Origin of the sequence: Type-D symbiont of Plautia stali (assembly GCF_001485335.1) — a bacterium.
Taxonomy (GTDB): domain Bacteria; phylum Pseudomonadota; class Gammaproteobacteria; order Enterobacterales; family Enterobacteriaceae; genus Pantoea; species Pantoea vagans_C.
In genome coordinates this window covers 1-51,479 of the sequence record NZ_BBOC01000035.1, presented here as the reverse complement: position 1 = coordinate 51,479, position 51,479 = coordinate 1, and the positions used below count along the sequence as shown (strand labels likewise).

Genomic DNA, 51,479 nt, shown 5'->3' with positions numbered 1-51,479 from the left:
CCGCAGTAGAATTACCCCGCCAGCACCAATTCCCAACTTCCCGCACTCAGCGCCTCTCGCCCCGATTTACTCAATTCCGTATCCGTAATCAAAGTATCGAAGCGCTCCAGCGGCAAAGCCAGATGCGTGGCAATCTTGTTGTACTTGGAACTGTCGCTCAACAGCACCCGCTTGCTGCTGACATCACTGGCAGCCAGCTTCACCGGCACCTTGTCTTCGTCTGGAGTAAATAAACCGCGCGGCCCCCAGCAAGAGGCGGAGATAAAGGCAATATCAATCGCCAGCATCCGCAAGCTGCGCGCCGCCGCTTCACCCACGCTGGAGCGGTTTTCACGACACACCGTACCGCCAGTGTGGATCAGCTTGCAGCCGCTGCTCTCCATCAGCAACCGGGCGATGACAAAATCATTGGTCACCACCAGTAAGTCATCACGCTCCACCAGCTCTCGCGCCAGCGCTAAGGTGGTGGTGCCGGCATCAAGATAGATACAGCTATTACGTGGAATGTGGCGGGCAGCAAACTGACCAATCGCCATTTTTTCACTGCTGTACATATTGGTTTTCGCCAGATGCGACGGTTCCGCCGCCAGGCGATCGGCTGAACGCACGCCGCCGGAAACCGATAACACCGCACCCTGGTCTTCAAGCTTCTGCACATCACGACGAATCGTCATGTGCGAAACCCCCAAACGCTCGGTTAGTTCGGCAATACTCACCACGCCGCGTTCAGCGACCAGCGCTAAAATCTGTTGATGACGCTCTACCGGAATCACATCGCTCTCCCTGATTTATCATTTTTTCACATTGTAGAGCATCGATTCACAGCCTGCAGCACATTTATCTTTGCGAAATATCTGCTTTTTTCCTGCTGTAGAGCGCCTCAGCGGTATAGAGTCGGTTTGTGAAACGATGTTATCTCCTGTGCAGGTAAGTTAATTTTTGTGATATACAGCACGTTTCTCAGCCAGTAACTGCGGCAGAATTAACACCAATGAACAAATTATCACTTAAATTAACAACGGAGGTGTGCTGTGTCAGCAACCGTGAATAACATCGGCGTGATTGGTTTGGGTTCCATGGGCATGGGCGCGGCGCAGTCCTGTATCCGCGCAGGCCTGAACACCTGGGGCGTTGATTTAAACCCTAAAGCGCTGGAAACGCTGCGCCAGGCTGGTGCTCGTGACGCACAGACCTCTGCTGCGGGTTTTGCACAAGAGTTAGATGCTGTGCTGCTGCTGGTGGTGAATGCGGCGCAGGTTAAAGCGATTCTGTTCGGCGAAACCGGTCTGGCCGCGCAGCTTAAGCCGGGCACGGTGGTGATGGTCTCTTCCACCATCTCTTCACAGGATGCGCAAGCCATCGAACAGCAACTGGCGCAACACCAGTTACTGATGCTGGATGCGCCGGTATCTGGCGGTGCGGCGAAAGCTGCCGTAGGCGAGATGACGGTGATGGCGTCGGGCAGCGATGAAGCCTTTGCCTTGCTGAAACCAGTGCTGGATGCCGTCGCGGCAAAAGTGTATCGCGTGGGCAGTGAAATTGGCCTGGGTTCAACCGTGAAAATCATCCACCAACTGTTGGCTGGCGTGCACATCGCTGTCGGGGCCGAAGCGATGGCGCTCGCCGCCCGCGCGGGTATCCCGCTGGACACCATGTACGACGTGGTGACCAATGCTGCAGGTAACTCGTGGATGTTTGAGAACCGCATGCGTCACGTGGTAGACGGTGATTACTCACCGAAATCCGCGGTTGATATCTTCGTAAAAGATCTCAACCTCGTGGCGGATACCGCTAAATCGCTGCACTTCCCGCTGCCACTGGCTTCGACCGCGCTCAACATGTTTACCGAAGCCAGCAATGCCGGTTACGGTCGTGAAGATGACAGCGCCGTGATCAAGATTTTCAGCGGTATCACGCTGCCAGAGTCAAAGGAGAAGTAACCATGCGTTTAGGCGTGATTGCAGACGACTTTACCGGTGCAACCGATATTGCCAGTTTCCTGGTACAGAACGGTCTGCCGACGATTCAGTTCAACGGCGTGCCGGAAAGCCATGATGACCTGAGCGCGCAGGCGATTGTGATCAGCCTTAAGTCACGTTCGTGCCCGCCACAGCAGGCGATTGATCAGTCGCTGGCCGCACTGGCCTGGTTGCAACAGCAGGGCTGTGACCGTTTCTATTTCAAGTATTGCTCCACCTTTGACAGCACCGAGCACGGCAATATTGGCCCGGTGACCGATGCGTTGCTGGCGGCGCTGGGCGAAACGCAAACGGTCATCTCACCGTCGCTGCCGGTTAACGGTCGTACGGTGTATCAGGGCTATCTGTTCGTTGCCGATCAACTGCTGTCTGAATCAGGCATGCGCCACCATCCGGTGACACCGATGACCGACAGCAACCTGGTGCGCTTAATGACGCGTCAGGCTAAAGGTCAGGCCGCAGTGATCAACGCGGCGCAGCTGGATAAAGGTGCCGCAGCGGTGCGTGAACAGCTTGCCGTACTGAAAGAGCAGGGCATCAACTATGTGGTGCTGGATGCGCTTAACGAACAGCATCTGCTGACGCAGGGCGAAGCGTTGAAAGAGACCGTGCTGGTGACAGGCGGATCTGGGCTGGCGATTGGTATCGCGCGGGCCTGGGCTACGCAGCAGCAGAACAGCGATGCCGAACAAGCCGGGCGTCCACAAGGTGAACGCGCGGTAGTGATTTCTGGTTCTTGCTCGCAGATGACCAACCGCCAGGTGGAAGCTTATCGTCAGCAGGCCCCTTCTCACGAAGTGTTGGTGGAGCGTTGCCTTGATGATGCCGAAGGCTATGCGCAGGAGCTGTGTGATTGGGTCGCCGCTCATCATCAGCAGGCGCTGGCTCCGCTGTTGTTTGCCACCGCAGACGCTCAGCAGTTGCAGGCGATTCAGCAGCAGTATGGCGCAGCGCGCAGCAGTGAAGCGGTGGAGCAGCTGTTTGCCGCCGTCACGCGTGAGCTGAAATCACGTGGCTGGCAGCGCTTTATCGTGGCTGGTGGCGAGACCTCTGGTGTCGTTGCACTGAGCCTTAGCGTTACCGCTTTCCACATCGGTCCGATGATCTCCCCTGGCGTGCCATGGGTGCGTGACATCCATCAGCCGCTGTCACTGGCGCTGAAATCCGGCAACTTTGGTGACGAACAGTTCTTCGCCCGCGCACAAACGGAGTTTTCCTCATGACTGAACAACAAGCACGCGAAGAGATGGTGCAACTGGGCGCGTCCTTCTTCCAGCGCGGTTACGCCACCGGCTCGGCTGGCAACCTGTCGCTGCTGTTAGAAGACGGCAACCTGCTGGCCACGCCAACCGGCTCCTGCCTGGGGGAATTACAGGCCGATCGCCTGTCAAAAGTCACCATGCAGGGCGAATGGATCTCGGGTGATAAGCCTTCGAAAGAAGTCGCGTTTCATCGGGCGCTGTATCTGAACAATCCCGCCTGTAAAGCGGTGGTGCACCTGCACAGCCATTATCTGACGGCGCTGTCCTGCCTGAACGATCTGGATAGCGAGAATTGCATTCGCCCGTTCACGCCCTATGTGGTGATGCGCGTGGGTGATGTGCCGGTAGTGCCGTATTACAAGCCGGGCGACGATCGCCTGGCGGAAGATCTCGCACAGCTCGCGCCACGTTACAACGCCTTCCTGCTGGCCAATCACGGTCCGGTGGTGGTGGGTAAATCGCTGCGTGAAGCGGCCAATAATACTGAAGAGCTGGAAGAGACCGCGCGTCTGATGTTCACGCTCGGCGACCGCTCCATTCGTTATCTTACCGATGACGAAGTGGCGGAATTGAGGAATTACTGATGCCAAAGTTTGCTGCCAATTTATCGACCCAGTTTGGCGAACTGCCATTTATCGAACGCTTTGCCGCCGCGGCCAACGCCGGTTTCCGCGCCGTTGAGTTCCTGTTCCCGTACGACTATCCGGCTGAGGTGATTAAAGCCGAGCTGGAGAAACATCAGCTGGAGTTGGTGCTGTTCAACACCGCGGCCGGTAATGTGCAGGCCGGTGAGTGGGGCGTGTCTGCCATTCCGGGCCGTGAAGCGGAAGCTCGCGCTGATATCGATCGCGCGCTGGAATATGCCATTGCCCTGAATTGCCCGCAAGTGCATGTGATGGCAGCCACAGTGCCAAACGGTGCCGATCAGGCGGCGTACGAAGAGACATTTGTGCGCAACATGCATTACGCCTCAGAGCGCTTTGCGCCGCACGGCATTCGCTTGCTGCTGGAAGCACTGAATCCGGTGACCAAACCGAATTACCTCTATTCCAGCCAGTACCAGACGCTGGCGATGATGGAGCGTATTGACCGTCCAAATGTGTTCACGCAGTTGGATCTGTTCCACGCGCAGCTGGTGGACGGCAATCTCAGCCACCTGATCCGCGAATACGCCGGACGCTATCGCCACATCCAGATCGCCTCTGCGCCGCATCGCCACGAGCCGGATGAGGGCGAGATCAACTATCCGTACCTGTTCAACCTGTTGGATGAGGTCGGTTACGACGGCTGGGTTGGCTGCGAATACTTCCCACGCGGTCGTACCGAAGCGGGACTCGGCTGGTTCGCCCCTTACGCCAAATAACCTTTGTTGTACCGCTCAGCACAGTGCTTTTGCGCCCTGTGTTGAGTGAAGTCTTACCTGAATTTGTAAAACACTAAAAAAACATACCCAAGGCTCCCCTAAATAATTCGAGCTGCAGGACAAAAGCGTCGAAGGACGCTTTTGAACAGCGTTTGCGCTGGCCCGCAGGGTGAGGCCATAGGCCGAATCATGCGGCAAGTGGGTGAGTCCCCGGGAGCTTACATAAGTAAGTGACTGGGGCGAATCCACGCAGCCAACGCACCTGCAGTTTGAAGTATGACGGGGGGAATATAATTAGAGGTTTATCATGTCTACCGCATTGCTGCTTGCTATCGCTACGGCCAGCATAGTCATATTGCTGCTGCTGGTGATTAAAGCCAAAGTTCATCCGTTTGTTGCTTTACTGATTGTCAGTCTCATCGTTGCCATCAGCACCGGGATCCCGGCTGATAAAATCATGGAAACCATCTTTAGCGGCATGGGCAACCTGCTGGGGCATATCACCATCATCATCGTGCTGGGGGCGATGCTGGGCGCAGTGATTGAAGCCTCGGGCGGTGCCGAATCATTGGCGCAGCGCTTCAGTAAATCGCTCGGTATCAAACGTACCGTTGCGGCACTGACTATGGCAGCCTTTATCCTCGGTATTCCGGTGTTCTTTGAAGTCGGCTTTATTATCGTGATCCCGCTGATCTACGGCTTCACGAAGGTGGCACGCGTCTCACCGCTGAAGTTTGGTCTGCCAATGGCGGGTGTGATGCTGACGGTGCATGTGGCGTTGCCAACGCATCCGGGCGCGGCGGCAGCTGCCGGTATTCTGCATACCGATATGGGCTGGTTGATGATGTTGGGTATCCTGATCTCGATTCCAGTGGGTGTGGTGGGTTACTACGTCGCCAAAGCCATGAACCTGCGCCAGTATCACCTCTCCGTGGATGTGCTGGAGCAGTTGCAGTTAGCGAAACCGGAAGGCACGGCAAAGAGTGAAGTGCCACCACCGGGCGCACTGACCATTGCGGGTCTGATAGTGGTACCGATTGTGTTGATTGTACTGGGTACGCTGGCGCATTCGGTGTTAGCAGAAGGCAGCGTCCTGCGTTCAGTGATGACGGTGATTGGTAATCCGCCGATTGCCCTGTTAATCGCGCTGGCGCTGGCGGCATGGCTGTTAGGTATTCGTCGTGGCTGGAGCAAAGAGAAGCTGGAAGATCTGACCGGCCGTGCGATCCCAAGTTCTGCCAGCGTGATTCTGGTGGCGGGTGCGGGTGGTGCCTTCGGTAAAGTGCTGGTGGAGTCTGGCGTGGGTAAAGCGCTGGCGGTAACGCTGGAAACCTTGCATCTGCCACTGGTGCCGGCCGCGTTTATCCTGTCACTGGCGCTGCGTGCGTCACAGGGATCGGCCACGGTGGCGATTCTGACCACCAGCGGCCTGTTAAGCCAGGCAGTGGGCGATGTGACCGACATGCAGCGCGTGCTGGTGACCTTAGCAGCGTGCTTCGGTGGCCTCGGCTTGTCACACGTTAACGATGCCGGTTTCTGGGTGGTGACACGCTATCTGGGTCTGTCAGTGGCCGACGGCCTGAAGACCTGGACCGTGCTGACCACGCTGATGGGCCTGAGCGGTTTTGCCCTGACGTGGATGGTGTGGGGATTGATTTAAATGTGAGTGGTCGCCATAAATGGCGACCCTACGGGGATTGTAGGGTGCGCATTTATGCGCACTTGGCCGATAACCGCACAGGTTTTATTGACGCATTTATGCGCACCTGGCCGATGACCGTCCCATTGGTGCTCGTCTATAACCTTAAGACACCAGTTCCTGCGCATACAAATACAACGCTTTCAGCTGTGCCATCTTCTCCGCGTTGTCCTCATGCAAACTCGCCAGTGACTCCAGCTCCAGCAAAAAGGCCTGCACGCGATCGGCATTCAACGCTTCACGGCGATGCTGCAACCAGCGCTGCTGCTCTTGATCATCTAAGGTGCCTGGAAAGTTGCGCGCGCGGTAACGGAACAGCAGTTTTGCGATGCGTTTATCGTCAAAGGCCAAATCCAGCGCCGGTAAATTCTGGGGTGGCGTCTGGCGCACAATGTTCATATTGGCGCGATCGGCATCGCTAAAGAAGCCGTCATACAACTGCGCATCAACATCATCGGAAGGCTTAAACGGCTCCGCTTCGGCAAATAGCGTGACCGCTTTCTCACGCACTTCGGCATGTTGACGCAGCAGCGCCAGGTTCGCCAGGCAGCGCTGACGATCGATATTCAGCCGCTCGGCATCTTCAGGGCGCAAGGTATTGGCAGGCGCAAGCACCGGGCACTTATTGATGTGCACCAGCTTAATCGGCACAGCTGCCCGGTCACCCAGTTCACTCTGTTTGGTGTAGAGACGCTCACGCAGTTCATCTGCATTCAGCTCCAGCAGTGGCGACATATCTCCCGCCAAATCCACCACGATCAGCGCATTACGATTATCCGGATGCCATGCCACGGGCACCACCCAACTGGTGTTGCCGCGCGCCGCACCGAACATGCCTGAAACATGCACCAGCGGCTTCATCTGTGGGATATCAATCAGGTTCATCAGTTTCTGTTTATTGCGATGGGTAAACAGAAACTCAAATAGCTTCGGCTGCTTCTCTTTGACCAGTTTGGCCATCGCCAGTGTGGCGTAGACATCAGACATCGCATCGTGCGCTTGCTCATGCGCCACGCCGTTCGCCTTGGTAAGGTGTTCCAGCTTAAAGCTGGGGAAACCGTCATCATTCTCAGGCCAGACAATGCCGTCAGGACGCAGGGCATAGCAGGCACGCATCACATCCAGCAGATCCCAACGTGAGTTGCCGTTTTGCCAGCTCCAGCCATAAGGATCAAAAAAGTTGCGATAGAAGATGTTGCGCGTCACTTCATCATCGAAGCGCACGTTGTTGTAACCAATCACACAGGTTTGTGGTTCGGTAAACAGCCCGTGAATACGCTCAGCAAAGGCCGCTTCCGTCACGCCGCGCGCTTTGGCGACCTGCGGCGTAATACCGGTGATCATCACCGCTTCCGGTTGTGGCAGGTAGTCATCGGCGGGCTGGCAATAAAACACCTGCGGTTCACCTACCGCATTGAAATCTTTATCGGTACGCAACCCGGCAAACTGCGCGGGGCGGTCCAGTGAGGGACTCTTACCGAAGGTCTCGTAATCGTGAAACAAGAAGGTGAACTCAGAGGCGGGCACGGCGGTATCCTGGCAGTGGAAAATCAACGCACAGAATAGTCGTGTGCCGGGGTCAGCACAACCTTGTTTGCCATTGCTGCGGATGGGCGCGCAGCATTTGTCCGCAGTTCATACTTTTTTTCAATTTATTCAAATATCAAAGCGCTAATTGCCGTAAAACGTGCGGCGGTAAATTCATTTTTTTGATTTCGAGGAAGAAGTGTTGAAAAGGCGTCTGTTGGTAACTGTATCTGGAATGATTGTTTGGGCATCGCTGGCACAGGCTGACGACAGCATGCCATTCCCTCTGACGCCTCCGCCGATTGATGCGGCTTCATGGGTGTTAATGGACGCCACAACGGGCCAAATCCTCACGGCGGGCAATCCCGATGAAGAGCGTAATCCGGCGAGCCTCACCAAACTGATGACCGGTTACGTGGTCGATCGTGCGGTCGATCAGAAAAAATCACCCGTGATGATGTGGTCACCGTGGGTAAAGATGCCTGGGCGGCAGGCAATCCTGTGTTCAAGGGTTCTTCACTGATGTTCCTTAAGCCCGGCGATAAAGTCACCGTTCGCGATTTGATGCGCGGCGTGATTATCGATTCCGGCAACGACGCTTGCGTGGCGTTGGCAGATTACGTCGCGGGGAGTCAGGACAGCTTCGTCAATATGATGAACAACTATGTCCAGAAGCTCGGCCTGACGCACACCCATTTTGAAACCGTGCACGGTCTGGATGCGCCAGGTCAGCACACCACCGCGCGTGATTTGGCGGTGCTGTCACGTGCGATCATCAACGGCGAGCAGGATTTCTACGCCATGTACGCGGAGAAAACCCTGAGCTGGAACGGCATTACCCAGAACAACCGTAACGGTTTGTTATGGGATCAAAACCTTCACGTAGATGGCATGAAAACAGGCCATACTGAAACGGCAGGTTTTAACATCATCGCGTCAAACATTGTCGGCCGTCATCGTCTGATTGCGGTGATCATGGGCGGCAAGAGCTCAAAAGGGCGCGAAGAGCAGGCGCGTAAACTGCTGGTGTGGGGTCAGAACAACTTTGACACTGTGCAACTGTTCCATGCCGGTAAGAAAATCGGCACCGAAAATGTCTGGTACGGCAACCCACATAAAGTGGATGTCGGTACCACCGAGGATATCTACCTGTCGCTGCCGCGCACTGAAGTCTCCAACGTGATGGCGAAATACGTGATCGAACGTAAAGACCTGGAAGCACCGCTGAAAGCGGGTGAGCAGGTGGGTGAGATTCAGGTGATGGACAAAGATAAACAGCTGGCAAGCTATCCGTTGTACGCGTTACAAGCGGTGGATAAAGCCGGCATCATCACGCGCATCAGTGACTACGTGAAACAGAAACTGTAATCCGCAGCGGGTTTCAGAGCCGCTCCTGTCGCCGAAAAGGGTCAGGAGTGGCACACTCTGGCTTTCTGCTGCTGACCGGAGGCAAAAGTATGAAAGCATCAATTGTCGAGCGCAAGCCACAAAGCTGGCTGGGCTACCATCTGCAAGGGCCCTGGCAAGAGACCGTACCACACGGATTCAACCAGTTAAAAAGCTGGGTGGAGCAGCATGGTATGACCGGTGAATGGCTGGCTATCTATTACGGCAATCCTGAAGTGTTACCCCCTGAAGAGCTGCGCGTCGAAACGGTCATCACGGCCCCTACCGATGCGGTCCCCTCGTATGGCGACGATATTGAGCAGGGGCTGTTGCCCGGCGGCCACTATTTTCATGCCCGCATGGAAGTGATGAACAACGATTTCTTCACCGCCTGGCACAGTTTGTTTGATCACCTAAAAGCGCAGGGCGGCTGGCAAGTCGATAACCGTCCCTGCTTCGAACACTACCTTTCTGACGGCTCCGACAGCGGCGACTGGCTGGTGGATATGTACATTCCCGTGCGTGCAGCCGACTAATATCTCCAGCGCGTTACATCTATGTTTGGATTGAGAAAATCAGATGTAACGCACTTGTTGATTCGTAAAAAAAGAGCGGAAAAAGTGCTGCGCAGCACTCAATGTTCGTGTCGCGCCAGGGTAACATAGCGCGCAAATTTTTATCGCTCCCGGACCATCATGTTACGTGCTGACAAGCCTATATCGTCGATTGAATTCTGGTTCTATCGCCACTACCGTGCCGTGCATGGCGTGCGCATCGCTATTGCCTTTGTACTCTGTTTTCTGTTCGTTCGACTGACGGATATCCCTGAAGGCACCTGGCCGCTGATTACGCTGGTGGTGGTGATGGGGCCGATCTCCACTTGGGGGAATGTCTTCCCGCGTGTCATTCAGCGTATTAGCGGCACCTTTGCCGGTCTGGCATCGGGCCTGATAGCGCTCAAATTAGAGCTGTTATCACTGCCGATGATGCTGTCATGGTGCTTCGTGGTGATGATCATCTGCGGCTATCTGACGCTGGGAAAACACCCCTACATGGCGCTGCTGATTGGTATCACGCTGGGCGTAGTGGTCGGTGCCCCAGCCGGTGACTTCACCGTGGCACTGTGGCGCGGCGGGGATGTGATTCTGGGTTCGGTGATGGCGTTGCTGTTCAGCGCGATTCTGGCGCAGCGTGCTTTTACCCACTGGCGCATTCAGTTGTCTGATTCGTTTCTGGCGATGGCCAAGCTGCATCACACCGGTTTCTCCGCCAACCTGCTGGAGAAGCCGCGTTTAAATAAGCCGTTTCAGAAGCAGCTGACCAGTGTGATCAAGATGCGCTCGCTGCTGGAACCGGCCAGCAAAGAGACGCGCATTCCAAAATCGGTGTTTGAAGCTATTCAGACTATTAACCGTAATATGGTTAACACCATGCAGATGCAAATTGATGCTTGGTGGTCATCGCGTGAGAGTCACTTACTGCTGCTCAATGCCCCGGCACTGCGTCGCAGTCAGAAAATGACGGAAGACACACTCAACGCCCTGGCGACCTTGATGGTTAAAGGGGAGACGGAGCAGGTGATCGCCAATAGCCATCAGCTGGAAGAGATCACCCAAGAGCTGGAGCAGTTGATTGCCAATCGCAGCGGGCGGCTGGAGACCACGGCCATCTACGGCTATGTGTGGCTGAGCCTGGAACAGGCGCGTCAGTTAGAGCGGATGACAGACTTGGTTCGACTGGCATTGCGCAAATAGTTTTCTCAGGCAATGACTTAATGTGAATCACCCTTTCTTTGCGCTAAGATAAGTGCCAGTCCGAAATTAGCTGTGAAAATTGCGAACCAGGCTAGCAAGCCGCTAAGCTGTAGCTCATGACTATTCCGCCTGCCGCGGCAGGCTCAAAGAAAGGTGCCAACATGGAAAATGCCAAGCAATCATTTCAGGACGTACTGGAGTTTGTGCGTATGTTTCGTCGTAAAAACAAACTGCAGCGCGAAATCGTGGATAACGAGAAGAAAGTCCGTGATAACCAGAAACGTGTGTTGCTGCTGGACAACCTGAGCGAGTACATCAAACCCGGCATGAGCGTAGAAGCGATTCAGGAAATCATTGCATCTATGCGCGTGGACTATGAAGACCGCGTTGATGAATACATCATCAAAAACGCGGACTTGTCTAAAGAGCGCCGCGAGCTGTCGAAGAAACTGAAAGCGATGGGCGAGCCAAAACCGCAATAAATTTCAGGGTCGCTGTTTATGGCGTAATGACGCTCACTCAATTCATGTTAGTGCGCATGAATGCGCACCCTACGAAAATTGCGCCTGAACGTTGTAGGGTCGCCTTTTAAGGCGACCTTTTTAATTTCCGCGCCAACACCTGCAATTGCTCGGCAATCTCAATCACATCCACACCGGTCTGCATCGGCGACGCTGTCGTCTCACGCAATACCAGTTCGGTCTCCAGCGCTATCGCCTGTTGTGCATCACCATCCAGTTCTGCCAGTAAACGATCGACACTCACGGCACCTAACTGCTGCAAATCCTGACGTACTGTGGTGAGCGGCGGCTGATACCAGGCACTCTCGGCCGTATCGTCATAGCCGATGATCGACATCTCGGCTGGAATGCTAACCCCATGCTGATGTAGGGCGCGCATCGCCCCCAGCGCCATTTGATCGTTGGCAACCAGCAGCGCTTGCGGTAAGCGATCCGGCAATAGCTGCAACAGTGCCTGATAGCCTGAGGCCGCACTCCAGTCGCCGTAAAGTACACAGCTTGCTTCCAGCTGATGTGACGCCAGCGCCTGCTGCCAGGCCTGGAAGCGCGCACGAGCGGACGCTGAGCGGGTAGGGCCGTTCAGCACGCCAATCTGTTGATGGCCGAGTGCAACAAGATGTTCCACCGCCTGCTGCGCCCCTAAATCGCTTTGATACTGGCACTGCGCCACAGCAGCATGCTGTTCGACATCCAGAAACAGCGTGGGTTTGCTGCCGCACTGCTGCTGCACCTGAGCAGCCTGTACGGCATCCAGCGGAAGGTTAATCAGCAGGGCATCCACGCGCTGGGCCAGCAGTTCATTCACCGTATCCTGTGCGCTTCCCGTTGCGTTCGCCATGGCAATCACCAGATGGTATCCGCGCACGGCGGCACGTTGCTGAATGGCGGAAGCAATCTGCGCAGGTGCCATTAGCGCCAGATCGCTGGTGGCCAACCCGATGGTGCGGGTGGCTTTGCCCGCCAGCTGTTGCGCCACACGGTTCGGCACATAGTTGAGCTGCTGCATCGCCGCCTCGACCTTGGCGCGCGTGCGCGGCGAGACCTGCACGGAATGGTTAAGCACACGGGAAACGGTCTGATAAGAAACCCCCGCCAGTTGAGCGACATCATCGAGGGTAACGGAACGCGCATTCATAAACTCTCCTGAATCTGATAGCGGCGAGTGTAGCAAATTTTTCTCTGCTGTCGCGGAGTTAAGCCGCTACACTGCCAAGGTTAACGCGAGGAGAATGCGATGCAGCTCAATGACCAACAGATTCAGGACATCAATACGCTGGCGGCCTGGCTGGCGCTCGACCACATGCCCGTGGATGGTACGCTGGAGGTCGATCTGGCGATTCTTGCCGGTCATGCGGTCCTGCCCAATGTCGAGGGCGTGATTGCGCTGGCGAAAAAGTATCAATTACCGCTGCTGATCAGCGGTGGTATCGGTCACTCCACCACGCTGCTGGCGCATATGATCGCCAGCCATCCGCTTTACCGACAGATCGCTACCCAAGGCAAAAGTGAAGCCGAACTGCTGGGTGAGATGGCGCAGATTTTTGCTGCACTGCCAGACGATCAACTGCTGCTGGAAACCGCCTCACGTAACTGCGGAGAGAATGCAGCCTTCAGCCAAAAATTGCTGGATGAGCAAGACTGGCAGCCGCAGCACGTATTGCTGGTGCAGGACCCCTTGATGCAGCGCCGAACCTGGGAAACGTTCCGCTACCAGTGGCGCGATCGCGCCGACGCACCAGAATTTATTAGCTGGCCGGTGTTTACCCCACAGGTGATGATGGATGCAGGCATGTTGCGCATCATTGGTGCACCACCGCAGGGGTTGTGGTCAATGGAGCGTTTTCTCTCATTACTGATGGGGGAAATTCAACGTCTACGCGATGACGAAAACGGCTACGGTCCGCGCGGCAAAGGATTCCTTGGACACGTCGATATCCCCGAAGAGGTGGAAGCAGGTTGGCAGCGGTTGATGCAGCTGCCGGGTGTGCAAACGCGCCTCTAAGCACCAGGTCACCATTAATGGTGACCCTACAAATGTTGTAGGGTGCGCATTTATGCGCACCTGGCCAAAAACCGCACCATTCATGATGACGCATTTATGCGCACCAGGCTCAACACACCTACGCGCGGTTCTGCAAATACACCTGCAAGTTCACATACACCGCATTCAGCAAAGGCGTTACGACGCCACTGCGTGCGCCGCGCACCAACAGATCGCCAATCACCTGATCCGCCTCAATTTCATAACCTTGCGTCAGATCGCGATACATGGAGGAGGTCATCGCCACCTGTGGGTTATTCAGCGTCTCATAAATCTTCGCGGTCACCGCTGGGCGCGCCTGATAGCCATCAGCGCTGATCACCGACAGCACTTCGGCGAAGATACCCTGTAACAGCGCTTCACCGCCGTGTGAACGCAGCACCTGCTGGGTATTACCGCGCGCAATACAGCACACCGCACCCAGCGTGCTCAGCAGCAGCCACTTCTCCCAAAGCTCGCTGATGATGTTATCGGCAAATACGGTATCGAACTGCGCCACCTTCAGCGTTTCATCCAGACGCTGCAGGCGCGCATCATTCTGCCCATCGAGTGCGCCATAGTAGAGAATATGCAGCGGCGTCATCTGCACCACCTCGCCCTGATCGCCCAGCGTGGCGTTGATCTTGCACAGCCCGCCAATCACCTTGTCGCCAAATCGCGCACGCAGCGTATCGATATGGCGCATGCCATTGAGAATCGGCATGATCAGCGTCTCTGGCCCGACAGACGAGGCGATATCTTCGATCGCCTGCTCCAGACCAAAGCTTTTCACCGTCAGGATAATCAGGTCGAACTGACCCTCAAGTTTACCGGTTAGCGCCAGCTGTGGCTGAAGCACTTCCGTGCCACCCGGCGTTTTCAGCACCAGGCCCGTTTGCTGCTGTTGCTGAAAACGGCGCTCGCGCACCAGAAAAGTCACATCACGTCCTGCTTGCGCCAGACGTGCACCGAAATACCCGCCGGTGGCACCGGCGCCGACAACCAGAATGCGCATGGTTAGATTTCCCGTTGAGAGTGAAACCCTTACCATAAATCGCAGCGGCGAGGGTTTCCAGCCATCAAATGTTTAATTTTGCACAGATTGCGGCAGCAGCGCGTTGGGAAGGTCTTGATAACAGACCGGGCGCAGGAAGCGTTGAATGGCCGTGGCACCGACCGAGGTAGTACGGCTATCACTGGTTGCGGGGAAGGGGCCGCCATGCACCATGGCATAACCCACGTCCACGCCGGTTGGGAAACCATTAGCGAGAATGCGTCCAGCGCGTTGCTCCAGCAGCGGCAGCAAGCTGGCAGCCAGCCTCTGATCTTGCTGTTCCAAATGTAGCGTAATAGTGAGTTGCCCCTGCAGTGCCTGCAGCGCGCCGACCATTTCCTCCTGATCGGCACAGCGCACCAGCAATGATACCGGGCCAAATACCTCATTTTGCATGCGAGGTTCCTGGATAAAATCGCGTGCACTGGCGGTAAACAAATGCGGTTGTCCCTGATTCGGGCCCTGTTTTTCTTGCCCGTTCGCCAGCCGCTCAACACCCGCTAATGCACTCAGCACAGCAGTATGCTGTTCGCAGGCATCAGCGATGGCGGGCGTTAACATCGTCGCGCTGGGTTTTAATCGCAAGGCGTTGCTGGCGTGCTGCACAAAGCGGTCAAAGTCTTCGCCTTCACAGGCCAGCACCACGCCAGGATTGGTGCAGAACTGGCCGCAGCCCAGCGTCAGCGAATCGATAAACCCCTGCGCGAGTTTCTCTGCACGTTGTTGTAATGCGCCGGGCAGCAATAACATAGGGTTGATGCTGCTCATTTCGGCATAGAGCGGAACCGGGCGTGGACGCTGTTGTGCCTGCTGCAATAGCGCCAGGCCACCCTGGCGTGAACCGGTAAAGCCCACGGCACAGATTGCGGGATGTTGTACCAGCGCGCTGCCACTTTGCACTGAAGTGCCGTGCAGCAGTGAAAATACGCCTGCTGGCAGTTCAGATTGTAGTACGGCCTGGCTGATGGCTCGTGCCACTAGTTCACTGGTTCCGGGATGTGCCGGATGGGCCTTCACCACCACCGGGCAGCCAGCGGCCAGTGCAGATGCGGTATCGCCACCGGCCACCGAAAACGCCAGCGGGAAATTACTGGCACCGAACACGGCCACCGGCCCCAAGGCAACCTGGCGTTGACGCAGATCAGGGCGAGGCAACGGCTGGCGATCCGGCAGCGCGGGTTCGATAATGGCCCCCTGAAATGCACCTTGCTCTACCACATCGGCAAACAGATTAAGCTGGCCAATGGTGCGCCCGCGTTCGCCTTTAATGCGGGCGCGCGGTAAGGCTGTTTCCTGCATCGCGCGTTCTATCAGTTCATCACCCAGTGCCGCGATATTTTCGCCAATCTGGCGCAAGAAACGGGCACGCACGGCGAGGTCGCGCTGGCTGTAAGGGATAAAAGCTGCCGCAGCCAATCGGCAGGCCGCGTCGATTTGTTCCTCATCGGCTTCATAGAAGTCCGGGACCAACGCCTGATTTAATGTGGGATCGAAAGCCTTAAAAGCGTGGGCGCCGCCGCGCTGGCGTTGTGTACCAATAAAGAGTTCTCCACTGAGCATCATGCATTCTCCTCCGTTAAAGATTCCACCAGGCAGCGAGTTGCACTATTCGGGCAGTGCAGGAAGATCGCCACGGCGGGTTGTGATTGAAACTGTGGCCGCCGGGCGAGAGGGTGTCCATCCCAGCTCCAGCGATATCTTGTTAGCCATTTCCATTACCAAGCCTGAAAGACCTTCCAGACGTGCCAGCGGCAGACGCTCAGCTGCACCGGATACGCTGATCGCCGCGAAAACCTGGCCGTTAGCTGCGCGCACCGGTGCGCCGATGCAGTGCACATTCAGTTCGTTCTCTTGCAAGTCCAGGGCGTAGCCGCGTTCGCGAATACGCGCCAGTTCTGCTTCCAGCGCCTCGCCATCGGTAATGGTGTAAGCCGTGCGTTGTGGCAACGAATCGGCGATGATTTTGCGAATCAACCGGGGTGACTGCCAGGCCAGGAACGCCTTGCCCACGCTGGTGCAGTGCACCAATGCCGCTTCAATCCGGGTAATGGTGGTATTGCCGGTGCTGGTCATCTCCTGGCGTTCGACAAACGCCATCTGTGCACCATCGAAAATGCACATGTGCGTGCTTTCGCCGGTAATCAACTGCAGTTGCGCGGCGTAAGGACTTGCATGACTATCAAGATCCAGGTTTTGAATCACCAAATTTCCCAGCTGAAACAGCTTCATGCCCAGCTTGTAAGTCTCGCGTTTGCCGTTCTGTTCCAGCAGGCCAATATCACGCAATGACGACACCAACCGGTGCGTTGTCGCGCGCGGTAATCCGGTGCGTGTGGCAATTTCCGCCGGGGTTAAATTGGCGTCACGCTGTGAAAAACACTCCAGAATTTGCAGGACCTTGGTCAGGCTTTTAATCGATGCCTGATTCAGTTTCTCCGCCTCGGTTCCGCTATTTGTACTCATACCCACCTCTAGATCAGCAACAGTGAAGCGTGCTTCGTGCACTCGCCCAGTTCACAGTATTCCGATATTCCGGCTCTTATACTGAGACGCTTGCGCCAGAATAACGCCTTTTAGTGAGCCTGCCATCCTCAAGTTGATTGCTATTCGGCTTGAATCTCATAATGTGGGATATATTTGTTAATATGTTTGCATTAATCCTCATTGTAAAGTGGGTGTCTGTTAGCCTTCCCAATCAACTCCATCATCATTAATGACTCTCGATATGAAATTAATCGTTATATTTCAGGTTGTTGAGATTTTATGGTGGACAAGTGATAGTTAATGAGTTGTATGAAAATTGATCTTGATATGTGATCTTAATTCCACAATGAGAGATTTGGTGTTGATCAATATTTCATTGTCTCACATTAATTGATTACCGCGAGTCGTTCTCGCTTTAATCAGCGTCTTGAGAGACAGGAGCAGAAAATGAGTCAGCAGATTGCAAGCCAGGCTAAAGAACTGAAAGCTAAACTGCGTGGCGTCTTGCCGCCAATTACCATGCCTTTCAACGCCGAAGGTGAGTTGGTGCGTGGTGGCCTGAAACAGCAAATCGACTTCATCATTAACTCGGGTGCCAGTGCGATAGTGGTGGGCGGCAGTACAGGGGAAGGCCACACGCTCTCTGATGAAGAGTTTCGCCAGGCCATGACCGAAGCCTATGAAGCCAACAATGGCCGTGTGCCTTTCGTCGCCGGGTTGATTGTTAACAGCACCCGCCAGGCGATTGCACGCGTGAAAATGCTGGAAGGGATGAAGCTGGATGCGCTGCAGGTTACGCCAGTGCACTACCTGTTCAAGCCCGATGATGACGCCACCGTGCGTCATTTCCGCGAAATTTACGAAGCGACGCAAACGCCAATTCTGATTTACAACGTCATCCCCTGGAATTACCTGAGTCTCGATCTGATGAATCGCATCATGGATGAAGTCCCTGGCGTAGTAGGGATGAAACAGAGTGGGGGAGATCTGAAGTCCGTTTCTGATCTGCTGCTGCGCTGTCCAGAGAAGATTATCGTCAGTGGCGTGGATGCGCTGCTGTATCCCGGCTTTGCCATCGGTTGCCAGGGGGCCATCTCCGCATTGACCAGCGCGGTGCCCTCGGTGGTTGCCCGCATGTTTAAAGCGGTGGAAGAGAATGACCACGCCACAGCGCGCGACATCCATTTCCGTCTGAGCGATTTGTGGAGCCAGTTACCGCATGACAATCTTCCTGCCTGCGTGAAATACATCCAAAGCTTGCAAGGGGTTCCGCTGTATCAGCCACGTCCACCGATGCAACCGGTCAGCGAGGCGCTCAAATCCAATATTAAAGCGGCGTTCGACCGTCTGATGCGCTGATTTGCACCCCCGCACAGCGGGACATTATAAAAAAATCACGCCACGACCCGCCGAAAACGGGCGTGGCGGAGGTGCAGAAAGATGAAATTTGACCACAACCCTACACTCGAACGTGATGCGGCCTCGGCACCACGGGAAATGCCACGTGAGGTGGTGCGACCAAAACACCATCTGCGCTGGGCAATCATCGGCATCATTATTCTGTTAACCATTACCAACTATCTCGATCGTGGCAATTTGTCGGTTGCGGCACCGCAAATCATGCAGGATCTCGGTATCAGCCACGCAATGATGGGGGTCATTCTCTCTGCGTTTGTCTGGCCCTACGCGATTATGAACCTGCCTACCGGCTGGGCAGTGGACCGTTTTGGCGTCAAAGTCCTGTTGGCACTGGCAGCGGGATTATGGTCGCTGGTGGCGATTCTCACCGGCTTTGCCCGTAACGTCGGCACCTTTATTGGCCTGCGTATTGCGCTTGGCGTCAGTGAAGCGCCGCTGTTTCCCGGCGCGTTAAAAGCCACGGACACCTGGTTCCCGGACCGGGAAAAAGCCGCGGCAACCAGTGCTTATATTGCGGCAACGCAGGTGGGGTTAGCGCTGGCTCCGCCGATTTCAACCCTGTTAATGGCGGCCTTTGGTTGGCCGGCGATGTTTATCATTATGGGTTTGATTGGTTTCGTGGCCCTCATCGGCTGGCTGGTGCTGTATCGCGAACCTGAAAAACATCCGTGGTTGCACAAAGATGAGTTGCGCTATATCCGGGAAGGACAGGCCACGGCGCAACAGGCGGCAGACGCACCACGTGTCACGGTACGCGAGTGGGGCGGACTTTTCAGGCATGCTTCGGTCTGGTACATGGTGATCGGTGGTTTCTGTCTACAGTATGTTTTCTGGTTTTACATCGGTTGGTTGCCCACCTATCTGCAACAGGCGCAGGGTTTTACCCTGAGCCGCGCGGGCTGGCTCTCCGCGTTACCTTACATTGCCGGTGGCGTGGCGGTGTTGATCGGCGGGAGGTTCTCCGACCGTCTGGTGCGCAAAGGGTTCGATCCTTTTAACGCCCGTCGCTATACCATTGCCGGTGCCGCATTGCTGACGGCGGGCGCGATGTTTATCACCGCGTTGGTGGATGGGGCGGCGCTGGCGGTGATCATGCTGACACTGGGTATGTTCACTTATAGCCTGTCGTCCGGTAACTACTGGACGCTGGCGGCAGAAGTGGTTACCACCAAAAAATGGGTGGCTTCCGTAGGCAGTATTCAAAATTTTGGCGGCTTTCTTGGCGGGGCGTTTGCGCCCGTGGTCACCGGGATTGTTGTGGATCATTTAGGCGGATTCGTGCCGGCCTTGATGCTGGCGGGATTTATGGCGCTGATATCGGCGGGCATGTATGGCCTGGCGTTGCGTCACCGTCTACCGGTCTGACTTTTCAGGAGTGACACCATGGATGCAACATCGCAACTCGCAACGGCGGAAGAGACCCGCGCGCGCCCGGAACTGACTCAACGCCAACTCAGGCTGACGCTGATCTCCTCACTGATTGGCACCGCGCTGGAGTGGTACGATTTTTATCTGTACGGCACGGCGGCGGCATTAATCTTTAATCACTTATTCTTTCCCTCACTGTCACCATTGAGCGGAACGCTGGCGGCATTTGCCAGCTATGGCGTTGGCTTTCTGGTGCGTCCGATTGGCGGGCTGTTCTGGGGCTATATCGGTGATAAATATGGTCGCCGTCCGGTATTGATCGGCACCCTGATCCTGATGGGCGTCAGCACCACAGCAATTGGCCTGTTGCCGGGCTATGCCAGCATTGGCATTGCTGCGCCGCTGTTGTTGACCTTACTCCGTCTGCTGCAGGGCTTTGGAGCAGGGGCAGAATTCAGTTCGGCGATTACGCTGAATGCCGAGAAAGCGCCTGCACATCGTCGCGGTTTTTACGCCAGTTGGTCGGGCGTAGGCATCGGCTGCGGCGTATTGCTGTCGGCCTCTGCGTTTGCCCTGGTACAACAGCTGCCGCAGGAGGATTTCGTCAGCTGGGGATGGCGCATTCCTTTCCTGCTCAGCATTGTGGCGGTGTTTGTGGGTGGCGCAATACGCCTGTATGTCACCGAATCCCCGGTATTCCGCAAGTTGGCAGCTGAGCAGAAGCTGGAGCGCGCACCTTTCGTTTCGGTGTGGCAAAACCAACGCCGTCATTTCTTTGTGGCGCTGGGCGCACGCATGGCGGAAAACACCGCTGGTTTCTTCCTGCAGGTGTGGACCATCTCTTACGTCACGCAATCGCTGCACGTCAGCAGTGCCATTCCCGTCGCAGGCGTACTGCTGGGGTCGGGAATTGGCTGTATCACTATCCCGCTGTTCGGTGCACTTTCGGACCGTATCGGCCGCAAACCGGTGTATATCGGGGGAGCACTGCTTTTTGGTCTGGGGATGTTCCCGTACTTTTGGCTGCTGAACAGCGGCAATCCCTGGCTGATCATCGGCGCAATGGTCGTGATGATCTCCCTCGCCAATTACTCAATGTTCTCGGTGCAGGCGGCATGGTTCGCCGAGTTGTTTGATGGCAGAACCCGCGTGACTGCGATCTCGATGTCGCGCGAAATCTCCTCGATCTTTGCCGGCGGTCTGGCCCCGATCATCGCCAGTAGCCTGCTGCTCTGGTCCGGTGGCCACTATGGCGCGGTGGCGTCCTACATGATTGTTTTAAGCATCATCACCATTGTTTCCGTGTGGCTGGGTCCAGAGACCCGCGGTTGCCGCCTCGACTAAACCTCAATCCTACGTCGGGAGTTCAACATGCATTCACAACCATTGACCGCCCACGCGGCGGTCAGTCGCACCGCCACGCGCGGAGAAATGCGTAAAATCGTCACGGCCAGTGTGATGGGTACCATCATTGAGTACTACGACTTCACGCTCTACACCACCGCGACCGCGCTGGTGTTCAACAAAATTTTCTTTCCCGGTGAATCGCCGCTGGTCGGCAGCCTGGCGGCCTTTGCGACTTATTTTGTTGGCTACTGCGCACGTCCTTTAGGTGGCGTGCTGTTCGGCCATTTTGGCGATCGCATAGGCCGCAAGTTCGCGTTAATGATGACGCTAATCATTATGGGCCTCGGCACCTTCCTGATTGGCCTGATCCCGCCTTACGCACAGATTGGCGTGTGGGCACCGATTGCGCTGGTGGTATTACGCTGTCTGCAAGGCATTGGCATTGGCGGTGAATATGGCGGTGGGATGACCATGGTAGTCGAACACGCCCCGCCTGAACGGCGTGGCTTTTACAGTTCACTGGTGCATATCGGCGTACCTGCGGGTTTTCTGTTGCCGATAATTTTCATCACCGTGCTTAATGTGGCGCTGGATGAGGCCGATTTTCTCAGTTGGGGTTGGCGTGTGCCTTTCCTGCTCAGCGTGGTGCTGTTAGGGGTAGGGATGTTTATTCGCAGCCAGATTGAGGAAACGCCAGCTTTCAAACGCATGAAGCGTGACGGAACACAGGCAAAAGTGCCGGTGCTGGAGGCGCTGCGCCATCACACCCGCGATGTGGTGCTGGGCATTGGTGCCAAAATTGCTGAAAGCGGACTCTTCAACATCTATGCGGTATTCGCCATCAGCTACTGCGTCAACGTGTTGGGCATGAAGAGCCAAATCATCCTGTACGGCATTCTGCTGGCTTGTTTGCTGGAATGTTTCACCTTACCGCTGTTTGGTCGTATGGCCGATCGCTACGGTAAAAAACGCGTTTATATTGGCGGCATGATGGCGCAGGCCATACTGGCATGGCCTTTTATGCTGATGTTAGCCAGCGGGCAACTTCCCCTGATTTATCTCGCTATCGCACTGGGCTTAGCGCTAGGGCACGGCAGCACCTTTGGCGCTCAGGGAGCCTTCTTTTCGTCGCTGTTTCCGGCGCGGGTTCGCTATAGCGGTTTGTCCTTAGTCCAGCAGATCGGGCCGATTCTCGGCGGCGGACTATCACCGATGATCGCCACGGCGTTGCTGGTCAGCGGCGAGGGCTACGGCTCGGTGATTGGCTATATGGTGTTTATGGCACTGCTCTCGGCGTTCAGTGCCTGGCGGTTGCGGGATGCGAAGATGGAGTGAACAGATTGTGCGAAAAAGGCTCAAACTGTTCGTGTTTACTCGTACAATAGGTCTATGCTGTTGCGCAGCGGCGGGCAATGGTGCTCGCCCACTTTTTCAGTCGAACAGACTAAGGACGCATCATGCCCCGACCCCTACCTATCGAACGTTATCGCAACATCGGCATCTCCGCGCACATCGATGCCGGTAAAACCACCACCACTGAGCGCATCCTGTTTTACACCGGAATGAGCCACAAGTTAGGTGAAGTGCACGATGGCGCGGCAACCACCGACTGGATGGCACAGGAGCAGGAGCGTGGTATCACCATTACCTCGGCAGCGGTGAGCTGCTTCTGGCCGGGGATGGATGGCAGCTTTACGCCGCACCGCATCAATATCATCGACACCCCCGGCCACGTGGATTTCACCATCGAAGTGGAGCGATCAATGCGCGTGCTGGACGGTGCCGTGATGGTGTATGACGCTGTAGGTGGCGTGCAGCCGCAGTCGGAAACCGTATGGCGTCAGGCCAACAAGTACCACGTGCCGCGAATTGCCTTCGTCAACAAGATGGACCGCCAGGGTGCGGACTTCTTCCGCGTGGTGCAGATGATGAAAGATCGCCTGCATGCCAATCCGGTGCCGATTGTGATTCCGATTGGCGCAGAAGATCACTTCAGCGGTGTGGTGGATCTCAACAAGATGCGCGCTATCTACTGGGATGATGCCAGCCAGGGCATGACCTTCAGCTACGCAGCGATTCCAGACGAGCTGCAGGCGCTGGCGGCCGAATGGCGTGAAAACATGGTGGCGGCAGCGGCGGAAGCCAGTGAAGCCTTAATGGACCGTTATCTGGAGCAGGGCGATCTCAGCGAAGAAGAGGTGATTGCGGGGCTGCGTCAGCGCACGCTGGTGGGTGAAATCCAGCCGATGCTGTGTGGCAGTGCCTTTAAGAACAAAGGCGTGCAGCGCATGCTGGATGCGGTGATTGAGCTGATGCCCTCACCACTCGATGTGCCACCGGTGGCCGGTGTGAATGAGAAGGGTGAGCACGATGAACGTCATGCGGATGATGATGAGCCTTTCTCTGCACTGGCGTTCAAACTGATGAGCGATCCCTACGTGGGCCAGCTCACCTTCGTGCGCGTCTATTCTGGCGTGCTGCGCAAGGGTGACAGCGTGTGGAATGCAGTGAAAGGGCGTAAAGAGCGTATCGGCCGAATTGTGCAGATGCAGGCCAACGATCGCATCGAAATCGAAGAAATTCGTGCCGGTGATATTGCTGCCTGTGTGGGATTAAAAGAGGTCACCACCGGTGAAACCCTGTGTGATCCCAATGCGGTGATCACCCTGGAACGCATGGAGTTCCCGGACCCGGTGATTTCATTGTCGATCGAGCCGAAAACCAAGAGCGATCAGGAAAAGATGGGCCTGGCGTTGCAGCGGTTAGCGGCAGAAGATCCGTCGTTCCGCCTGCACACCGATGAGGAGTCAGGCCAGACCATCATCTCGGGTATGGGCGAGTTACATCTGGAGATCATTGTTGACCGCATGAAGCGTGAGTTTGGCGTGGAAGCCAACATTGGTCGCCCGCAGGTCACCTATCGCGAAACCATCCGCAAAACGGTACGCGATGTGGAAGGCAAGTTTGTGCGTCAATCGGGCGGTAAAGGCCAGTATGGTCACGTGGTGTTGACGCTGGAACCGCAGGCTGCCGGTGCCGGTTTTACCTTTGAAGATGCCACCAAAGGCGGGGTGGTGCCGCGCGAGTTTATTCCTTCGGTGGAGAAGGGAATTCGTGAAGCGCTGAACAGTGGCGTGCTGGCGGGTTATCCGGTGGTGGATCTTAAAGCCACGCTGACGTTCGGTTCCTACCATGAGGTGGACTCCTCGGAAATGGCCTTCCGCATGGCGGCGATTTTTGGTTTTAAAGCCGCAGCTAAACAGGCCGATCCGGTGATTCTTGAACCGGTAATGCAGGTGGAAGTGGAAACGCCAGAGGAGTATGCCGGTGGTGTGATGGGTGACCTGTCATCGCGTCGCGGTACGCTGCAAGGCATGGACGAGCGCTTTGGTGCGCGTATCATCCGTGCCGAAGTGCCGCTGTCAGAGATGTTTGGCTACGCCACCACGCTGCGATCCATGTCTCAAGGTCGCGCGACCTACAGCATGGAGTTCGCGCATTACGCCGAAGCGCCACGCAATGTGGCCGAGGGGATTATTGCCGCGCGTGCGGTGTGATTGATCGGCGGCAGGGATGCCGCCTTAAAATACGCGCGATGAATCGCGTCGCGACAAATAAACGCACCAACCGTAGCGGCGCAATTTATTGCGCAATTTTATGTAAACGCACGATCCGTAGGGTGCGCATTCATGCGCACAGGGTTTTAGGTCGCCATAAATGGCGACCCTACGAGCGTTGAAGCGTAATTTATTTCGTTTGTTTCCTTTAAACCATTTCATCACATCGATAGCCAATATTGTCGTTTTACATTTATTTATCCGAATTTTAATAATTCAGCGGGAAATATAAATCAAGCCGGTATGCGGCTATTTAAAATAACACCTGCAATCACCAAGGATAATATGAAAGCGAACGCAATTACTCTGGCTCTGGGTTTCGCCTGCCTGCTGGGCAATGCCGTTGCTGCCGATAAACCGGTTAGCGGCGGTAGTCTGACGGTCGGTGTCGAAACTGAACCCACCACCTTCAACCCGCAACTTAACGGGCAGGACAAAGCCGAAATCACGCTGCGCAACTTCTGGGAATCGCTGCTGGCCCGCCGTCCAGACGGCAGTTTTGTGCCGTGGCTGGCGGAGAGCTATCAAGCCAGCGAGGATGGTAAAACCTTGCGCTTCAATCTGCGCCGCGATGTGACGTTCTCCAACGGCGAAAAGCTGGATGCCAACGCCGTGGCCGAAAACTTTCGCCAAACTCAGGTGGCGCAGTACTGCGCCGGTACCAGCCTGTGCCTGATGGGATCGCACATCGACAAGATTGAAACGCCCGACGATCACACGGTGGTGATTACACTGAAATCGGTCTATTCACCGTTCCTCTCCTTCGCGGCGGGGCTGCAAATCCTTTCCCCCTCCAGTTGGAAATCATCGCAGCTAAAATCGGGTGGCACGGAGATTGCCGGTACCGGGCCGTTTATCCTGCAAAGTTACGAGAAGGGCCAGCAGGTTACTTTTGTGAAGAACCCGAATTACCACTGGGCACCGGCCACCGCGAAACATCAGGGACCGGCCTATCTCGATCGTGTCACCTATCGTTTCTTGCCGGAATCCTCGGTGCGCACCGGGGCGTTGCTCTCCGGTCAGGTGGATGCGATTGAAGGCATTTCCGGTAACGACGCGGGTGAATTCAAGGACAACCCTGATTTTACCTACCAGCACGCGCTCAATACCGGTACCCCGTACTCACTATTCCTCAACGTCGAATACGGCCCCACACAGGATGTCAAAGTGCGCCAGGCCTTGTTGCAGGGGCTGGAGGTCGATCCGCTGCTGAAATCGGTGTATCGCGGCGAGCGTACCCGCGCCTGGGGCATCACGTCACCGATTGATCCGCTGTATAACAATGAGCTGGAAGGGAAGTACGGCAATAATCCGGATGCCGCTAACAAACTACTGGATGAAGCGGGTTGGCAAACCCGAGACAGTGAGGGCTATCGCACCAAAAACGGTGAGCGCTTGCGCATTGAGTTGATTCAGGCGCAGGCCACCGTACGCGACCAGCGAGATGTGTTGTTGCAGGCGATTCAGGCACAGGCGCGTCAACGGTTAGGAATCGATCTCAAACTCAACTATGTGGATTCCGGTACCTATGTGGACGTGCGTAAAAGCGGCAAGTTTGGCACCATCGCTAACTCCAACACACCGACCGACGGCGTGGATATTGAAAACCACTACCGCCCCATTGCGCAGGGTGGAGCGATTAATTACAGCCGCGTCAATGATGCCAGTATCAATGGGCTGTTGGATCAAGCCGCCGCGACGCTGGATTTGAAGCAGCGCCGCCAGTATTACAGTGAGTTGCAGCAACGCGCTTTACCGCAGTTGGCGTTGGCGGTTCCACTGTATGAACCGGAAGATCAGCTTGCCACCGCCAGTTACGTGCATGGTTATGGTTTCCGCAGTTATAAGCAGATGCCGGAAAGCGTTTACGATGTGTGGTTGAGTCAACATTAATATCGCCAGGTGCGCATAAATGCGCACCCTACGAAAATCATACGAACGTATTGTAGGGTCGTCATTGATGACGACCTTTATTTAATTTTCGCTTATGCGATTCCCACAATTAACAAATCCATTGCCACTATTCTCGTTTTACTTTATTTCGGCGGATTTCAATAATTCCCTGCAGATAAATTCAGGAAACCCGCAGATGAGCCAATCTATTCAAATTGCTAAACCGGACGATGCCGACGAAATTTTTGCCCTGTTGCAACGCGCTTACGCATCGCTGGTGGCGTTGGATGTGCATTTCACCATATCTCAAGGCAACGTCGAGCAGGTTCGTCGCGTCATTGAACAGGAGACGGTACTGGTGCTGCGCAAATGGAAACGGGCTGTGGCGACGGTGACCGTGCGTTTCCCCTGGCAGCAAGAAACCGATGCGCCCTCGTCGCTGCCGTTTATCCACTGGTTTGCCGTCGATCCAGACTACAAAGGTCAAGGCTATGGCCGCGAGATCATCAGCTATGCCGAAGAGACGCTGCTGAAAGAAACGCTTAAAGCGCCTGGCGTGTATCTGGCCACGGCGACTAAACATCCCTGGCTCAGTGAGCTTTACCTGCGTCGCGGCTATCAGCCGTTTTATCACCGCACCAATGCGTTGGGCGAAGCGCTGGTATTCCTGAAAAAGGAATTCAACCCGCAGCCCATCGCCAACATTGCCTGATTCACATCATCAAAAACAACAGGGACATTATGAAAGCGAATTCAATCACGCTGGCGCTGGGGCTGGCGTGCCTGCTGAGTACGTTAAACACCTTCGCTGCAGAGCAACCGCGCAGTGGCGGCTCACTGACCTATGGCGTAGAAACCGAACCGGCACCGTTAAACCCGCAGTTGAATGGGCAATCTAAAGCCGAAGTCACCCTGCGTAATGTCTGGGAATCACTACTGGCACGACGCACCGATGGCAGTTTTGTGCCTTGGCTGGCCACGGGCTATGAAGTGAGCCCGGATGGCAAAATTTATCGTTTCACGCTGCGTCGTGACGTCACTTTCTCCAACGGCGAAAAGCTTGATGCCAACGCGGTAGCGGAGAACTTTCGCCATGTACAGGACCCAAAATATTGCGCAGGAACCAGTATCTGTGGACTGAGTGCCCGCATTGCCAGCGTGGAGACGCCCGACAATAGCACGGTGGTGATTACCCTGAAGCAGGGTTACGCGCCTTTCCTCTCTTTTGCCGCAAAGTTGCAGATTCTGGCACCGGCCAGTTGGCACTCACCCCAGCTCAAGGCGGGCGGTAAAGAGATCGCGGGAACCGGGCCTTTCATCATCGAGAGTTACGAAAAGGGTCAGCAGCTGACACTGGTGCGCAATCCGCATTACCACTGGGCACCGGCCACCGCACATCATCAAGGCCCGGCGTATCTGGATCGCGTGACCTATCGCTTCCTGCCAGAGTCCTCGGTGCGCACCGGTGCATTGTTGTCTGGGCAGTTGGACGTGATTGAAGGCATCTCCGGCAACGATGCCAGTGCCTTTAAAGACAACCCGGATTTTACCTATCAACATGCCTTGAACACCGGCACACCCTATTCGCTGTTTCTGAATGTGGAATATGGTCCCACGCAAGATGTGAAGGTGCGCCAGGCGCTGCTGCAGGGACTGGATATCGATCCGTTGCTGAAGTCGGTGTATCGCGGCGAGCGTACCCGCGCATGGGGGATCACCTCACCGGTTGATCCGCTCTACAACAACGATTTGGAAGGCCAGTACGGCAACAACCCCACGACGGCGAATAAGCTGCTGGACGAGGCGGGATGGCAAACGCGAGACAGCGAAGGTTTTCGCAGCAAAGACGGCCAGCGCCTGAGTATTGAAGTGATTCAAGCCCAGGCCACGGTGCGCGATCAGCGTGATGTGTTGTTGCAGGCGATTCAGGCTCAGGCGCGGCAACGACTCGGCGTCGAGATCAAACTGCGTTACGTCGATTCCGGCACCTATGCCGAGGTGCGCAACAGCGGTCACTTTGGTTCGATCGCCAACTCCAATACGGAGACCGACGGCATCGATATTGAAAACCACTACCGCCCGGTTAACGCCGGTGGCGCGATTAACTACAGCCGGGTCAACAGCCCTGAAATCAACGGCTGGTTAGATCAGGCCGCCGCCACGCTGGATATCAATCAACGTCGCAAATTCTACAGTCAGCTTCAGCATTACGCGTTAGCAGATCAGGCGCTGGCGATCCCGTTGTATGAGCCAGAAGATCAGATTGCCGCCGCCCGCTATGTGCACGGCGCAGGTTTTCGCAGCTACAAACAGATGCCTGAGAACGCATACGACATCTGGCTAAGTGACCATTAATCAGGAGGCGAAGATGAGTCTGGAAAGCATCGTCACCCGCACACCGCGACCGCGTAAGCCCGCTCTGTGGCGCAGTGATCTGTCGCGTCGTATTGTCGGTCGCCTGCTCGGCGGCGTATTGGTGCTATGGGCTGCCGTGTCACTGGCGTTTCTTGGTGTGCATCTGGCACCCGGTGATATTGTCAGTTTGCTGATTGGTGAACAGTTGCGGACCCCGGCAATTGAAGCTGCGATCCGTGCCGAGTGGGGGCTGAATGAACCGCTGTGGTGGCAATATTTGCACTACCTGTGGCGCGTGCTGCATGGCGACTTTGGGCGCTCCTACATGCTTAACACCGAGGTGAGCCATTTGTTGTCCACCCAACTGTGGCCCACCATCAAGTTAACCCTGGCGGCACTGTTGGTGAGCATTCTGTTTGCGGTAGTGATGGCGGTGGCAACGGCACATCGCCGCATCGGTCGTCGTGTTGCCAACAGTGTTGAGCTGCTGCTGGCTTCCACGCCGTCCTTCTGGATGGGCATCGTGCTGCTGTTTATCTTCAGTTTCACCTTGCGCTGGTTCCCTGTGGCCGGGGATCGCTCACTGTCATCACTGGTGCTCCCGGCGCTGGCATTAGGAATGGCGCAGGGTGCGGTGATGGCGCAGTTGCTGCGGCGCGAACTGGAGCGGGCGCTGGATGCTCCCTTTACGTTGACACTGCGTGCGTGGGGCGTGGGGGAAACCACGATTCGCCTGCGTCATGCGCTGCGCCATGCGGCCTTACCGGCGGTGACGTTAACCGGCTGGCTGGTGGGTGGCCTGCTCAGCGGTGCGGTGATCACTGAACAAGTGTTTGGTCGTCCTGGTCTCGGCAAACTCACGGTGGATGCGGTGCTGGCGAAGGATCTACCGGTGGTGCTGGCGGTAGCCATTCTGTCAGCACTGATTTACGTGGTGATGAGCACCCTGGTCGATATCTTGTCGCTGTGGATCGATCCTCGCCTGCGTGGGGAGAGCAAATCATGATCGCGGCACTGCAACGTCTGCCGACAGCACTGCCTGGCGCTGTGTGGCTGGCGATTCTCTATCTGCTTCTACTGGCGACAGCGGTAATCGCACCGGGCGTACTCACTCATAACGATCCGCTTCTGGCCGATCCGGTTAATGCACAACTGCCGCCATCGGCCGCGCACTGGCTCGGTACCGATCAACTGGGGCGTGATCTGCTTACGCGTGTGATTTACGGCAGCCGTTATTCCCTGTTAATCAGTGTGGCGGCGATGGCGCTGGCCGTGCTGTTTGGCACCCTGCTGGGGTTGATTGCCGCCTTGGTGCGCGGCGTGGTTGATGAATTGCTGAGCCGTGCGGTGGATGTGATATCGGCATTCCCCGATCTGCTGCTGGCGTTAATGCTGATCGCCTTTACCGGGCCGGGTACCAATAACCTGATTATTGCCCTCGGTGTGGCCTCGGTGCCGCGTTTTGCCCGCGTGGTGCGAGCGCAAACCTACACCGTCATGACCTCTGGTTACGTTGAACAGGCGCGGACGTTTGGACTTTCAAGATTCACGTTAATCACCCGCCATATTCTGCCGCACGCCATTGCACAGGTTCCGGCCTTAGCCACGCTGGGTTTGGGTACTGCCATCATCGGCACCGCCGGTTTGAGCTTCCTCGGCATGGGGCCGCAGCCGCCGACCGCCGAATGGGGCCTGATGCTGGCCGAAGGGCGCAACTATCTGCGTAACGCCTGGTGGATTGCGGTGTGGCCAGGCGTGTTTATCACCCTGACGGTGATTGCCGTGAATACGCTTGGCCGCCACTGGCAGGCCCGTTTTGAAGGAAGAAACGCATGAGCCAGCCGTTTATTGATATCCAGAATCTCAGCATCCGTTTTGGGGCGCAGCAGGTGGTGAAGAATCTCTCTCTGCAAGTGTGGCCGGGTGAATCGGTGGCGTTGGTGGGCGAATCGGGATCGGGAAAAACCCTGACCGCCCGCAGTTTGCTGGGGTTACTGCCCGAAGGTGCGGTGCTCACCGCCGACCGTTTCAACATTGATGGTCGGGATATGCGTGATGCCAGGCGCGGTGACTGGCAGGCACTGCGCGGGCGTCGCATTGGCTATGTGCTGCAGGATGCGCTGGTCTCACTCGATCCATTGCGCCGTATCGGACAGCAGCTAACCGATGCGTTACGTGCTGCCGGGCATCGCGAGGGATTGCAGGAAAAAAGTCTGGCATTACTGAAATCCGCCGGTATCCCCGATGCGGAAAGTCGGCTGGCGCGTTATCCACATCAACTCTCTGGCGGCCAGCGGCAACGTGCACTGATCGCCACTGCGCTGGCGGGCAGCCCGACGCTGTTGATTGCCGATGAGCCCACCACCGCGCTGGATATGACGGTGCAGCGCCAGATCCTGCAACTGCTGGCACAACGCCGCCGTGACGGCCATGGCTTGCTGCTGATCAGTCACGATCTGGCGGTGGTGGCGGAACTGGCGGATCGCGTGCTGGTGATGCGTGATGGCGAAGTGGTGGAGCAGGGACACAGCGAGCCGCTGCTGCAACGTCCGCAACATGCCTGGACGCAACGGCTGCTGCGGGCGGTGCCGACACCGGCTACACGCGGGCTGCGTCTGAGTGCCGCTGAACCGACGCCGTTACCGCCGCGCCCTACGCCAGGCCACGCGCCCTTGCTTGAGGGCATCAACCTGAACAAAGCCTACGGTGAGCGTCTGGTGTTGAACAACATCAACTTCACTTTGCATGCGGGGGAAACCCTGGGTGTGGTCGGAGAGTCCGGATCGGGCAAAACCTCGCTGGTGAAAGTGGTGATGGGTTTGACGGAACCGGATAGCGGTACGTTACGGCTGGAAGGTGAGCGTTGGGATCGCCTGCCCGAGAAAGCGCGCCGTGCCCGTCGTGCCCGATTGCAGTTGATTGCGCAGGATCCGTTCAGCTCCTTCGATCCGCGCTATACGGTGGAAAAAATTATCGGCGAAACCCTCGATAGCGTGGGCATTTATGGCGATGCGCGGCGTCAACGTGTGCGTCAGTTGCTGGATGAAGTGCAGCTTGGCGATCGCTTCTTGCAACGTTATCCGCAGCAACTTTCAGGTGGTCAGCGTCAACGTGTAGCCATTGCCCGCGCGTTTGCCCCCAATCCCGCGCTACTGGTGGCCGATGAACCGGTGAGTGCCCTGGATGTGTCTGTACAGGCGCAGGTGCTGGATCTGCTGGCCGAGATGCAAGCCGAGCACGGCACGGCGCTGCTGTTTATTTCTCACGATCTGGGCGTGATCCAACATCTGGCGGATCGCGTACTGGTGATGCAAAACGGTCAGATAGTTGAGAGCGGAGACCTGACGCAGGTGTTTGCCGCGCCTCAGCATCCGTGGACGCAAAAACTGTTACAGGCGCTGCCGGTGATCCCCGACTGGCAGCCCGCACACGCATAAAAAGGAGCATGAGATGAGTCAGACACAACGCCAGCTGCGGCTGGGAGCGATTATTCAGGGCGTATCCGGCAATATGTCGGCATGGCGTCATCCCGATGCGATAGCGGATGCCAGCATCAATGTCGATTATGTGCTGGATCTGGCGCGCAAAGCGGAGCAGGCGAAAATCGATTTCCTCTTTGTTGCGGACGGGCTGTACATCACAGCACAATCGATCCCGCATTTCCTGAACCGATTCGAGCCCATTACCTTGTTGTCGGCACTGTCATTGGTGACGCAGAAAATCGGTTTAGTCGCCACGCTCTCCACCTCGTACAGCGAACCCTTTACCGTGGCCCGTCAGTTTGCCAGCCTCGATCAGTTGAGCGGTGGCCGGGTGGGCTGGAATGTCGTCACGTCTCCGCTGGAAGGGTCGGCAAAAAACTTCTCGCGTGATACACATCCTGAACATGATGAACGTTATCGTGTTGCCAGCGAATATCTTCAGGTGACGAAAGGATTGTGGGATTCATGGGAAGAAGATGCTTTTGTGCGTGATAAAGCCAGCGGTCAATTTTTTGATCATGACAAGCTGCATACGCTGAATCACAAGGGCAAATATTTTGCGGTGCAGGGGCCGTTAAATGTGGGGCGTTCACCGCAAGGACGACCGATCGTGTTCCAGGCAGGCGCCTCTGAAGCGGGTAAAGCCTTTGCGGCGGAAGCGGCGGATGCCATCTACACCCGTCAGGAGACGTTAGCAGAGGCGCGTGAATTTCGTGAAGATGTGCGCCGTCGTCTGGTGGCTCGCGGCCGTGATGCCGATGATATCCGCGTGTTCCAGGGCATTAGCGTGATTATTGGCGATAGCGAGGAGGATGCAGAACGTCGCTATCAGCAGACCGCCGAGTTGGTCACCATCGATAAAGCGCTGGAGTATCTGGGGCGTTATTTCGAACATCACGATTTCAGTCAGTATCCTCTGGACGCACCGTTCCCGGATATTGGTGAACTGGGTGAGAACAGCTTCCGCAGTACGACGGACAAAATTAAACAGAACGCACGTGAGCGCGGTTTAACCTTACGTCAGGCCGCGCTAGAAGAAGCCACGCCGCGCCCCAGTTTCCTCGGCACTGCCGAGCAGGTTGCTGATGGTTTAGCGCAGTGGTTCCTGGAAGGCGGCACGGATGGTTTTATCGTACGCGGCGGCACGCCAACCGCATTTGATGATTTCGTGGTGCAGGTGATTCCACTGTTGCAGGCGCGCGGGATTTATCGCACCGAATATGAGGGTGATACCTTGCGGGAAAATCTGGGGTTAGCCACGCCAGAAAACCAGTTCGCCGCCCAGCGCCGCCAGCAGGTGGCGTGACATGTTGGTCGCCATAAATGGCGACCTTAAAGCACAGTTACACCATATTCCGCCGCCTGATCCTCCCAGGCTTGCACCTCATCGTAAAACGCCCGTTCAGGTACTGCGAATCCGCTAATCAAACTCTGTGCCATCAGCGGCTGGTACTGTTTAGCCGAGGTCAGTTCGTTCAGCGCACTGCGCAACTGCTCAAGCGTAGTGGCATCTGTTTTGGCCGAGGTGATCAGCGGTAGCGCGGCACACAGTGGCGTTTCGCCAATGATCTCCAGCCCACTCAGTTCTGCAGGATAATGCGCACGCAACAGCGCCCAGGTGATGCAGTCAATCGCCGCCACGTCCGCGCGATTGTCGCGCAGCGCCGCCAGCGACTGACGGTGGCTGCCACTCAGCAGCGTTTCACTAAAGAAGGTACCTTCTTGCGCCAGCGGTGCGACCAGGTAACGCAATGCGTTGTAACCTGAGTGCGAATCAACACTGTTGCCCACCGCGCGGCGGCCACGGAAATCACTGAGACTGAGGTTTTCATCTTCCTGACGAGCCACCAGCCAACTGCGGTAGCGCAATCCCTCACAGCCTTGTGCACTGGACTGAAACGCGCCGACCAACTGCACATCGGGCAGTAACGCCACCAAGGGATAGCCGCAGGTATGACTCAGCAGCAGATTCTCATCGCGCCAGTGGGGTAACAGGTCGGTGTGCCATTCGACCTCAGCCTGCACGCCGCGTTGCGCCAGCAGCGTCGTTAGCGCTGAGGTCAGGCCCAGCGTCGTCGGGTGATGGATATCGTACATCGGTAAAGAGATGATCGGCATGCTGTGCATCCTTGTGCGTTCCCGGATGGGCGTTGACGTTGACCGCCTGGCGCCAAAAGCGCGTTAACCACTCGCCATAACCGGCGACGCGAAAACCCTGGTTGCGCTGATGATAGCCTTCGCGATACAGCAGATAGACTTTACGCAACCCGTACCACGGCAATCCGGGCAGATCGTGATGTACAGAATGATAGTTGAGATTCAGGAACAGCAAGCGCCATGGCCATGCGGCTTCGTTATTCACCGAGCGTGCCAGCGGCGCGTCTTCAGCGCGATGTTCATAGAAAGATCGCACTTTGGTGAGCGCCAGTGCGGGGTAACTCACTGCGCCAACAAACCACAGTGGTGAGAATCCTTGCTGCAGCATCCAGTAAAACAGGCCCGCCAGCAAGGTCAAGTGAATCAACCACATGGCAATGTCTGCCCGCGCTCGTGCCTGCACCAGGGTCTTCATCGTGGCCGCGATATCCAGCAGCGGCCCCAGCATTAACCGTCCGGGAAAGGTATTGCGGAGGTGAACCACGCGTTGTTGCCAGGGCTTGAGTTGTGCCCAACGTTCAGGGGACAAGTAATAGGTTTCTGGATCTTCATCCGGCTCGGTCAGGGTGTGGTTGCGATGGTGCGCCAGATGCGAATCGCGATATAAACCATAGGGATACCACACAGCTAGCGGCAAGGTCCCCAGCAGCTGATTGAAACGTGGGTAGCGGGTGGGATGGCCGTGGATCAGTTCATGCTGCAGCGACATGTACCAGGTCGTCAGTACGATCAACAGCAGAGTAGAGGCGAACAGTCCCAGCGTTTGCCAAAACATCACGCAGGCAAACCAGCCGCTATACACGGTGATGATTAACAACCAGGTGGGCAACTCACTGCGCCATAGCCAACTGCGTGCCAGTTGATGCACCACGGCGCGTTGTTGTCCGTTGATATAATCGTTAGCCATGAAGATGAATAAACCTGCGATGCGCTGAAATTACCTGCACGATGCGGCAACCCTGTTCGCGACACAAAGACCGTGTTTTTATGACTTATGCAAAAAAGTTGATGAAGCGCGCGAAAACTATTGGCTATCAGTCACCTCACGCCTGGCGTAACCTCTCTCCATCGAAACTTAATCTATTACGTGCGGGCGAGTCTGGCCCACGAGGAGAATTTCACCATGAAAAAAATTGGCTTCTTATCCTTTGGTCACTGGACCCCGTCTTCACAGTCTGCCACCCGTTCCGCGCAGGATGTGTTATTGCAGTCCATCGATTTAGCCGTCGCCGCTGAAGAGCTGGGCGCTGATGGGGCTTACTATCGCGTTCACCACTTTGCGCGTCAGCTGAGTTCACCTTTCCCGCTGCTGGCGGCGGTGGGGGCAAAAACCAATCGCATCGAAATCGGTACTGGCGTGATCGACATGCGTTATGAAAACCCGCTGTATATGGCGGAGGATGCCGGTGCGGCAGACCTGATCTCCAACGGGCGTCTGCAGCTCGGTTTAAGCCGTGGCTCCCCAGAGCAGGTGATTGAAGGTTATCGTTACTTTGGTTTTAACCCGAAAGAGGGCGAAACCGATGCCGATATGGGCCGTCGTCACACCGAAGAGTTGCTGGAAGTGCTGCGCGGTGAAGGTTTTGCTAAACCGAATCCACAGCCGATGTTCCCGAACCCGCCGGGTCTGCTACGTCTGGAGCCGTTCTCTGAAGGGCTGCGTGAGCGTATCTGGTGGGGCTCAGGTTCGAATGCTACTTCCGTGTGGGCAGCGCAGCAGGGCATGAATCTGCAAAGTTCAACGTTGAAAGATGATGAAACCGGCGAGCCGTTCCACATTCAGCAGGCGAAACAGATCCGTGCATATCGTGAAGCATGGGCAGCAGCAGGTCACCAGCGCACGCCGCGTGTGTCCGTCAGCCGCAGTATCTTTGCGCTGACTAATGACATCGACCGTGCTTACTTTGGTCGTAGTGGACAAGATCAGGATTCCGTGGGCTTCCTCGATGAGAAAACCCGCGCCATCTTTGGCCGTAGCTACGCCGCTGAGCCTGAGCAACTGATCAAACAGCTGGCGCAGGACGAAGCAATTGCAGAAGCGGATACGCTGCTGCTCACCATCCCGAACCAGCTGGGCGTGGATTACTGTGCGCATGTCATGGAAAGCATTCTGACCCATGTCGCGCCGGAATTAGGTTGGCGTTAATTTTCGCAGGGCGTGCCAGGCACGCCCGCTAATTCATGGGATATTTTAAAAATTCGGGCAGTGCTTCCATTTGTTGTGCATACGCGTGCAAATGGGGATAAGCCTGTGCATCCACCACGTTCGGCACCACCAGTTGCATAAAACTCCATACGACAGCGCTGGTAATCGCCACTTGGTCCAGTTTAAGCGCTCTCCCCTCCATCGCTGCATTCCATAACGCGCAATTCGCGAGCAATTGCTGCGTCACACGCTCTATCCACGGTTGGTGCCACTTATCTTCCGGACGCAAGCGATGTTCATACACGTGCTGCACGGCTTTTTCACTGGCGGCGAGTGCCAATCCCAGCAGTTGGCTATCCTCGGCCAGCGCCGTGTCATCAGAAGGGTATAGGCGATGCCCGGACTGAGCGCGGGTATCCAGATAGTGCAAAATGAGCGTCGAATCCATTAGTACGGTGTCGTTATCCAGCACCAGTGTGGGTGCTTTAACGGCAGGATTGATTGCAGCAAATCGTGCGTAATCACCAAACACTGAAAGGGGGTGATGCTCAAATGCAATGCCGTAAGCTTCCAGAGAAATGGCGACTCTTCTGACGTAGGGTGAATCCAGCATGCCAATCAGTTTCATTAAAACTCCTTGTTAATCTGGCAAATTGAGATGTTCAACATTAACGGGCTGACAGCACGACGACCAGCGACGACTTATTAGTAAATTTGTTAGTAAAACTTACATCAGCTATGGCAGGCTGTGGCGAAAAATGGTCGATCAGGAATTTGATTATGTCGGATTTTCCCCCTGTTGCGATGCTGCGTGCCTTTGAATCTGTGGCAAGATTAGGCAGTCTGACTCTCGCAGCGAGTGAACTCAGTGTGACGCATTCAGCAATCAGCCAGCAGATAAAGGCATTAGAAGGGCTGTTAGGCGTGCGATTGTTTATCCGCCAGGTGCGCGGGGTACAAATCAACGAGGAAGGCCGCCTTTATGCGCTGCAAATCCGCGAAGCCCTGGCCCGTATTGCTGATGCCACACGGCAAGTTCAGGTTAAACCCAGACGGGCGGAATTATCGCTTTCGATGGTCCCTTCATTTGCCAGCCACTGGCTAATACCCAGATTAACGGGCTTCCAGGCACAATTTCCCCATATCTACTTACGGCTGCAGGCCAGCCTTAGTGTGAGTGATGTTCAGCAGGAAGGCACTGATATTGCGATTCGGATGGGTAAGGGAGAATGGGCGGGTCTGCTAAGCCAGAAGCTATTTAGCGATCGCCTGATTGTGGTGGCGGCGCCTCACTTCAATGGAGGTGATCTACCTCGAACTCCTCAACAAATCGCGGCCAGTGAAATTCTTTTCACGCTTGAATCATGGAACGACTGGTGTGAAGCCGCTGGGCTGCAGCAATCTATTACGCCGCGCGGTTTGGTGATAAATGATTCCAATCTGATTATTCAGGCAGTCCGCTTGGGGCAGGGTATTGCTCTGGAACGTCTTTCATTGGTTCATGATGCGTTACAGCGCGGTGAGTTGGTGCAGTTAAGCCCTGTCAGCGTTGACTACCCGTGGCCCTACTGGCTGGTAACCCGAAAGGATCGCTCGACATCACCGGAAGGAGCAGCCTTTATAACATGGCTGGAGGAGGAGGTAATAAGGTATCAGGGAATGTTGAATTCATAACCCCAATAACTCTTAATATTGCATTTTAGAGTTATTGGGGTTATTTTGTTGTTTTCAGGACGCATCAGGGCAACGACATGGATAGCAGGTCATTAATGGCTGAGATTAAAGCTGATGGATGGGAGCTGATTCGAGTTAACGGTAGCCACCACCATTTTGTGCATCCCTCCAAGAAGGGCTTGGTAACAATTCCTCACCCCAAAAAAGATTTGCCCATTAAAACGGTGAAAAGTATTCGCAAACAGGCCGGGCTGATCGTCCACTAATTTGAGAGAGGTAAACCATGTTCTATCCGATTGCGATTGAAGCGGGTGATGAAAACACGGCGTATGGTGTAACGGTGCCCGATTTGCCAGGTTGTTTTTCCGCAGGTGACACGCTGGAAGAAGCGGTGAAAAATGCGAAAGAGGCGATCATTGGTCATCTGGAACTGATGGTTGAGTTAGAGCAAGATATCCCAGCAGTGTCAGAATTAAAAAGCGTGATGAAAGATCCGGCTTTTTCCGGCTATGTTTGGGTGTTAGTGGAAGTCGATGTGACGCGCATTCTCGGTGGTTCGGAGAAAATTAATGTGACGTTACCGAAGTTGCTGATTGATCGTATCGACCGCTGTGTTGCTACTCATCCCGAGTTTAAAACTCGCTCAGGTTTTCTCGCTCAGGTCGCACTGGAGCGCATTGCAAAAACCCGCTGATTAGGGCCTCGTACGATATTTTCTTTAGGCCGCCCCTACAGACCACAATGACCTCATGTAGGGGCGCCATTGATGGCGACTGCGTCCCTTATTTTACGCCCAACTCCCACCATAACTTGTCCAGCGCGTAGTAGCGATCGCGCTCGCTTTCGGGCTGGTTCAGGTCACGTTTCCAGGGTTTAGCCAAAATGAAATGCAGGTTTTTCACCTCATCCTCGCGCCACATCGCGCTGTGCTGGAACGGCAATGTTTTCAGCGCATTATAAATATAGGGCAACGGCAGCCAACGGTTCTCAAAGACCTCGTTCAACAAATCCTGCTCTGAAAACGGATAGCGGCGCAAATCGTCAATAGCCGCGACTTTCTGCTGCAGCCACGCGAACACGCCCTGATCCGGTTTAAGCACCAGAAAACCGCCGTTGAGATATCGATCCAGCGTTGCAGGTGCCGCTTCACCACGATCTTGCCAGGTGTAATGGCAATTCTCGGGCTGCCAACTGGCGGGATAGCTGGCGATCTGATTGGGATTGCAGCGGCAGGCGTGACAGGCCGCCAGAGCGTTATCGCCCAAATCCAGGGTAAAAAGTTCGTCCATATTGCGCAGCACCAGCATGTCGGCATCGAGAAACACCACCCGATCGCAGCCGGTGAGTTCCCAGGCGCGCAACTTACTCCACACTTCACCGAATTGCGCCGAAGCATAATGCTGTTCCAGTTCTGCGTCAGGCATTAAAGGCTCAACCGGATGAATCACACAGCCTAACGCCTGTAAGTCTTCGCGGGTGGCAACATCAATCGCGTCGGTGACCATCACAATCAGTGGCCACTGCGTTTCGCTGCGTTTTAGTGAACGATGAAGCGCTTTCACGCCGATAAAGTAGTCTGGCTGCGTGAGCAGCGTTACCCAGGCAAACATAATTTCTCTCCCCGTACCCTTCATACTTCAAATTGCAGGTGCGTTGGCTGCGTGCATGAATCCTCAGTCACTTACTTCAGTAAGCTCCTGAGGATTCATGCACTTGCCGCCTTCCTGAAATTCGAATTATTTTGGCTATCAACATTTAATCAAATAAAGCCGTGACATAGTCATTGCTAAAACGGTGTTGTGGATCGAGCCGATCGCGCACTGCACGGAAAGCATCCCACTGTGGGTAGATCGCCCGCCAGCTGTAACGCTGCGGATCGTAGTATTTGCCCCAGTGTGGGCGTCCACCTTCCGCCGCCAGCAGTTTTTCCACTTCCGTCAGAAAATGCAGGCCATCTTGTGACAGTGAACCGTCATCTGCGTAATAGACCACAAAGCCAAAGAAGCAGGTTGGCTGTTGAAAGGCAGGGCTGAGCCAGGCGTCAGACGCGCCGGTACAACGCAGAATGATGGGATAATGCATATGCGGATGATTCTTTGCGTACCAGGCTTTAATTTTGCTGATGATCGCGGGTGTTCTTTCCAGTGGGACACCGATCTCCACGTTGATTTGCGGCACCGCGATACCACGACAAAACAGCTGGTAGATATCACCGCTCACATCGGTGAAATCACGGAAGCGGGTGACAGTACGAAACTGCTTACCGCCTTTACCCTCGATTTGCGTGTCACGGTGCATCTGCGCCAGCGTTTGATCGATAGTGTCGTTGAGGCTGCTATCGGTCTCATCACCGTGTTCAATCACCTCACGCTGATTGGCATACCATGTCTCCGCGTCCTGAGGACTTGCCGGATTCGCGTTCCACACGTGCATCAGGTTGTCATCAACAAACCACCAGGCTTTGCTCAATTCATACTGTTGATTCCAGTGCAGCAAATCCTGCTCCAGCGAATCTGCGGACGTGGCGAATTTGTGGCAGGTAAACAGCCGAAACGGGCGGGTACGCAGCGTGATCGCAGTCACCAGACCCAATGCACCCAGCGAAGTTTGTGCGGCGGAGAAATCGTCATCCTCCCGATGAAATACGCGTAGGCTGCCGTCGGCCAACACCATGCGGATAGCGAGCGCTTCATCCGCCAGTGAGCTTTGCCCCAGTCCCTGGCCGTGCGTACCCGTGGCCATGGCACCGGCCAGCGTTTGCACTGCGATGACGCCGGGGGAGGAAGCCAGCATGCGATCCATTGCGGTCAGCGTGTCATAAACCGCTTGTAGAGGCGTGCCCGCGGCAAAGGTCACGCTTTCAGCATCCTGCGCCAGCAGGCCAGTAAAAAGGCTGAGATCGATCAACACATCGTCGGGATTGACACACAGCATGCGACCGGGTGACAAACGGCTGCCCGTGACGCGCACTTTGCCTTTTGTACTCTGCATCAATTGCTGCAGTTCGGCTTCATTTTTCGGCTGGAAAACCTGGCTGCGCTGACCCACCACGGTGTTCTGCGCCCAGTTCCACAGTTTGCTGTCACGCTCGGTGTTTTGCGTGTTGCGAAGGGGGTAAAGGAGGGGATCTTTGTTCACTACGGCGTTCCTTAGACTGAGGTCTGTGACGGTCCCAAGGCTTTAAGCGTAGACCATCACAGCACTGCCCATGTCTAAGGCGCTTTACGGATATAACGCATAGTCGCTGTGACAGCCAGTTGGCGGTTACGGCGGATGCTGTCCTCTTCCGTGTCTTCTGGCGTAAACAGGAAATGGAAGGTGTAACGGTTAGCCACATGGTGCACACAGATACTGCTGAGTAAGCGGTGGACGTCAACTGTGTTGAGGCCATCGATAAAGACGCCTTGCTGCTGGCCGCGTGTCAGGATGTCATCCAGCAGATCGAGGGTACTTTTGTTCAGCGCTTTGATGCGTTCTGACTGCACAATGTAGCGGCCGCGCAACAGGTTCTCGGTACACACCAGGCGCATAAAGTCTTGATGTGTAGCATGATAATCAAAGCTGGCTTCCACCAGTTTTATCATCGCTTGTTCAGGTTCCATTTTGGCAAGATTCAGCCCTGTTTCATGCTCGCGGATCGCCTGGTAAACCTGCTCCAGAACTTCGATGTACAACTTCTCTTTATTAACGAAGTGATAAACCACCATACGTTTGGTGGTTTGTGCGAGCTCAGCGATCTGCTCAAGACGTGCGCCCTGCATGCCAAACTCGGCAAATGTCTTTAAGGCACCCGCTAAGATGCGTTTTTTTAGCCCTTCAGGGTCATTTTTACGTTTAGTGGTGGTGTCCGACATAGCGCTCAATATCAATCCAATCAAAACGTCATGGTATCACAGCCAGATTATCGCTTGTGGCGATGCGAGCGGCTGCGTGTCTTTATTCATTTCAGGAATAGCTTTTCCGGATAAATCATAATGCAGGAATAAGCATCTGCGTATACTGCGGCTAACTGTTCATCACGGCAGTGTACTTTGACGACCGCAATGATAACTATCAGGAAATACTTTATGCACACACGCCTGGCTTCTGCCAAAAATAAATTCTTGTTATCCGCTGGCGCTTTCCTGGTGGCCAGCACGGTTTTAGCGCCACTCTCGCTGGCTCACGCCGCAGATAAAACCTCAGTAAAAGTCGGCATCATGAGTGGTGAAGATGAGGACGTCTGGCGCGAAGTGATTAAACAAGCTGCCGCCAAAGGCTTGACGGTGAAAACGGTGGTGTTCAACGACTACAACCAGCCGAATGAAGCCCTGCAAAATGGTGAGGTGGATGCGAATGCCTTCCAGCATCAGCCGTTCTTAAACAATCAGATCAAGGTCAATCATTACGACATCGTGCGCGTGGGTGACACTGCGGTGTGGCCAATTGGTCTTTATTCGAAAAAAGTGAAAAGTGCGGCGGAACTCAAAGATGGTGCGGTGATTGGCGTACCGAATGATCCTTCAAATGAAGCACGTGGGCTGGTGCTGCTGCAACAGCAAGGTTTGATTAAGCTGAAAGCCGGTGTCGGCATTGCCGCAACCACTGCTGATATCACCGCCAACCCCCACCATCTGCAAATCAAAGAGCTGGATTCCGGCATCATCGGTCGTTCGGTTCCCGATCTGGATGCTGCGGTGGTGAACACGGATTGGGCGTTGAAGAGTGGCCTGACAGCGGCTGACCGTATCGCGCAAGAGCCGGTAAAAGACAACCCATACAACAACTTTATCGCGGTGAAGAAAGAGAATGTCTCTGCACCGTGGGTAAAAACGTTGGTGTCCTCTTATCAGAATGACGCAGTGAAATCCGTGTTTAACAAGGTTTACAAGGGCACGGGCGAAACGGCCTGGTAAGGAAAGAGCATGACGATATTCTCAGGGGCCGAAACGCCTTTCCACGCCGTGGCGCGTGGAGTGGTGGAAAATGCACAAGACCGTGAACGTGTTGCGCGAGACGACGTTAGCGTGGTGCGTTTACAGGGCGTTTCCCGCCAGTTTGGGCAAACCCAGGCGCTGCGTGACGTTTCGCTGACGGTACAAAAGGGCGAGATTCTGGGCTTGATTGGCCGCAGCGGTGCGGGCAAATCCACGCTCATTCGTTGTTTGAATGGACTTGAGCAACCTGATGAAGGCGTCATCGAAATTGAAGGCCGGAACATTACCGGCCTGTCGGAAAAACAGCTGCAAACCGTGCGCAGCCGCGTGGGCATGGTGTTCCAGCACTTCAATCTGTTGTCAGCGAAAACCGTGACGCAAAACGTAGCGTTGCCGTTGAAGATTGCCGGTCTGGATAAAGTGCAACGTCAACGGCGCGTAACAGAATTGCTCGAACTGGTGGGATTGACGGATAAAGCGCATCACTATCCGGCGGCGCTGTCAGGCGGACAGAAACAGCGTGTCGGCATTGCCCGTGCACTGGCGGCCAGCCCGGCACTGTTGTTGTGTGATGAAGCGACCTCGGCGCTCGATCCAGAAACCACCCGATCAATTCTGGCACTGCTAAAGTCGCTGAATCAAAAACTCGGCATCACCATTCTGCTTATCACCCATGAGATGGAGGTGATCAAATCGGTGGCGCATCGTGTCGCGGTGATTAATGCCGGTGAGATCGTCGAACAAGGCCCGGTGTGGCAGGTTTTTGCCCATCCGCAGTCCGATCTCACCCGTTCCTTGCTGCGTGGTTTGCTACCACAACTGCCGGAGGCGCTTGCCGCCCGTATCAGCGCGCATAAACAGGGTGAGGCTATCTACAACGTGCATTATGCCGGTGAAGATGCGCAGGGCGATCTGCTGACCCGCTTTGCCGCCGCGTTACCGGGCAAATTCCGTCTGTTACAGGGTGGCATCGACCATATTCAGCACTACGCCGTGGTGCGCTTCTTTATTGCGCTTCCGGCGAGCAACACGGCCGATGAACAACAGATTCTTAGCTGGCTGCATACGCAGCAGGCACAAGTGGAGTTAGTGGGCTATGTCGCCAGTGATGATTGATTTACTGCTCAATGCGTTGGGCGAAACGGTATTGATGACGGCCATTTCCGGGCTGTTCTCGCTGGTGGCCGGTCTGCCGTTAGGTTTGATTCTGGTGATGACCAGTGCGGGCGGGATATCGGAGCATCGTGGCATCAACCGCGTGCTAGGGCTGATCATCAATGGCTTCCGTTCCCTACCGTTTATTATTCTGCTGGTGGCACTGATCCCGTTTACCCGGTTTTTGGTGGGCACTTCACTGGGCACCTGGGCGGCCATTGTGCCGTTGTCGATTACCGCAACGCCTTATTTTGCGCGCGTGGCGGAAGTATCGTTGCGTGATGTCGATCGCGGGCTGATTGATGCTGTGCGCGCCATGGGGGCCAGCAAACTGCGCATTGTATGGGATGTGCTGATACCGGAAGCGCTGCCCGGTATTCTCTCTGGTTTTGTCGTGACGCTGGTGGCCTTGATTGGCGCTTCAGCGATGGCGGGGGCGATCGGTGCAGGCGGTCTGGGCGATCTGGCGATCCGATATGGCTACCAGCGCTTTGAAACCTCAGTGATGATTGCGGTGATCGCGGTGTTGATTGTGCTGGTGTGCGGTATTCAGTGGCTGGGCGATCGGCTGGTGCAACGTATCGACAGACGGCATTGAACTCAGGTGCGCATTTATGCGCACCTGAAATGTAATACGAATTCAATGAGAGCAGTTGTGCATTTTCCCGCAATCCTTATCACTATTTCTCTTTAAACATCAGCAGCTAACGCGCTTAGAGTGATGGCAACGTCTTGCCTTGCCTCAGGAGAATCCGTTATGCCGCTGAACACACTTCAGCTCACGCTTGAAAGTCATCTCGAACAACACAGCGCCGACTATATCGCCGTGGCTCAATCAATCTTTGCCAGGCCGGAAACCGGTAACAATGAATACTTTGCCAGTGAGCAACTGACCAACTTACTCAGCGCTCAGGGATTTGAGGTCACCCGACATGTTGCCGGCCATGAAACCGCCTTTCACGCGGTGAAGGCCAGCAGTAAACCGGGACCGACCATCGCCTTTCTCGCTGAATACGATGCGTTAATCGGTATTGGCCATGCTTGCGGTCACAACCTGATTGGCACCACCAGCGTGGCAGCGGCGATCGCCTTGTCTCAGGTGCTGGATCAGACCGGTGGCCGCGTCGTGGTGCTGGGTACGCCAGCAGAAGAGGGCGGCTTAGCGGGGCCGGGCGGGCCCAAAGGCAACGTGAAGAAGCGTTTCGTTGAGGCCGGGTTGCTGGAGGATGTGGATGCGGCGCTGATGGTGCATCCCGCCGGTAAAACGCGTCTCACGGAAGCCACACTGGCAAACAACCATCTTTACTTCCATTTCTATGGCAAACCCTCGCATGCCGCCAGCGCGCCGCATGAAGGGATCAATGCGTTGGATGCGCTGGTGCTGCTCTATAACGGCATCAGCGTTCTGCGCCAGCAACTGCCCGATGGCGTGCGAGTGCACGGCATTATTACCGATGGCGGTCAGGCACCCAATGTGATCCCAGAATACGCTGCAGCGCACTACTATATCCGTGCCGATAGCCGTGAGCAGGTGGAGGCGCTGGAGCCACGCTTGCGCGCAATAGCCGAAGGTGTGGCGCTGGCCACCGGAACACGTGTGGAGATTGATCATCAAATTGGCCCACGCGATTTCAAACGCAATCCAGCGCTGGATGCGCTGCTGCTGGAAGCGTTGCGTGCAGCCGGTGAAGAGGTAGATCTGTCGCCACAACGCAATAAAGTCTCGACCGATGCCGGGGATATCAGCCACGCGGTGCCGACTGCGCACCCTTGGCTAAAGATCGGCCCCGACGATCTGATTTTCCATACCGTGCCGTTCCGGGAAGCGGCCAATTCTGAACGCGGTTATCAGGCATTGCTGATCGGTGCGCGCACGCTGGCCCGCACCGGATTACGTCTGCTTATTGATGCCGATACGCTTCACGCCGTTAAAGCCGATTTTGTGCGCCAGGCCTAAAGGGGATCGTTATGTCACAAACTCATCGTAGAAAATTGAAAACTTTAGTCGGTGCCAGCAGCGTGATTTCAGCGGGCAATGACATCCAGCCGGGCGTGGGGATCGCGCGCGCCATCGAGCTGGCGAAAATCGCCGAGCGCGAGAAAATTACCGGACTGTTCACCGCAGATTTGTTGCAGGCCGATCCGGCGGGCTTAGCTGGCACCACTGGCACCCAGGACCCATTGATTGCCCTGGCCGCGTTAAGCCAGGTGACATCGCAGATTGGCTTGATTGCCACCGTCAGCACCAGCTGGTTGCATCCCTATCATTTAGCGCGTCAGGTTGGCACCCTGGACCATATCAGCGGCGGCCGTGCGGGATGGAACGCTGTGACCTCATCAGTCGGTGAAGAGAACTTCGGTGAAAGCCAGCTGCCGCCTCCGCAGGAGCGCTATGCGCGCGCCACCGAGTTTATTGAAGTGATGAATGCCCTGTATGACGCCAACGAACGTGCAGCGGTGCAGCGCACGGCCAGCGGTGGTATCCGCCTCGATCACCAAAAGCTGCATCCCATTCATTATCGGGGCGACTTCTTCCAGGTGGCCGGTCCACTCAATGTGCCGCCACCGCCGCAGCGACGTCCGGTGCAGTTTCAGGCCGGGCAATCCGAGGCGGGTGTGACACTGGGCGCACGCTATGCGGAGGTGATTTACACTTCGCAGCCTACCTTCGAGGCGGCACAGCAATTTGTCGCGGATGTTCAGCAGCGTGCACGTCGTTTTGGCCGCGAACAGAATCCCCCTCTGATCATGAACTCATTTCACGCCATCATTGGCGACAGTGAGGCGGATGTGGCGCGTCGGTTACGGGATAAACACGAGAAAATTAACTACGAGCAGGGCAGGCTGCGCGTAGCGGATATGCTGGGCGGGGAAGTCGATGTGCGTGAAGTGCCGCTGGACCAACCGTTACCCGGCACGTTAATTCCGCAGTTGGAACAGGTACATCGGCGCCAGGGACGTGCCGCCATCTTCCGGCAGTATGCACTGGAAGGTTTGACATTGCGTGAGTTGATCATCAAAGCCGAAGAGACCGGGCACTGGTTTGTTGCCGGTACGCCGGAACAGCTTGTCGATGCCATTGAACAGCGCTACCACGCGGGCGTATTAGATGTGATCTCATTGCACGGCTTGGGTAATCCCGATCAGCAAGATTTACTACTGAATGGCTTGCTGCCCGAACTGCGCCGCCGCAATTTGCTGGATACCGACTATCAAGGTAATGACTTCCGCAGCAGCCTGGAGCTGGCTCCGCTACCTAAAGTCACCGACTAACATCGCTTGCTTTAAGAAGGCCCTTCCAGAACAGCGGGAAGGGCTTTTTTTTTGGAAACCTGCTCCACAAATCATTTCAGAACAGATGCCCTCTGGGCAATACCCGACCACACTGCCTATCGCATTGAACCTATATAGCATTTGACCTATATCGATGAGGGCGTATCATGTGGCAGATAATAACAACAGACACTTTTGATCAATGGTTAATGACGCCAGGCGACACGGATCGAGCATGTGTCATCGCGGCAATGTTGGTTTTACGGCAGGCAGGGGCTGGATTAAGCAGGCCTTATGCAGACACAATTAAAGGTTCGCGCTACAGCAATATGAAAGAGTTGCGTGTACAGAGCAAAGGCAGTCCCATTCGGGCTTTTTATGCTTTTGATCCATGGCGAAAAGGTATTTTGCTTTGCGCTGGTCATAAGGCTGGCAATGAAAAACGATTTTATAAAGAGATGATTACACAAGCAGATCAAGAGCTTACTCAACATCTCAATCGCAGCGAATTTAAGGAGTAATGTGATGGGCAGAACACTCGAACAGATTCTTACGGCTGAAAAACCTGAAGTGGTCGCGGATGCCAACGTCATTGCTGAAGACATTCTGCTGAATATACATCTTGCAGAGCTACGCGAACGTGTAAGCAAAACGCAGGTGGAAATGGCACAGGCGCTAAACATCAAACAACCAACGGTGGCTGGAATGGAAAAACCAGGGCGCGATCTCAAACTTTCCACTCTAAAACGTTATGTTGAAGCAGCTGGTGGCAAGCTCCGCCTGGATGTTGAACTGCCTGACGGGTCGCATTTTGAGTTTGTTGTTTAGCGATTATCACCACAAAACATCTCATTAGGCTGAGTTTGTGACGGGACTATGTATCAGCCAACACGATTACTACTGCCAAGAAAGGCCTTCCCAAAAGACAAAACCCCGCTCAGGTTTCCCTGAGCGGGGTTTTTGAATTTGGCTCCTCTGACTGGACTCGAACCAGTGACATACGGATTAACAGTCCGCCGTTCTACCGACTGAACTACAGAGGAATCGTGTGAACGAGGCGCATATTAGCGATGCCGATCTGCGTTGTCAAAGCCCTATCGCACACTTCTGGTTTAAGTGCGCGTAAAAGCAGCGGAATGCTGCTTTTCTGCCTTGAATGTGCAGATTTCAAACTGCCAACAAGATCTCACTTTAAGCGCATTTCCTTTGAGATGTTAGAGGCGTGTCAAAGTTTTGTTATTTGCCGATTTTAAAACAATCATTTCAGTGCTTTTATGATGAAAATTTCAAATGATGATCAGATGAAACAAATGAACTGCTTATCATCACGGGCGAAACGAGTTTCCAGTCCTGAAACATCATTTTGAAAATAACTTGTTGATAAGGAAGATGTTGCAACAAGGAGCTGTACGGAATCGATAGCGTTAGACCAGAAGCCTTACCTCTACAACCAGATAAATAACGCCAGCGACGTTGAGTGAATGTAAAAAATTTTTTTCATTCGTCGTATCAGCCAACTGCGCATGTTAACGAATAAGAAGGGTTACCCATGAAATTCAAAAAAGCGTTAGTGACTTCCCTGTTAGCTTGCATGTTACCTGCCGCAGTAATGGCGAAAGACCTTCAGGTGGGCGTTTCAATGGCGCTGTTTGATGACAACTTCCTCACGATTCTGCGTACCGGTATGCAGAAAGAGATGACCAAAGATGGCATTAAAGGCCAGGTAGAAGATGCCAAAGGCGACGTTTCACAGCAGCTGCAACAGGTACAGAACTTCATTGGTCAGGGTGTTGACGCCATCATCGTCAACCCGGTTGATACCAACGCCGTTAAACCGGTGATGGATGCGGCAACCAAAGCGGGCATTCCACTGATCTTCGTGAACCGTAAACCAGCGGGCGAACTGACTGACAAAATGGCCTATGTCGGTTCGGATTCTGAACTGGCGGGGCGTTTACAGATGGAAGCATTAGCCAAAGCAATGAACGGCAAAGGCAACGTCGCGATTCTGATGGGCGACCTCGCTAACGAATCCACCCGTGACCGTACCAAAGGGGTTGAAGCGGTGGTTGCTAAATATCCAGGCATCAAAGTGGTTCAGAAACAGACCGCCAAATTCACCCGTAACGACGCGGTGGATGTGGTGAGTAACTGGCTCACCGCCGGTGATGATATCCAGGCGATTGCGTCTAACAACGATGAGATGGCCATCGGTGCCCTGCAGGCGCTGGGTAAAAACCCGAACCACATTCTGATTGCTGGCGTGGATGGCACACCGGATGCCTTGCAGATGCTGAAGAACGGCAAGATGGTTGCCACCGTGTTCCAGGATGCGAAAGGTCAGGGTGAAGGTGCAGTTCAGGCAGCGATTAAACTGGCGAATGGCGAGAAAGTGGAAAAGATCATCAACATCCCTTACCAGCTGATCACCAAAGACAACATGGCGCAGTTCGAATCTCGTAACCAGAAATAATCGTTCCCGACTCAGCCGTACGGAGGTGATGTATGACCGCATTTGCGCTTGAAGCCGAAGGCATCAGCAAGTTCTTCCCCGGAGTGAAGGCACTCGACAATGTCTCATTGCGAATTAAACCGGGGTCGGTACATGCCCTGATGGGTGAAAATGGCGCGGGCAAATCCACTTTAATGAAATGCCTTATCGGGATGTATCGTCCCGATAAGGGCACCATCCGCATTAAAGGGGAGCCAGTTCAGTTTCAGGACACCATGGACGCGTTGCGTTCTGGGATCTCGATGATCCACCAGGAGCTGAATCTGGTGCCTTATATGACTGTGGCCGAGAACATCTGGCTTGGTCGCGAACCGATGAAGTACGGCTTTGTTGACCATGCGTTGCTGAATAAGCAAACGCAGGAACTGCTCAACAAACTTAACATCCGCCTCAAGGCAGATCGCATGGTCGGTGAACTGAGTATCGCCGCCCAGCAGATGGTGGAAATTGCCAAAGCGGTGTCGTGGAACTCTGACATCGTGATTATGGATGAACCGACCTCGGCACTGACGGAAACTGAAGTGGCGCATCTGTTTACCATCATCCGTGACCTGCGCGAGCAGGGGAAAGCCATCATTTATATCAGTCACAAAATGGATGAGATTTTCACCATTACTGACGAAATCAGCATCTTCCGTGACGGCACATGGGTGGGCAGCAACAACACCACTGAATTTACCCGCCAGTCGCTGATTACCCAGATGGTGGGACGCGAACTCACCCAGCTGTTCCCGAAATTCAACGGTGAAATCGGTGGAGACGTGCTGACGGTGCGTAACCTCACCTGCAAAGATCGTTTCACCGACATTAACTTCACGGTACGCAAAGGCGAGATCCTTGGCGTGGCGGGTTTAGTCGGCGCGGGACGCAGTGAAGTGATGGAAAGCTTATTCGGTATGGAAAGCTTCGACAGCGGGGAAGTGCTGATCGATGGCGTGCCAGTGAAGATTGATTCGCCGTCAACGGCGATTGAAAAGGGTATGGCCTTCCTGACGGAAGACCGTAAAAAATCCGGGCTGTTCCTGGTGTTGTCGGTGATGGAGAACATGAGCATCGTCAACATGCCGGATTACGTCAGTAAAGCTGGTTTCGTTAGCCACATGAAGATGGCGCAGG

General features: G+C 55.2%; 46 protein-coding genes, 1 tRNA gene and 1 pseudogene. 35 read left to right on the top strand and 13 right to left on the bottom strand.

All coding sequences use genetic code 11. The features are described from left to right. Window positions 1–11 precede the first annotated feature (11 nt). Window positions 12–773, bottom strand: a complete 762-nt coding sequence (gene ygbI / locus PSSD_RS12955; protein WP_058972506.1) for a DNA-binding transcriptional repressor YgbI — start codon at window positions 771–773, stop codon at window positions 12–14. A gap of 258 nt (window positions 774–1,031) precedes the next feature. Here ygbI and ltnD point away from each other — a divergent pair, with 258 nt between their 5' ends. The 5 genes from ltnD (at window position 1,032) to PSSD_RS12930 (ending at window position 6,264) form a co-directional block, all read left to right on the top strand. After that, the gene (ltnD, locus tag PSSD_RS12950; RefSeq protein ID WP_039327880.1) at window positions 1,032–1,940 is read left to right on the top strand and encodes an L-threonate dehydrogenase; all 909 of its coding nucleotides are present in this window, start codon (window positions 1,032–1,034) and stop codon (window positions 1,938–1,940) included. Window positions 1,941–1,942: 2 nt separating this feature from the next. Further along, window positions 1,943–3,202, top strand: a complete 1,260-nt coding sequence (gene otnK, locus PSSD_RS12945) for a 3-oxo-tetronate kinase (protein ID WP_058972505.1) — start codon at window positions 1,943–1,945, stop codon at window positions 3,200–3,202. Further along, the gene (gene otnC / locus PSSD_RS12940) at window positions 3,199–3,825 is read left to right on the top strand and encodes a 3-oxo-tetronate 4-phosphate decarboxylase (protein WP_058972504.1); all 627 of its coding nucleotides are present in this window, start codon (window positions 3,199–3,201) and stop codon (window positions 3,823–3,825) included. The genes otnK and otnC overlap by 4 nt, the downstream gene beginning before the upstream one ends. Next, complete coding sequence (locus PSSD_RS12935) at window positions 3,825–4,604, top strand: HPr family phosphocarrier protein (protein WP_058972503.1); 780 nt, start codon at window positions 3,825–3,827, stop codon at window positions 4,602–4,604. Before otnC ends, PSSD_RS12935 begins: the two co-directional genes overlap by 1 nt. Before the next feature lie 307 nt (window positions 4,605–4,911). Then, complete coding sequence (locus tag PSSD_RS12930; protein ID WP_058972502.1) at window positions 4,912–6,264, top strand: GntP family transporter; 1,353 nt, start codon at window positions 4,912–4,914, stop codon at window positions 6,262–6,264. 144 nt (window positions 6,265–6,408) lie between these two features. Here PSSD_RS12930 and sbcB read toward each other — a convergent pair whose 3' ends face one another. Beyond that, on the bottom strand, window positions 6,409–7,830 hold the full coding sequence (sbcB, locus tag PSSD_RS12925) for an exodeoxyribonuclease I (RefSeq protein ID WP_058972501.1): 1,422 nt from the start codon (window positions 7,828–7,830) through the stop codon (window positions 6,409–6,411). Window positions 7,831–8,065: 235 nt separating this feature from the next. Between sbcB and dacD the strand changes: the two are divergent. The 4 genes and pseudogenes from dacD (at window position 8,066) to tmaR (ending at window position 11,452) form a co-directional block, all read left to right on the top strand. Next, window positions 8,066–9,198: pseudogene (dacD, locus tag PSSD_RS12920) on the top strand (serine-type D-Ala-D-Ala carboxypeptidase DacD). Window positions 9,199–9,287: 89 nt separating this feature from the next. Further along, window positions 9,288–9,752, top strand: coding sequence for a GyrI-like domain-containing protein (locus PSSD_RS12915; protein WP_058972509.1), 465 nt, complete (start codon window positions 9,288–9,290; stop codon window positions 9,750–9,752). A gap of 159 nt (window positions 9,753–9,911) precedes the next feature. Beyond that, window positions 9,912–10,970, top strand: a complete 1,059-nt coding sequence (locus PSSD_RS12910; RefSeq protein ID WP_058972500.1) for an FUSC family protein — start codon at window positions 9,912–9,914, stop codon at window positions 10,968–10,970. Window positions 10,971–11,131: 161 nt separating this feature from the next. Beyond that, entirely contained in the window at window positions 11,132–11,452 is a 321-nt protein-coding gene (gene tmaR / locus PSSD_RS12905) for a PTS system regulator TmaR (protein WP_034824689.1), read from the top strand. Window positions 11,453–11,558: 106 nt separating this feature from the next. Here the strand turns inward: tmaR and PSSD_RS12900 are convergent, their stop codons facing one another. Then, window positions 11,559–12,626: a LacI family DNA-binding transcriptional regulator gene (locus tag PSSD_RS12900; RefSeq protein WP_058972499.1), complete on the bottom strand. Its 1,068-nt coding sequence runs from the start codon at window positions 12,624–12,626 to the stop codon at window positions 11,559–11,561. Between the two features lie 99 nt (window positions 12,627–12,725). On the opposite strand from PSSD_RS12900, the gene PSSD_RS12895 reads away from it, so the two are divergent. Further along, a complete protein-coding gene (locus tag PSSD_RS12895; RefSeq protein ID WP_058972498.1) occupies window positions 12,726–13,493 on the top strand; it encodes a YdcF family protein in 768 nt (255 codons plus the stop codon). 118 nt (window positions 13,494–13,611) lie between these two features. On the opposite strand, the gene PSSD_RS12890 is transcribed toward PSSD_RS12895, so the two are convergent. The 3 genes from PSSD_RS12890 to PSSD_RS12880 form a co-directional block, all read right to left on the bottom strand. Then, entirely contained in the window at window positions 13,612–14,526 is a 915-nt protein-coding gene (locus PSSD_RS12890) for a ketopantoate reductase family protein (protein WP_058972497.1), read from the bottom strand. Window positions 14,527–14,598: 72 nt separating this feature from the next. Next, a complete protein-coding gene (locus tag PSSD_RS12885; protein ID WP_058972496.1) occupies window positions 14,599–16,128 on the bottom strand; it encodes an aldehyde dehydrogenase (NADP(+)) in 1,530 nt (509 codons plus the stop codon). Between the two features lie 42 nt (window positions 16,129–16,170). Then, window positions 16,171–17,028 (bottom strand): IclR family transcriptional regulator, encoded by an 858-nt coding sequence (locus PSSD_RS12880; protein WP_064511460.1) that lies wholly within the window; start codon window positions 17,026–17,028, stop codon window positions 16,171–16,173. A 468-nt stretch (window positions 17,029–17,496) separates the two neighbouring features. On the opposite strand from PSSD_RS12880, the gene PSSD_RS12875 reads away from it, so the two are divergent. The 12 genes from PSSD_RS12875 (at window position 17,497) to PSSD_RS12820 (ending at window position 33,836) form a co-directional block, all read left to right on the top strand. Beyond that, window positions 17,497–18,408 carry a dihydrodipicolinate synthase family protein gene (locus PSSD_RS12875; protein WP_058972494.1) on the top strand — a complete coding sequence of 304 codons (912 nt, stop codon included), beginning with the start codon at window positions 17,497–17,499 and terminating at the stop codon, window positions 18,406–18,408. An 81-nt stretch (window positions 18,409–18,489) separates the two neighbouring features. Then, window positions 18,490–19,833, top strand: a complete 1,344-nt coding sequence (locus tag PSSD_RS12870) for an MFS transporter (RefSeq protein ID WP_058972493.1) — start codon at window positions 18,490–18,492, stop codon at window positions 19,831–19,833. 18 nt (window positions 19,834–19,851) lie between these two features. Then, window positions 19,852–21,180: an MFS transporter gene (locus PSSD_RS12865; protein ID WP_058972492.1), complete on the top strand. Its 1,329-nt coding sequence runs from the start codon at window positions 19,852–19,854 to the stop codon at window positions 21,178–21,180. Window positions 21,181–21,207: 27 nt separating this feature from the next. Next, window positions 21,208–22,518 (top strand): MFS transporter, encoded by a 1,311-nt coding sequence (locus PSSD_RS12860; RefSeq protein ID WP_082672311.1) that lies wholly within the window; start codon window positions 21,208–21,210, stop codon window positions 22,516–22,518. A gap of 122 nt (window positions 22,519–22,640) precedes the next feature. After that, a complete protein-coding gene (gene fusA / locus PSSD_RS12855; RefSeq protein WP_058972491.1) occupies window positions 22,641–24,740 on the top strand; it encodes an elongation factor G in 2,100 nt (699 codons plus the stop codon). A 345-nt stretch (window positions 24,741–25,085) separates the two neighbouring features. Next, window positions 25,086–26,693, top strand: a complete 1,608-nt coding sequence (locus PSSD_RS12850; RefSeq protein WP_058972490.1) for an ABC transporter substrate-binding protein — start codon at window positions 25,086–25,088, stop codon at window positions 26,691–26,693. A gap of 196 nt (window positions 26,694–26,889) precedes the next feature. Then, entirely contained in the window at window positions 26,890–27,405 is a 516-nt protein-coding gene (locus PSSD_RS12845; RefSeq protein WP_058972489.1) for a GNAT family N-acetyltransferase, read from the top strand. Between the two features lie 29 nt (window positions 27,406–27,434). Beyond that, on the top strand, window positions 27,435–29,048 hold the full coding sequence (locus tag PSSD_RS12840) for an ABC transporter substrate-binding protein (protein ID WP_058972488.1): 1,614 nt from the start codon (window positions 27,435–27,437) through the stop codon (window positions 29,046–29,048). A gap of 13 nt (window positions 29,049–29,061) precedes the next feature. Further along, on the top strand, window positions 29,062–30,054 hold the full coding sequence (locus tag PSSD_RS12835) for an ABC transporter permease (RefSeq protein ID WP_058972487.1): 993 nt from the start codon (window positions 29,062–29,064) through the stop codon (window positions 30,052–30,054). Next, window positions 30,051–30,884, top strand: a complete 834-nt coding sequence (locus PSSD_RS12830; protein WP_058972486.1) for an ABC transporter permease — start codon at window positions 30,051–30,053, stop codon at window positions 30,882–30,884. Before PSSD_RS12835 ends, PSSD_RS12830 begins: the two co-directional genes overlap by 4 nt. Beyond that, a complete protein-coding gene (locus PSSD_RS12825) occupies window positions 30,881–32,485 on the top strand; it encodes a dipeptide ABC transporter ATP-binding protein (protein ID WP_058972485.1) in 1,605 nt (534 codons plus the stop codon). Before PSSD_RS12830 ends, PSSD_RS12825 begins: the two co-directional genes overlap by 4 nt. A gap of 13 nt (window positions 32,486–32,498) precedes the next feature. Further along, on the top strand, window positions 32,499–33,836 hold the full coding sequence (locus PSSD_RS12820) for an LLM class flavin-dependent oxidoreductase (protein WP_058972484.1): 1,338 nt from the start codon (window positions 32,499–32,501) through the stop codon (window positions 33,834–33,836). A gap of 26 nt (window positions 33,837–33,862) precedes the next feature. Here the strand turns inward: PSSD_RS12820 and PSSD_RS12815 are convergent, their stop codons facing one another. Then, window positions 33,863–34,648, bottom strand: coding sequence for a phosphate/phosphite/phosphonate ABC transporter substrate-binding protein (locus PSSD_RS12815; RefSeq protein ID WP_439654601.1), 786 nt, complete (start codon window positions 34,646–34,648; stop codon window positions 33,863–33,865). Next, window positions 34,545–35,594, bottom strand: a complete 1,050-nt coding sequence (locus tag PSSD_RS12810) for a fatty acid desaturase (protein ID WP_058972507.1) — start codon at window positions 35,592–35,594, stop codon at window positions 34,545–34,547. The genes PSSD_RS12815 and PSSD_RS12810 overlap by 104 nt, the downstream gene beginning before the upstream one ends. 216 nt (window positions 35,595–35,810) lie before the next feature. On the opposite strand from PSSD_RS12810, the gene PSSD_RS12805 reads away from it, so the two are divergent. Continuing rightward, the gene (locus PSSD_RS12805; protein ID WP_039335111.1) at window positions 35,811–36,833 is read left to right on the top strand and encodes an LLM class flavin-dependent oxidoreductase; all 1,023 of its coding nucleotides are present in this window, start codon (window positions 35,811–35,813) and stop codon (window positions 36,831–36,833) included. Window positions 36,834–36,861: 28 nt separating this feature from the next. On the opposite strand, the gene PSSD_RS12800 is transcribed toward PSSD_RS12805, so the two are convergent. Continuing rightward, window positions 36,862–37,461, bottom strand: a complete 600-nt coding sequence (locus tag PSSD_RS12800) for a glutathione S-transferase family protein (protein WP_058972482.1) — start codon at window positions 37,459–37,461, stop codon at window positions 36,862–36,864. A 152-nt stretch (window positions 37,462–37,613) separates the two neighbouring features. Here PSSD_RS12800 and PSSD_RS12795 point away from each other — a divergent pair, with 152 nt between their 5' ends. The 3 genes from PSSD_RS12795 (at window position 37,614) to PSSD_RS12785 (ending at window position 39,201) form a co-directional block, all read left to right on the top strand. Next, window positions 37,614–38,507 carry a LysR substrate-binding domain-containing protein gene (locus PSSD_RS12795; RefSeq protein WP_058972481.1) on the top strand — a complete coding sequence of 298 codons (894 nt, stop codon included), beginning with the start codon at window positions 37,614–37,616 and terminating at the stop codon, window positions 38,505–38,507. Window positions 38,508–38,584: 77 nt separating this feature from the next. Beyond that, on the top strand, window positions 38,585–38,773 hold the full coding sequence (locus PSSD_RS12790) for a type II toxin-antitoxin system HicA family toxin (RefSeq protein WP_039335104.1): 189 nt from the start codon (window positions 38,585–38,587) through the stop codon (window positions 38,771–38,773). A 17-nt stretch (window positions 38,774–38,790) separates the two neighbouring features. Next, entirely contained in the window at window positions 38,791–39,201 is a 411-nt protein-coding gene (locus PSSD_RS12785; RefSeq protein ID WP_039335103.1) for a type II toxin-antitoxin system HicB family antitoxin, read from the top strand. 88 nt (window positions 39,202–39,289) lie between these two features. Here the strand turns inward: PSSD_RS12785 and PSSD_RS12780 are convergent, their stop codons facing one another. The 3 genes from PSSD_RS12780 to PSSD_RS12770 form a co-directional block, all read right to left on the bottom strand. Further along, complete coding sequence (locus tag PSSD_RS12780; RefSeq protein WP_058972480.1) at window positions 39,290–40,117, bottom strand: glycosyltransferase family 8 protein; 828 nt, start codon at window positions 40,115–40,117, stop codon at window positions 39,290–39,292. Window positions 40,118–40,262: 145 nt separating this feature from the next. Continuing rightward, window positions 40,263–41,645 carry a D-arabinono-1,4-lactone oxidase gene (locus tag PSSD_RS12775; protein ID WP_058972479.1) on the bottom strand — a complete coding sequence of 461 codons (1,383 nt, stop codon included), beginning with the start codon at window positions 41,643–41,645 and terminating at the stop codon, window positions 40,263–40,265. A 74-nt stretch (window positions 41,646–41,719) separates the two neighbouring features. Beyond that, window positions 41,720–42,361 carry a TetR/AcrR family transcriptional regulator gene (locus PSSD_RS12770; RefSeq protein WP_058972478.1) on the bottom strand — a complete coding sequence of 214 codons (642 nt, stop codon included), beginning with the start codon at window positions 42,359–42,361 and terminating at the stop codon, window positions 41,720–41,722. Window positions 42,362–42,574: 213 nt separating this feature from the next. Between PSSD_RS12770 and PSSD_RS12765 the strand changes: the two genes are divergently transcribed. From PSSD_RS12765 to proR, 7 genes are all read left to right on the top strand, one after another. Then, window positions 42,575–43,402: a MetQ/NlpA family ABC transporter substrate-binding protein gene (locus PSSD_RS12765; RefSeq protein ID WP_058972477.1), complete on the top strand. Its 828-nt coding sequence runs from the start codon at window positions 42,575–42,577 to the stop codon at window positions 43,400–43,402. Window positions 43,403–43,411: 9 nt separating this feature from the next. Beyond that, complete coding sequence (locus tag PSSD_RS12760; protein ID WP_058972476.1) at window positions 43,412–44,539, top strand: methionine ABC transporter ATP-binding protein; 1,128 nt, start codon at window positions 43,412–43,414, stop codon at window positions 44,537–44,539. Next, a complete protein-coding gene (locus PSSD_RS12755) occupies window positions 44,520–45,176 on the top strand; it encodes a methionine ABC transporter permease (protein ID WP_058972475.1) in 657 nt (218 codons plus the stop codon). Before PSSD_RS12760 ends, PSSD_RS12755 begins: the two co-directional genes overlap by 20 nt. Before the next feature lie 159 nt (window positions 45,177–45,335). Then, entirely contained in the window at window positions 45,336–46,535 is a 1,200-nt protein-coding gene (locus tag PSSD_RS12750; RefSeq protein WP_058972474.1) for a M20 family metallopeptidase, read from the top strand. An 11-nt stretch (window positions 46,536–46,546) separates the two neighbouring features. Beyond that, complete coding sequence (locus PSSD_RS12745; RefSeq protein ID WP_058972473.1) at window positions 46,547–47,851, top strand: NtaA/DmoA family FMN-dependent monooxygenase; 1,305 nt, start codon at window positions 46,547–46,549, stop codon at window positions 47,849–47,851. 167 nt (window positions 47,852–48,018) lie between these two features. Then, window positions 48,019–48,372, top strand: a complete 354-nt coding sequence (locus tag PSSD_RS12740) for a type II toxin-antitoxin system RelE/ParE family toxin (RefSeq protein WP_058972472.1) — start codon at window positions 48,019–48,021, stop codon at window positions 48,370–48,372. Between the two features lie 4 nt (window positions 48,373–48,376). Then, a complete protein-coding gene (gene proR, locus PSSD_RS12735) occupies window positions 48,377–48,679 on the top strand; it encodes a transcriptional regulator ProR (protein WP_039329052.1) in 303 nt (100 codons plus the stop codon). A gap of 139 nt (window positions 48,680–48,818) precedes the next feature. Here proR and PSSD_RS12730 read toward each other — a convergent pair. Next, window positions 48,819–48,894, bottom strand: a tRNA-Asn gene (locus PSSD_RS12730). A gap of 506 nt (window positions 48,895–49,400) precedes the next feature. Here PSSD_RS12730 and PSSD_RS12725 point away from each other — a divergent pair. Both PSSD_RS12725 and PSSD_RS12720 read left to right on the top strand, forming a co-directional pair. Further along, entirely contained in the window at window positions 49,401–50,324 is a 924-nt protein-coding gene (locus tag PSSD_RS12725) for a sugar ABC transporter substrate-binding protein (protein WP_039329051.1), read from the top strand. Window positions 50,325–50,356: 32 nt separating this feature from the next. Beyond that, a partial coding sequence (locus PSSD_RS12720) for a sugar ABC transporter ATP-binding protein (protein ID WP_058972471.1) occupies window positions 50,357–51,479 on the top strand: 1,123 nt, incomplete at its 3' end.

Bases quoted from the DNA above. Each gene is read 5' to 3' on its own strand.
- otnK (WP_058972505.1), top strand. From the start codon at position 1,943: ATGCGTTTAGGCGTGATTGCAGACGACTTTACCGGTGCAACCGATATT.
- PSSD_RS12870 (WP_058972493.1), top strand. From the start codon at position 18,490: ATGAAATTTGACCACAACCCTACACTCGAACGTGATGCGGCCTCGGCA.
- PSSD_RS12780 (WP_058972480.1), bottom strand. From the start codon at position 40,117: ATGTTTGCCTGGGTAACGCTGCTCACGCAGCCAGACTACTTTATCGGC.
- PSSD_RS12820 (WP_058972484.1), top strand. From the start codon at position 32,499: ATGAGTCAGACACAACGCCAGCTGCGGCTGGGAGCGATTATTCAGGGC.
- PSSD_RS12745 (WP_058972473.1), top strand. From the start codon at position 46,547: ATGTCACAAACTCATCGTAGAAAATTGAAAACTTTAGTCGGTGCCAGC.
- PSSD_RS12825 (WP_058972485.1), top strand. From the start codon at position 30,881: ATGAGCCAGCCGTTTATTGATATCCAGAATCTCAGCATCCGTTTTGGG.
- PSSD_RS12860 (WP_082672311.1), top strand. From the start codon at position 21,208: ATGCATTCACAACCATTGACCGCCCACGCGGCGGTCAGTCGCACCGCC.
- proR (WP_039329052.1), top strand. From the start codon at position 48,377: ATGGGCAGAACACTCGAACAGATTCTTACGGCTGAAAAACCTGAAGTG.
- PSSD_RS12765 (WP_058972477.1), top strand. From the start codon at position 42,575: ATGCACACACGCCTGGCTTCTGCCAAAAATAAATTCTTGTTATCCGCT.
- PSSD_RS12840 (WP_058972488.1), top strand. From the start codon at position 27,435: ATGAAAGCGAATTCAATCACGCTGGCGCTGGGGCTGGCGTGCCTGCTG.
- PSSD_RS12790 (WP_039335104.1), top strand. From the start codon at position 38,585: ATGGATAGCAGGTCATTAATGGCTGAGATTAAAGCTGATGGATGGGAG.
- PSSD_RS12845 (WP_058972489.1), top strand. From the start codon at position 26,890: ATGAGCCAATCTATTCAAATTGCTAAACCGGACGATGCCGACGAAATT.
- fusA (WP_058972491.1), top strand. From the start codon at position 22,641: ATGCCCCGACCCCTACCTATCGAACGTTATCGCAACATCGGCATCTCC.
- PSSD_RS12725 (WP_039329051.1), top strand. From the start codon at position 49,401: ATGAAATTCAAAAAAGCGTTAGTGACTTCCCTGTTAGCTTGCATGTTA.
- PSSD_RS12880 (WP_064511460.1), bottom strand. From the start codon at position 17,028: ATGAGTACAAATAGCGGAACCGAGGCGGAGAAACTGAATCAGGCATCG.
- PSSD_RS12810 (WP_058972507.1), bottom strand. From the start codon at position 35,594: ATGGCTAACGATTATATCAACGGACAACAACGCGCCGTGGTGCATCAA.
- PSSD_RS12910 (WP_058972500.1), top strand. From the start codon at position 9,912: ATGTTACGTGCTGACAAGCCTATATCGTCGATTGAATTCTGGTTCTAT.
- PSSD_RS12885 (WP_058972496.1), bottom strand. From the start codon at position 16,128: ATGATGCTCAGTGGAGAACTCTTTATTGGTACACAACGCCAGCGCGGC.
- PSSD_RS12740 (WP_058972472.1), top strand. From the start codon at position 48,019: ATGTGGCAGATAATAACAACAGACACTTTTGATCAATGGTTAATGACG.
- otnC (WP_058972504.1), top strand. From the start codon at position 3,199: ATGACTGAACAACAAGCACGCGAAGAGATGGTGCAACTGGGCGCGTCC.
- PSSD_RS12835 (WP_058972487.1), top strand. From the start codon at position 29,062: ATGAGTCTGGAAAGCATCGTCACCCGCACACCGCGACCGCGTAAGCCC.
- PSSD_RS12865 (WP_058972492.1), top strand. From the start codon at position 19,852: ATGGATGCAACATCGCAACTCGCAACGGCGGAAGAGACCCGCGCGCGC.
- PSSD_RS12935 (WP_058972503.1), top strand. From the start codon at position 3,825: ATGCCAAAGTTTGCTGCCAATTTATCGACCCAGTTTGGCGAACTGCCA.
- PSSD_RS12815 (WP_439654601.1), bottom strand. From the start codon at position 34,648: ATGCCGATCATCTCTTTACCGATGTACGATATCCATCACCCGACGACG.
- PSSD_RS12900 (WP_058972499.1), bottom strand. From the start codon at position 12,626: ATGAATGCGCGTTCCGTTACCCTCGATGATGTCGCTCAACTGGCGGGG.
- tmaR (WP_034824689.1), top strand. From the start codon at position 11,132: ATGGAAAATGCCAAGCAATCATTTCAGGACGTACTGGAGTTTGTGCGT.
- PSSD_RS12785 (WP_039335103.1), top strand. From the start codon at position 38,791: ATGTTCTATCCGATTGCGATTGAAGCGGGTGATGAAAACACGGCGTAT.
- PSSD_RS12805 (WP_039335111.1), top strand. From the start codon at position 35,811: ATGAAAAAAATTGGCTTCTTATCCTTTGGTCACTGGACCCCGTCTTCA.
- PSSD_RS12760 (WP_058972476.1), top strand. From the start codon at position 43,412: ATGACGATATTCTCAGGGGCCGAAACGCCTTTCCACGCCGTGGCGCGT.
- PSSD_RS12930 (WP_058972502.1), top strand. From the start codon at position 4,912: ATGTCTACCGCATTGCTGCTTGCTATCGCTACGGCCAGCATAGTCATA.
- PSSD_RS12850 (WP_058972490.1), top strand. From the start codon at position 25,086: ATGAAAGCGAACGCAATTACTCTGGCTCTGGGTTTCGCCTGCCTGCTG.
- PSSD_RS12800 (WP_058972482.1), bottom strand. From the start codon at position 37,461: ATGAAACTGATTGGCATGCTGGATTCACCCTACGTCAGAAGAGTCGCC.
- PSSD_RS12875 (WP_058972494.1), top strand. From the start codon at position 17,497: ATGAGTCAGCAGATTGCAAGCCAGGCTAAAGAACTGAAAGCTAAACTG.
- PSSD_RS12915 (WP_058972509.1), top strand. From the start codon at position 9,288: ATGAAAGCATCAATTGTCGAGCGCAAGCCACAAAGCTGGCTGGGCTAC.
- PSSD_RS12890 (WP_058972497.1), bottom strand. From the start codon at position 14,526: ATGCGCATTCTGGTTGTCGGCGCCGGTGCCACCGGCGGGTATTTCGGT.
- PSSD_RS12755 (WP_058972475.1), top strand. From the start codon at position 44,520: ATGTCGCCAGTGATGATTGATTTACTGCTCAATGCGTTGGGCGAAACG.
- PSSD_RS12895 (WP_058972498.1), top strand. From the start codon at position 12,726: ATGCAGCTCAATGACCAACAGATTCAGGACATCAATACGCTGGCGGCC.
- PSSD_RS12770 (WP_058972478.1), bottom strand. From the start codon at position 42,361: ATGTCGGACACCACCACTAAACGTAAAAATGACCCTGAAGGGCTAAAA.
- PSSD_RS12830 (WP_058972486.1), top strand. From the start codon at position 30,051: ATGATCGCGGCACTGCAACGTCTGCCGACAGCACTGCCTGGCGCTGTG.
- PSSD_RS12750 (WP_058972474.1), top strand. From the start codon at position 45,336: ATGCCGCTGAACACACTTCAGCTCACGCTTGAAAGTCATCTCGAACAA.
- PSSD_RS12795 (WP_058972481.1), top strand. From the start codon at position 37,614: ATGTCGGATTTTCCCCCTGTTGCGATGCTGCGTGCCTTTGAATCTGTG.